Source organism: Vibrio ishigakensis (assembly GCF_024347675.1).
GTDB lineage: Bacteria > Pseudomonadota > Gammaproteobacteria > Enterobacterales > Vibrionaceae > Vibrio > Vibrio ishigakensis.
Genome location: NZ_AP024882.1, coordinates 977,848 through 1,035,518 on the forward strand (window position 1 = coordinate 977,848; position 57,671 = coordinate 1,035,518).

Annotated in this window: 43 protein-coding genes (2 of these 43 only partly in view); 23 read left to right on the top strand and 20 right to left on the bottom strand. The window is 46.2% G+C overall.

Annotation, left to right across the window (positions count from 1 at the left end; all coding sequences use genetic code 11):
- On the top strand, positions 1 to 520 hold the 3' portion of the coding sequence (locus Pcarn_RS18330; protein ID WP_261837310.1) for a FadR/GntR family transcriptional regulator. It extends 161 nt beyond the left edge of the window; the window shows 520 of its 681 coding nt (coding positions 162-681); its start codon lies off the left edge, out of view; its stop codon occupies positions 518 to 520.
- Here the strand turns inward: Pcarn_RS18330 and Pcarn_RS18335 are convergent.
- Positions 517 to 1,392: a DMT family transporter gene (locus Pcarn_RS18335; RefSeq protein ID WP_261835766.1), complete on the bottom strand. Its 876-nt coding sequence runs from the start codon at positions 1,390 to 1,392 to the stop codon at positions 517 to 519. The genes Pcarn_RS18330 and Pcarn_RS18335 overlap by 4 nt on opposite strands.
- Positions 1,393 to 1,850: 458 nt before the next feature.
- Here Pcarn_RS18335 and Pcarn_RS18340 point away from each other — a divergent pair, with 458 nt between their 5' ends.
- Positions 1,851 to 3,440, top strand: a complete 1,590-nt coding sequence (locus tag Pcarn_RS18340) for a DUF4145 domain-containing protein (RefSeq protein WP_261835767.1) — start codon at positions 1,851 to 1,853, stop codon at positions 3,438 to 3,440.
- A gap of 285 nt (positions 3,441 to 3,725) precedes the next feature.
- Here Pcarn_RS18340 and Pcarn_RS18345 read toward each other — a convergent pair whose 3' ends face one another.
- Both Pcarn_RS18345 and Pcarn_RS18350 read right to left on the bottom strand, forming a co-directional pair.
- The gene (locus Pcarn_RS18345; protein ID WP_261835768.1) at positions 3,726 to 4,787 is read right to left on the bottom strand and encodes a permease; all 1,062 of its coding nucleotides are present in this window, start codon (positions 4,785 to 4,787) and stop codon (positions 3,726 to 3,728) included.
- A gap of 125 nt (positions 4,788 to 4,912) precedes the next feature.
- Entirely contained in the window at positions 4,913 to 5,203 is a 291-nt protein-coding gene (locus Pcarn_RS18350) for an ArsR/SmtB family transcription factor (protein ID WP_261835769.1), read from the bottom strand.
- 355 nt (positions 5,204 to 5,558) lie between these two features.
- On the opposite strand from Pcarn_RS18350, the gene Pcarn_RS18355 reads away from it, so the two are divergent.
- A complete protein-coding gene (locus tag Pcarn_RS18355) occupies positions 5,559 to 6,773 on the top strand; it encodes an MFS transporter (protein WP_261835770.1) in 1,215 nt (404 codons plus the stop codon).
- Here Pcarn_RS18355 and Pcarn_RS18360 read toward each other — a convergent pair.
- From Pcarn_RS18360 to phnW, 4 genes are all read right to left on the bottom strand, one after another.
- Positions 6,770 to 7,435, bottom strand: a complete 666-nt coding sequence (locus Pcarn_RS18360) for an HAD family hydrolase (RefSeq protein WP_261835771.1) — start codon at positions 7,433 to 7,435, stop codon at positions 6,770 to 6,772. The two genes, Pcarn_RS18355 and Pcarn_RS18360, sit on opposite strands and share 4 nt — an antisense overlap.
- A 162-nt stretch (positions 7,436 to 7,597) precedes the next feature.
- Positions 7,598 to 8,428, bottom strand: coding sequence for a phosphonoacetaldehyde hydrolase (gene phnX / locus Pcarn_RS18365; protein WP_261835772.1), 831 nt, complete (start codon positions 8,426 to 8,428; stop codon positions 7,598 to 7,600).
- Positions 8,421 to 9,821 (bottom strand): aspartate aminotransferase family protein, encoded by a 1,401-nt coding sequence (locus Pcarn_RS18370; RefSeq protein WP_390904494.1) that lies wholly within the window; start codon positions 9,819 to 9,821, stop codon positions 8,421 to 8,423. The genes phnX and Pcarn_RS18370 overlap by 8 nt, the downstream gene beginning before the upstream one ends.
- Positions 9,821 to 10,924 carry a 2-aminoethylphosphonate--pyruvate transaminase gene (gene phnW / locus Pcarn_RS18375; protein ID WP_261835773.1) on the bottom strand — a complete coding sequence of 368 codons (1,104 nt, stop codon included), beginning with the start codon at positions 10,922 to 10,924 and terminating at the stop codon, positions 9,821 to 9,823. The genes Pcarn_RS18370 and phnW overlap by 1 nt, the downstream gene beginning before the upstream one ends.
- 235 nt (positions 10,925 to 11,159) lie before the next feature.
- Between phnW and Pcarn_RS18380 the strand changes: the two genes are divergently transcribed.
- The 8 genes from Pcarn_RS18380 (at position 11,160) to Pcarn_RS18415 (ending at position 33,513) form a co-directional block, all read left to right on the top strand.
- Positions 11,160 to 12,164, top strand: coding sequence for a putative 2-aminoethylphosphonate ABC transporter substrate-binding protein (locus Pcarn_RS18380; RefSeq protein WP_261835774.1), 1,005 nt, complete (start codon positions 11,160 to 11,162; stop codon positions 12,162 to 12,164).
- Positions 12,165 to 12,228: 64 nt separating this feature from the next.
- Positions 12,229 to 13,590 (top strand): (R)-1-hydroxy-2-aminoethylphosphonate ammonia-lyase, encoded by a 1,362-nt coding sequence (gene pbfA, locus Pcarn_RS18385; RefSeq protein WP_261835775.1) that lies wholly within the window; start codon positions 12,229 to 12,231, stop codon positions 13,588 to 13,590.
- A gap of 258 nt (positions 13,591 to 13,848) precedes the next feature.
- A complete protein-coding gene (locus Pcarn_RS18390; RefSeq protein WP_261835776.1) occupies positions 13,849 to 14,970 on the top strand; it encodes a putative 2-aminoethylphosphonate ABC transporter ATP-binding protein in 1,122 nt (373 codons plus the stop codon).
- A gap of 32 nt (positions 14,971 to 15,002) precedes the next feature.
- Positions 15,003 to 16,715 carry a putative 2-aminoethylphosphonate ABC transporter permease subunit gene (locus Pcarn_RS18395; protein ID WP_390904511.1) on the top strand — a complete coding sequence of 571 codons (1,713 nt, stop codon included), beginning with the start codon at positions 15,003 to 15,005 and terminating at the stop codon, positions 16,713 to 16,715.
- Positions 16,716 to 16,739: 24 nt separating this feature from the next.
- Positions 16,740 to 17,444 carry a phosphonate utilization transcriptional regulator PhnR gene (phnR, locus tag Pcarn_RS18400; protein ID WP_261835778.1) on the top strand — a complete coding sequence of 235 codons (705 nt, stop codon included), beginning with the start codon at positions 16,740 to 16,742 and terminating at the stop codon, positions 17,442 to 17,444.
- A gap of 102 nt (positions 17,445 to 17,546) precedes the next feature.
- Positions 17,547 to 18,953: an FAD-dependent oxidoreductase gene (locus Pcarn_RS18405; RefSeq protein ID WP_261835779.1), complete on the top strand. Its 1,407-nt coding sequence runs from the start codon at positions 17,547 to 17,549 to the stop codon at positions 18,951 to 18,953.
- Between the two features lie 251 nt (positions 18,954 to 19,204).
- Entirely contained in the window at positions 19,205 to 32,437 is a 13,233-nt protein-coding gene (locus tag Pcarn_RS18410) for a VCBS domain-containing protein (protein ID WP_261835780.1), read from the top strand.
- Positions 32,438 to 32,739: 302 nt separating this feature from the next.
- Positions 32,740 to 33,513: a hypothetical protein gene (locus tag Pcarn_RS18415; RefSeq protein ID WP_261835781.1), complete on the top strand. Its 774-nt coding sequence runs from the start codon at positions 32,740 to 32,742 to the stop codon at positions 33,511 to 33,513.
- A 30-nt stretch (positions 33,514 to 33,543) separates the two neighbouring features.
- Here the strand turns inward: Pcarn_RS18415 and Pcarn_RS18420 are convergent, their stop codons facing one another.
- From Pcarn_RS18420 to Pcarn_RS18430, 3 genes are read right to left on the bottom strand one after another with little or no spacing between them, the layout of a single operon-like run.
- Positions 33,544 to 34,836 carry an HlyD family type I secretion periplasmic adaptor subunit gene (locus Pcarn_RS18420; protein WP_261835782.1) on the bottom strand — a complete coding sequence of 431 codons (1,293 nt, stop codon included), beginning with the start codon at positions 34,834 to 34,836 and terminating at the stop codon, positions 33,544 to 33,546.
- 1 nt (position 34,837) lies between these two features.
- The gene (locus Pcarn_RS18425) at positions 34,838 to 36,883 is read right to left on the bottom strand and encodes a peptidase domain-containing ABC transporter (protein WP_261835783.1); all 2,046 of its coding nucleotides are present in this window, start codon (positions 36,881 to 36,883) and stop codon (positions 34,838 to 34,840) included.
- Complete coding sequence (locus tag Pcarn_RS18430; protein ID WP_261835784.1) at positions 36,880 to 38,493, bottom strand: ABC transporter transmembrane domain-containing protein; 1,614 nt, start codon at positions 38,491 to 38,493, stop codon at positions 36,880 to 36,882. Before Pcarn_RS18430 ends, Pcarn_RS18425 begins: the two co-directional genes overlap by 4 nt.
- Positions 38,494 to 38,693: 200 nt before the next feature.
- Here Pcarn_RS18430 and Pcarn_RS18435 point away from each other — a divergent pair, with 200 nt between their 5' ends.
- Both Pcarn_RS18435 and Pcarn_RS18440 read left to right on the top strand, forming a co-directional pair.
- Positions 38,694 to 39,083, top strand: a complete 390-nt coding sequence (locus Pcarn_RS18435) for a VOC family protein (protein WP_261835785.1) — start codon at positions 38,694 to 38,696, stop codon at positions 39,081 to 39,083.
- A gap of 76 nt (positions 39,084 to 39,159) precedes the next feature.
- Positions 39,160 to 39,750, top strand: a complete 591-nt coding sequence (locus Pcarn_RS18440) for a nucleoside triphosphate pyrophosphohydrolase family protein (RefSeq protein WP_261835786.1) — start codon at positions 39,160 to 39,162, stop codon at positions 39,748 to 39,750.
- Positions 39,751 to 40,026: 276 nt separating this feature from the next.
- Here Pcarn_RS18440 and Pcarn_RS18445 read toward each other — a convergent pair whose 3' ends face one another.
- The 6 genes from Pcarn_RS18445 to Pcarn_RS18470 form a co-directional block, all read right to left on the bottom strand.
- Positions 40,027 to 40,968: a VirK/YbjX family protein gene (locus Pcarn_RS18445; RefSeq protein WP_261835787.1), complete on the bottom strand. Its 942-nt coding sequence runs from the start codon at positions 40,966 to 40,968 to the stop codon at positions 40,027 to 40,029.
- Positions 40,969 to 41,081: 113 nt separating this feature from the next.
- Positions 41,082 to 41,384, bottom strand: a complete 303-nt coding sequence (locus Pcarn_RS18450; RefSeq protein ID WP_261835788.1) for a putative periplasmic lipoprotein — start codon at positions 41,382 to 41,384, stop codon at positions 41,082 to 41,084.
- Positions 41,385 to 41,386: 2 nt separating this feature from the next.
- On the bottom strand, positions 41,387 to 41,692 hold the full coding sequence (locus tag Pcarn_RS18455; protein ID WP_261835789.1) for a hypothetical protein: 306 nt from the start codon (positions 41,690 to 41,692) through the stop codon (positions 41,387 to 41,389).
- Positions 41,693 to 41,703: 11 nt separating this feature from the next.
- Positions 41,704 to 42,129 (bottom strand): hypothetical protein, encoded by a 426-nt coding sequence (locus Pcarn_RS18460; RefSeq protein ID WP_261835790.1) that lies wholly within the window; start codon positions 42,127 to 42,129, stop codon positions 41,704 to 41,706.
- A 454-nt stretch (positions 42,130 to 42,583) separates the two neighbouring features.
- Positions 42,584 to 43,954 (bottom strand): L-serine ammonia-lyase, encoded by a 1,371-nt coding sequence (locus Pcarn_RS18465; RefSeq protein ID WP_261835791.1) that lies wholly within the window; start codon positions 43,952 to 43,954, stop codon positions 42,584 to 42,586.
- An 11-nt stretch (positions 43,955 to 43,965) separates the two neighbouring features.
- A complete protein-coding gene (locus Pcarn_RS18470; RefSeq protein WP_261835792.1) occupies positions 43,966 to 45,507 on the bottom strand; it encodes a sodium:solute symporter in 1,542 nt (513 codons plus the stop codon).
- A gap of 358 nt (positions 45,508 to 45,865) precedes the next feature.
- On the opposite strand from Pcarn_RS18470, the gene Pcarn_RS18475 reads away from it, so the two are divergent.
- The 4 genes from Pcarn_RS18475 (at position 45,866) to Pcarn_RS18490 (ending at position 50,876) form a co-directional block, all read left to right on the top strand.
- Positions 45,866 to 47,164 (top strand): MFS transporter, encoded by a 1,299-nt coding sequence (locus tag Pcarn_RS18475; protein ID WP_261835793.1) that lies wholly within the window; start codon positions 45,866 to 45,868, stop codon positions 47,162 to 47,164.
- 293 nt (positions 47,165 to 47,457) lie between these two features.
- Positions 47,458 to 48,474: a nuclear transport factor 2 family protein gene (locus Pcarn_RS18480; RefSeq protein WP_261835794.1), complete on the top strand. Its 1,017-nt coding sequence runs from the start codon at positions 47,458 to 47,460 to the stop codon at positions 48,472 to 48,474.
- Between the two features lie 185 nt (positions 48,475 to 48,659).
- Positions 48,660 to 49,748, top strand: a complete 1,089-nt coding sequence (locus Pcarn_RS18485) for a porin (RefSeq protein WP_261835795.1) — start codon at positions 48,660 to 48,662, stop codon at positions 49,746 to 49,748.
- A gap of 126 nt (positions 49,749 to 49,874) precedes the next feature.
- Entirely contained in the window at positions 49,875 to 50,876 is a 1,002-nt protein-coding gene (locus tag Pcarn_RS18490; RefSeq protein ID WP_261835796.1) for a LacI family DNA-binding transcriptional regulator, read from the top strand.
- A gap of 105 nt (positions 50,877 to 50,981) precedes the next feature.
- Here Pcarn_RS18490 and Pcarn_RS22180 read toward each other — a convergent pair whose 3' ends face one another.
- Genes Pcarn_RS22180 through Pcarn_RS18505 form a run of 4 tightly spaced genes read right to left on the bottom strand, consistent with a single transcriptional unit; the run spans position 50,982 to position 52,344 of the window.
- A complete protein-coding gene (locus Pcarn_RS22180; protein WP_390904512.1) occupies positions 50,982 to 51,041 on the bottom strand; it encodes an integrase core domain-containing protein in 60 nt (19 codons plus the stop codon).
- A 10-nt stretch (positions 51,042 to 51,051) separates the two neighbouring features.
- The gene (locus tag Pcarn_RS18495) at positions 51,052 to 51,708 is read right to left on the bottom strand and encodes an IS3 family transposase (protein WP_315972705.1); all 657 of its coding nucleotides are present in this window, start codon (positions 51,706 to 51,708) and stop codon (positions 51,052 to 51,054) included.
- Complete coding sequence (locus Pcarn_RS18500) at positions 51,609 to 52,100, bottom strand: helix-turn-helix domain-containing protein (protein ID WP_261835797.1); 492 nt, start codon at positions 52,098 to 52,100, stop codon at positions 51,609 to 51,611. The genes Pcarn_RS18495 and Pcarn_RS18500 overlap by 100 nt, the downstream gene beginning before the upstream one ends.
- Before the next feature lie 10 nt (positions 52,101 to 52,110).
- Positions 52,111 to 52,344, bottom strand: a complete 234-nt coding sequence (locus Pcarn_RS18505) for a hypothetical protein (protein WP_261835798.1) — start codon at positions 52,342 to 52,344, stop codon at positions 52,111 to 52,113.
- A gap of 58 nt (positions 52,345 to 52,402) precedes the next feature.
- Here Pcarn_RS18505 and Pcarn_RS18510 point away from each other — a divergent pair, with 58 nt between their 5' ends.
- The 6 genes from Pcarn_RS18510 to Pcarn_RS18535 all read left to right on the top strand — a co-directional run.
- Entirely contained in the window at positions 52,403 to 52,792 is a 390-nt protein-coding gene (locus Pcarn_RS18510; protein WP_261835799.1) for a GIY-YIG nuclease family protein, read from the top strand.
- A 305-nt stretch (positions 52,793 to 53,097) separates the two neighbouring features.
- Complete coding sequence (locus Pcarn_RS18515; RefSeq protein ID WP_315972706.1) at positions 53,098 to 53,352, top strand: GIY-YIG nuclease family protein; 255 nt, start codon at positions 53,098 to 53,100, stop codon at positions 53,350 to 53,352.
- A gap of 288 nt (positions 53,353 to 53,640) precedes the next feature.
- The gene (locus Pcarn_RS18520; RefSeq protein WP_261835800.1) at positions 53,641 to 54,864 is read left to right on the top strand and encodes a sugar transferase; all 1,224 of its coding nucleotides are present in this window, start codon (positions 53,641 to 53,643) and stop codon (positions 54,862 to 54,864) included.
- Positions 54,865 to 55,495: 631 nt separating this feature from the next.
- Positions 55,496 to 56,779 carry a polysaccharide export protein gene (locus tag Pcarn_RS18525; RefSeq protein ID WP_261835801.1) on the top strand — a complete coding sequence of 428 codons (1,284 nt, stop codon included), beginning with the start codon at positions 55,496 to 55,498 and terminating at the stop codon, positions 56,777 to 56,779.
- Positions 56,780 to 56,803: 24 nt separating this feature from the next.
- Positions 56,804 to 57,229 carry an arsenate reductase/protein-tyrosine-phosphatase family protein gene (locus tag Pcarn_RS18530; protein ID WP_261835802.1) on the top strand — a complete coding sequence of 142 codons (426 nt, stop codon included), beginning with the start codon at positions 56,804 to 56,806 and terminating at the stop codon, positions 57,227 to 57,229.
- Positions 57,230 to 57,314: 85 nt separating this feature from the next.
- On the top strand, positions 57,315 to 57,671 hold the 5' end (the start) of the coding sequence (locus tag Pcarn_RS18535) for a polysaccharide biosynthesis tyrosine autokinase (protein ID WP_261835803.1). 1,827 nt of this gene lie beyond the right edge of the window; 357 of the gene's 2,184 nt are visible here — the first part of the coding sequence; it begins with the start codon at positions 57,315 to 57,317; its stop codon lies off the right edge, out of view.

Below are 57,671 nucleotides of genomic sequence, written 5' to 3' on the forward strand. Positions count from 1 at the left end.
AGAAGTGCCCGAGTCCAAAGTCAATGTCATATTAAGTAACTATCTGTTTTTTAAAGATGTTTCTATTCGAGATTTGTATCAGTTGCGCATCGCTCTGGAGCCGCAGATCGCCGAAGATCTGGCAGGTAAACTCAACAGTCAGCAGCTTAACGAGTTAGCTCTGCAGGTGGATAAGTACACCCAACCACCTTCTGATGTTCTAGAAGAGCGTCAACATCATATTGAAGCACTGGAATTTCATCGAATGTTGGCAGAATTTTCAGGCAATGAACTGCTGAAGATGGTGGTACGTTTTACTGCGCAGATGCTCTCTGATTTAACCGTGTATAGAAAACTGTATGAGCCGCGTAACTACAAACTCTGGCGAACAGGAATAGAGAGTCAGATGGCACTTATTGATGCCCTGCGTGAAGGTGATGGCGCTAAGGCGCGCCAGATCATGACGGAGCACATGCAGGCGGCTATGGCCTTTATGGAATCTCAAGAAGCGGAGATGAGCCGACGCTTCATGAAGGGTTAATGCCACATAACTAAAACAGCAGCTACGCCGACGAGCAACAATGCAAAGATATCCTTTTTAGGGATGGCTTGTTTTAGATAGAAGAAGGAGATCAGCATGGTAAAGAAGATCTCCACCTGCCCAAGAGTTTTAACATAAGGCACAGCCTGCAGCGACATTGCGCTGAACCAACCAAACGAGCCAATAAAGCTGGCGATACTGGTCATGACCACAAGCTTAGGATTGGCAAACATCTGCTTGAGCGTGTCTCTATCTCTGATTGCAAGATAGGTGGTCAGCATAATGGTTTGCATCAGGATGACGATAAACAGCACCCATGCAGCTCGATGCGGGAAAGGCAGAGAAAGGCTAAGGCTCGCCTCACGAATCCACAATGAGGTAAGGGCAAAAGCGGTGCTACACGCTAGACCAATCAACGCCGTTTTTCCCGAGATGCTCCGAACCCCTTGAGGGCAACTCAGTAGCATCACCGCGACACCACCAATTAAGACACCCACCCAACCCAGCAGGGTCAAACTGGTACCAAAAAAGAGAACCCCGAGAAATGCCGACACTGGCGCCTCTGATTTTGCTAACCCTGCTCCAATGGCAAAGTTCTTCTGTTTAAACAGCACCACCATGAGCGCAGTGGCGATGATCTGCATGATGGATGCGGCAATCAAGAAAAACCAAGAATGACTGGTAAAGGTTGGCATATCTGCCGGCTGCCATTGATATAGGCCGATGAGATAGATAAGGGCGAGCGGGCTAGCCCAAAGGAAGCGAGCTAGGGTCACACCGCTAACATTTAAGGTTTTACTGAGCTGGCTTTGAAAGGCATTGCGCCACGACTGACTAAAGGCGGCGATAAAGGTAAAGACTATCCAACCCATCTAACATCCTGTTGATTAAGCATTTTTTACGAGCTGACCATCTTAAGGGAAATTCCGACAAAACATAAGCTCGAGAGTGTTTGAAATAATTATTTGCATAAAAATACAAAGCGACACTCTATGTCTCTTATCTGGTTAATATTGCTTCACATAAAGACTACAAAAACAACGTCAGTATCGTCAGAGGCTCAGGGTCTATTGACCTTTTGAGTTCGCTTTTGTAGCGAATTGTTGGGCTTTTATACAAGGCAGGCATTTTTAGGTGTAGTGGGTCTACATGAAAAATGTCTAACGCGGTAGAAATGCCCAACAAGCGCTACCCGAAGGGCTCGGCCAGAAACGATTTACTCATTGTTGAGCCCCTTTTGCTTAGATGACTAGGCTACAAGGTACTCGCCGCGATTAAATCGTTTCTGACTCGAGCAAAATTCAAACGCAAAAGGTTAATAGACCCTATTATGTCAGTAACACAACTAAAAGTAGAACTTCCCACTCAGCAGTCGAGCAACTTTGGCTTCCTGCAGAACCAACTCAATGAGCTGTATATCCAAGCCACACAGGCAGAAAAGTATGCCTCTCTAGACAGTCAGTCTAGCTTGGCAAAGATGCGCCTCTTCGTAGAACTCGCTTGCCATGAACTAGGTAAGCATTTTGATTTGCGCCCGCCGGTATCGGGCGAACTTGCAGAGAAGATAAAGCAGTTAGAGGCATCGGGTCATATCGAGCCTTGGGTGATCGAATCTATGGATCGCCTGCGCCGTTATGGTAATCAGTCTGTACACATCTGTCAGAGCTTTGGTCACTTCGTGGCTCAGTTCAAGATGTCTGCAGACCGTGTTGAAGACTTACTACGTGACCTGCACGATATCGCTAAATACTTGGCCGATAAACTGCTTAATATGCCTACTCACACCCTGCCAGAGTGGGCGCCAAACGCGTCGCTAGAACTAACAGAAACCATTAGCCTAGCCCTGTCTGGAGACGCCAACGCAAGCTACAGCATTGCCAAGCACTTTGTGCAAAAGCTTAGCGAGCAAGAGTTTGCCGATAAAGACCAGCGCGCATCTTGGCAGATGGATGTGAATTATTGGTCAGATAAAGCGATTAAGCAGGGGTGCACACAGACTTATCTTCTTAAAGCGCAAAGCTATGCCGATAAGGTGCTGACGGGTGCGAGCAAAGATGAGATCAAGGCTCTATTTAAACAGGCAACTCTGCACGATCAAGAGGGTGAGGCGCTGGTTAAGTTTGGTGAGTATTTGGTGAAGGTAGGCGAGAAGCGCTTAGCGCTAGAGCGTTTTACTCAAGCAGCAGAAAAGGCAAACCACAAGGCAATCTCCTATCTTCAGTCTGTGTCTTACAAGACAGATAAAGAGATCTATCTTGAGCTGGTGGCAACTGGCATTGAAGCGGGTCACCCATGCTCATACACGCTAGATGCGTTTGAGAAAATTAAGCGTGTTGAACAGAACCCGGAAGATGAATTAGCACTCAAGTCTTTGCGTAGCGCACTTATCATGGCTGATGCGAAGAAAGCGCCACATATTGCTTTTTTCCAGGCTTACGCCTCATTCATTTCCGAGAAGGCGTTGAACAAGACACTAACCGCAGAGCAGCGTGCTCAGATGATGGTGGATGAGTTTGATGATATGCCTGCCGAGCTTGATATCCACTATCGTATGTTCAACGTACTGGCTGAGAGTGAACAGCATTTGGATACCATGAACAAACTGTTCGACCGTGCTATCCAGCAGACGGATGATGTGAGCGAGCACGCACGAATCAAGTCGGTACTGGCTATCCGCGCTGTTGAGATGCTCAAGCAAAAAGAGTTAGTGAAAACGCCAATGCCGATCACCAAGATGCTAGAGGAAGCGGCAAACGATGGTGATGCTAATGCACGTAGCTTTATTAACTCAGCGGAAGGTAAGGCGATCATGAAGCGCAGCGCTTACGGTGTATCAGGTCGTATTGGTCGTAAGGCGGGTGCTGAGAAGGCTAAGGATAAGAAGAAGCGTAAAGCAGCGAAGAAGGCGCGCCGTCGTTGATTGGGTTTTGTTTAGTAAGGTTCTTCGTGGAGATACCGGATAGCCTCCATGAGGCTTCCGGTATGACGGTGTTTTTCTGAGGTTAAATGACCTTTCTCTCGCCGGACCCCGAGAGTCGTCATCCCGGAATGCCGGCCCAGCGAAAAATGCAACGCATTTATCCGGATTGCCGGCCCAGCGGGATCTTCTTACCGAACATACTCAAACAAAAGATCCCGGATAACTACTCTCGTAGTTTCCGGGATGACGTATTTACCAGTTATTGAGGCTAGTGCTCAGCTCATCTTAAAACATAAAGTTGTAAAGGAAGCCTGCACCAATCGCCATGCTTAGGATTACTGATACAAAAGCCACAATCATAGGCGTTTTGAACAGAGACTTAAGCAGGATAACCTCAGTAAGACTCGCACCAGCACTACCGATGATCAGTGCCATTACTGAACCTAGTGCCATACCTTTCTTAACCAAAGCAGCACTTAGTGGGATAACTGCTTCAGCTCGGATGTATAGAGGAATACCGATAACAGCCGCTACTGGGATTGCATACCATTTGCCTTCACCTGCGTACTTCGCAATTAGGTCAGTCGGGATAAAGCCATAGATGAAAGAACCAATCACGATACCGAGTAGTAGGTAAGGCAGTACTTGTTTAAAGTCTTTCCAAGTTGAGTGCCAGATGCGTACCCAGCGGCTTGGTTCTACTGTTGTCGCAGCCAGTGTGCCATCACATTGAGTGGTTACCTTCACTTCAGGCTCGCTGCCACAGCAGCTGGTTTCTACTACAGGTTCTGGTTTTGCAGTGCAGCAGCTAGTGGTCGCTGGAGCTGGCTCTTTGGTACCACAGCTTGAAGCCTTCGAAGAGCTCGAACCACAGCCAGAGCTTTGTACTGCTTCATAAGCCTCTGCTTTTACGTAGCGCTCAAAGCCAAGTTTCTCCAATAGATAACCCGCCACAACAGACACTGTCATCGCTATCATAAAGTAGAACACAGCGACTTTAAGGCTGAAGGTCACCACAAATAGACCAATGATCACTGGGTTTAGCAGTGGGCTTGCAAATAGGAACACCATCATAGGACCGAAGCCTGCACGAGCACGTAGCAAACCTTTCAGGAAAGGAATGGTAGAGCACGAACAAAATGGGGTGATAGAGCCTAATAGTGCCGCCACAACATAACCTTTGCCGTTTTTCGAGCTCAGGATCGACTGGATCTTCGCTGGAGTAATAAACTCTTGAAGTACGCCAACCAGGTAGCTGATGGCTAAAAATAGTACGGTTAATTCGGCTGCCAAGAACAGGAACATGTTTCCTGCTTCTTTAAACATGGTTACAAATTCTGGGTTCATAATCTTAATCTCTATATTTCTAGAATGTTGGAATTATAGATCCGAAAGAGATGATCGCAAGCTTTTATTTCGATAAACATGGAAATAACTTTAAGAAAGAAATTAAACCCTTGAATTTGTTGGGTTTAGCACTCGTCTAAACAGCACTCTTTTTGTAGGAAATCGATAACCGTTTGCAGGTTTTCGTACTGAGCGACACAGAAAAGGGTACGACCCTCGCGACGCTGCTCGATAAGATTAGCCGAAGTAAGGTTAGAAATGTGGTGGGAAAGGGTAGAGCCTGGAATGTCTAGTTTCTGTTGTATATCACCCACAGGAGTACCTTTATGGCCAGCGCGAACCACTAATTGATAGATGCACAGACGAGTTGGGTGACCGAGCTCTTTGAGTGCTTTTGCGACTTGTTCTAATTGCATACTTTTCTCCTGTTTCATTTCTATATTAGTGGAAACAAGAACTGAGTAAAACGCTTACCTGTACTACATGCAAAATGTGCATGATCTACATCACATTATTTCATTTGTCTCATGTATCCCCCCTCTATACTATTCGTGCCCTTAATTTATTAGACAGTTTGAACATGTTCTCACATTCGTTATTTGCTGAGCTTAGTCGCTGGGCTATCGCGCTCGTACTCTGTTTAGTCGCTTTGCATCATTGTCAGCCTCTATTAGATGCGTTTTCAGAGCATGCAATGGCCGCTGGATGCCATAGCCAAGAGCAATCAGAGATGCACATGCATCACCACCATCATAATCACTAGGATAAACAATGAGCATTTTTAGATTTCCGCCACTGGTGTGGCTAGGAATTGGCATACTGATCGTCAGTCTGGGTATTCGTCAGTCTTTCGGTATCTTTATGATGCCAGTGAGTGATTATTTCGATACTGGGCGCGAATTCTTTAGCTTGGCTATCGCACTGCAAAACCTGCTATTTGGCATGTTTCAGCCGTTTATCGGTATGGCTGCTGACAAATGGGGCTCTAAGCGCATTATCATGCTGGGCGCAGGGGCATACGCACTAGGCTTGCTACTTACTTCTATTACAACTTCTCATGTAGTGGTCTATTTCTCTCTTGGCGCTTTAGTTGGCCTTGGTCTAAGTGCCACTAGCTATGTGATCATCCTAGGTGCGGTAGCGAAAGTGGTTCCTGCTCAGCATGCAGCTAAGGCGTTTGGTTTGACTACGGCCGCAGGCTCATTTGGTATGTTTGCTATGATCCCAGGCGCTCAGACGCTTCTGGCTAACATGGGCTGGCAAGGAGCATTGCAGACGTTTGCTCTTCTTTGTTCGCTAATGATTGCTTTTGCGGTGTTCATGAAGAGCAACAAGAAATCGCATGTTCAATCTAATGCGATGACACAAGAAGATGAGCAAACCCTGAAGCAAGCTTTGGGCGAGGCATTTAGAAATAAGTCTTACTGGTTTATTCACGCGGGCTTCTTTGTGTGTGGTTTCCACGTGATGTTTATTGCCACACACCTGCCGAGTTACCTAGCGGATAAGAACCTGCCAGCGTCGAGTGCGGCTATGGCACTCGCTTACGTGGGTATCTTCAACATCTTTGGTTCGTATTTCTGGGGCATGATGGCAGATCGCTTTGATAAGCGTCATGTGTCGTTTGTGTTGTATCTGCTGCGTGCGGCAGTAATTGCAGGTTTCGTTGCCCTGCCGATCACTAATTTCAGCGCGACTATTTTTGGTGCGGCTATCGGCTTTGTTTGGCTGGGTACTGTGCCTCTGACATCAGGACTGGTGCGCCAAATCTTTGGCGCAAGATACCTATCAACCCTATATGGCTTGGTATTCTTTAGCCACCAGATCGGTAGCTTCCTAGGAGCTTGGGCAGGCGGTCGCATCTACGACTACTACGGCAGTTATGAGCCTATCTGGTGGTCAACGGTAGTACTGGCACTACTTGCTGCGGTAATCCACCTGCCAATTAACGCTAAGCCGGTTGAGCGTTTAGCGGTGCAGAACTAGAGCTTCCAATCCAGAATGGTCCACCCGTGCGCTTTGGCTTCAGTCTTAAGCTGGGCGCATGGGTTTACTGCGAACGCCGAATCGGCGCGAACGCACATTGGCTTGTCATTGATAGAATCTGAGTAGAAGTCCACCTTGTGCTGATTAAAATCAGGATTTTGCCCTAGCCACTGTTCAAACTTATCCACCTTGCCTTCTCTAAAGGTAGGAATGCCCACCATAGCAGGGCGCATAAAGCCATTCTCCTCAGCAAGCTCGATACCGAAAGCGATATCAAAACCAAGGGCTTTTGCTACTACTTGAACCAGATAATCAACGGTTGCAGAGATGAGCACGCGAGGCTCGCCTTTTCCATCGATCTCTTGCAGCAGCGCTTTCGCTTCGGGATAGAAGATAGGCATGATGCGCTCTTTTACAAAGTGCTCTGCCAGTGATTCTAAGTCGGTCTTAGAGATGTTGAGCAGAGGCTCGATAGCAAACTCTAGATACTCGTTCATATCTTGGGTGCCAGCGGCGTAAAGCTCCATTTGGCGAGCATCTTCTTGCAGAAATTCTGGGTCAGCGATGATCCCTTTTTCTACTAGGTATTCGTTCCACAGTACCGCGCTATCGCCGGCGATCAGGGTTTCATCAAGGTCAAAAACATGGATAGATGGGGTCATTCATTTACTTCCAAGGATTACTATTTATCTGCGGATATTTAACTATGTTCATGGATAAAAAATCCCGTCCAACTTCACAGTTCAGACGGGAATTTTGTATATTCAGCTATCAGCTATCAGCTATCAGCTATCAGCTATCAGCTATCAGCTATCAGCTATCAGCTATGGGCGCTCACCGTTTTGTAGGCGACGCTCGATATCTGCCACAACCTCTGGCATATCTGCGATGGTATCGATCAGATAGTGAGGTTTGCTTTTCTCAAGTTTGATACGTGCTTTTTCGCGCGCTGCACTCAGTGTTGCCTCGTCTGCGTCTAGGTATTCTTGAAGAGTTAGACCAGCTTCATTGCCCGAAAGCAGTAGGCCTACAGTCCACATGCCTGCGTTATGGCCTTCATCGATACCTGGCGCCGCATCGTCAACCTTGATACAGGTGCGAACGTCGGTAACACCTAGCTCAATGACGTTTTTAAGCGCCATGAACGGGGCAGGTCGACCACCTTGAGCAAGGTCATCGGTCGCAACCACATAGTCAGGGTTGTAGCCGTAATCTTTTGCCGCGTCTACCAGCACGTCCATCACTTGGCGAGGATAGCCAGAGCAAGAACCGATCTTGATGCCTTTCTCTTTTAGGCTGTTCACTACGTCCAGTGCATGTGGAATTGGTGCTGCATGGTCGGCAACCTTGGCTTTTTGCAATGGCATAAAGGTTTGGTAAATGCTGTCGATATCTTCGGTGGTCATCTCACGGCCAAAGCGCTCTACCCAACGAGCTTTGACTGATGGGATCTTACCTACCGCTCGGATATGGTCCCATTTACCAAGGCCCATAGGCTCACGAGCTTCATCTAGGCTTAGGTCAAAGTCGAACTCTTGTTTGAATGCCTCAACAAAGATGCTGGTTGGAGCAAAAGAGCCAAAATCGACAATGGTGCCAGCCCAATCAAAGATAACCGCTTGGATCTCTGAGCGAACAGGAGTTGAGTTAGACATAGTTGAAATCCTTACATACTTTCGCGATTGCGTTTTCAAAAATATTCAGAGCCGTGGTTAATTCTTCACGACTGATAATAAGCGGAGGGCTTAGTTGAGCGACATTGCCTTGAGAGACCTTGAAGCTCAGCCCGTCGTTTAAACATTGATAAAGCACGGCTTCCGCTTCGTCGAAAGCGCGCTCTTTGGTGATGTGGTTAGTAACCAGTTCAACACCCCATAGCAGACCAATGCCGCGAACATCACCGATAACCGGATAGGCTTGTTTCATGCGCTCAAGCTCGTTGCGCACGAACTCACTGTCCTCGCGCACCTTTTGCAGTAGGTTCTCTTGCTCTATGGTCTGCATGGTTGCAAGTGCTGCAGCGCAGCCAATAGGGCTTTTCTCGTGGGTATAATGACCCAGAGAAACCTGTGCTGCCGTGTTGTATTTGTCTTTGGTGACCATGGCTGCGATTGGCACTACGCCACCGCCGAAGCCTTTACCGATACATAGAATGTCAGGTTCAATATCAAAGGCTTGATAGGTAAACCATTCGCCACTGCGGCCCATGCCATTCGGGATATCATCGATGATCAGCATGACGTTGTGTTTGTCACAGATCTCACGAACACGCTTCCAGTAAGCCTTGCTTGGCACTTGAACATCGGTATTGCGCACGCCTTCAGCGATAAAGGCACCTATGCCACCCTCTTTCTCGATCACGTACTCAAGATAATCGGCGTAGTGAACGTCATTGCCATCTTGTGACGGCAGCGCACCGCGATACGAAACCGCTGGTGGAATACGTTCGACACCAGCCATCAAAGGGCCCATGCCTTCACGGAAACAGGCTTCACCACCTACCGAGATGGCATCTAGTGAGGCACCGTGGAAAGAGTCCCAAAGAGAAACGACTTTGAAGTTTTTGGATACATGGCGAGCAAGCTTTAGAGCCATACCCACAACCGAGGTTCCGCCTGGTGCAAACAGCACTCGATTAAGCTCTCCACCACAGATATCGGTGAGCTTTTCAGCACAAGCGATCGCGGTTTCATTGGTGAAACGGCGTGGTGAGAACGGCAACTGCGCCAGTTGTTTGCTGATTGCATTTAGTACCGCAGGGTGGCCGTAGCCAAGCTGGTGTACGTTGTTACCATGAAAGTCCATATAGCGCTTGCCGTGCGTATCCTGAATATAGATACCCTCAGCGGCTTCCAAAGAGTCGAGACACGGGGTCGACATGGCCTGATGGAGAAACACGTCCGAGTCACGTTTTAGTAGTGCTTGTGTCTCTTCATGTTCAAGGGATTCGTTCCACTTAATACGAGCAGGGGTGGTGTTTACATCGCCTTCGCTACGAAAGTGCGTCGGCTTTACTTCTGCTTGCTTGGTCATTTCAGCCTGGCTCATTATTTGATTTCCCAATACATAGCGGTCTCAACTGCACCAATCAGGCGCTCGATATCGCTTGGATAAACCTCACCAATGTTGCCGATGCGGAAACAATCTGCGTTAGACACCTTACCCGGATAGATCACAAAGCCTTGTTCTTTTAAGCGGTCATAGAATGCTTTGAATTGATAGTCGCTGTGTGATGGCGAGTAGAAAGAGGTGATGATAGGGGAGTGCAACTCATCGCCTAAAAGGGTCTCGAATCCTAGCTTGCGCATACCCTGTACCAAAGTGCGCTGGTTCTCGGTGTAGCGAGCTTCTCGAGCCTCAACGCCACCCTCTTGCTCAAGCTCTATAAGAGCCTGATAGAAGGCACGAACCGTGTGGGTTGGAGAGGTGAAACGCCATTTACCGTGGTTCTTCTCCATGCACTGCCATTGGTCATAGAGATCAAGACTCAACGAGCGCGCCTGACCTTTGCATTTTTCAAGCTCTGTCTGCTTAGCAATGACAAAGCCAAAACCAGGTACGCCCTGAATGCATTTGTTTGCTGAGCTGATCATGAAGTCTACGCCAAGCTCTGCGACATCCATTTTAATGCCACCGAAGCTAGACATAGCGTCGAGGATAACCACCTTGTTATAGCGTTTAGCTAAAGCCGTTACCTGCTCAATTGGGTTTAGCATGCCGGTTGTGGTCTCACAGTGAACCACGGCAACATGAGTAATGGTCTCATCTTCAGCCAGTGCCGCTTCTACAGCTTCTAGAGAAGGGCGAGCGGTTTCGCCTGGTGCGATTACTGTGCATGCAATGTTTAAGTAGTCAGCAATCTGAGCGATGCGAGCACCATAAGCACCGTTATCTACTACCAGTAGTTTGCCATCTTTGGCAATCGCACTACCGATTGTTGCTTCTACTGAAGCAGTGCCACTGCCTTGCATCAACACGCTTGTATAGCCTGCTTGACTGGTTGCTAGTGCAACTAACTTAGAGCGAATTACTTCAACAATCTCTTTGTTGTAGTCGTCATCCCATGTACACCAGTCTTTAAGCATCGCTTGGCGAACGGTTTCTGATGTTGAAAGAGGGCCTGGTGTTAGCAAAAGGTATTCGTTTTTCATCTCAATTCTCAATTGTGGACTATACCAAATTTCGAAGAGACTTTAGCAGGACTGTTTTTGTCTCGTAAATAGCCAACTCGTCATTTAATAAAAGTTTCACATTGGTGATTTTGAGGTAGATGTGCGCAAAAATAATCCATAAAACTGCAATTTTACGTTCATTTATTCGTAATATTCAGATTCTAATCTTTGTCTCGTCATCTGGTACAGACCACTATTTTGGAGAGAAAGGAAGATGAAAAACCGTTTTGTTAAAAGTTCTTTAGCTGCACTAGTAGCTACGTTTGCCACTAACGCATTTGCAGCTACAGAAGTTACGGTTTACACCGCTTTTGAAACTGACATCCTGGCTAAGTACAAAAACGCATTCGAGCAAGCGAACCCAGACGTAAAAATTAAATGGGTACGTGACTCTACAGGCATCATGACCGCTAAGCTTCTAGCTGAGAAAAACAACCCTCAAGCAGAAGTAGTATGGGGCCTAGCAGGTTCTTCTATGGCGCTTCTTAAAGAAGAAGGCATCCTTAAGCCTTATACCCCAGAAGGCCTTGAAAACTTAAACGCATCACTAAACGATCCACAAAGCTCTCAGGCTTGGTACGGTAACGACGCTTTCTTTAACGCAGTGTGCTTCAACGAAGCGGTTGCGAAACAACTTGACCTACCTAAGCCAACTTCTTGGGAAGACCTAACTAACCCTGTTTACCAAGGCCACATTGCAATGCCGAACCCAGCTTCTTCGGGTACGGGTTACATGCAGGTATCGGCTTGGCTACAAAACATGGGTGAAGACAAGGGCTGGGACTACATGGCTGACCTTCACAAGAACATCGCTCACTACACCCATTCTGGCTCTAAGCCATGTGTACAAGCAGGCATGGGTGAGGTTGCTATCGGTATTTCTATGGCAAGCCGCGGCGCTAAGCTAAAGACTCAAGGCGCTCCTTTAGCAGTTATTACGCCAGAAGGTATTGGTTGGGAGTCTGAAGCTGTTGGCCTAGTTAAGCAATCTGAAGCTGCTCAGCGTGTTGTTGACTGGTCTATCTCTAAAGAAGCGAATGAGCTGTACGTTGAGATGTATCCAGTAGTTGGTCACAAGGATATTGAAGCGACAGCAACTAACTTCCCTGACGTTCAAAAAAACATGGCAAACATGGACTTTGCACGCATGGGTAGCGAGCGTGCAGACGTTCTTAAAGCTTGGTCTGACAAATTCGATGGTAAATCAGAAGCTAAATAAGCTCTGAGCCGACTAAATTTTCAAAGCCTGCCTTTATGGCAGGCTTTTTTATAGGAAAAATTCAATGCAAGACATCAGTAGAGAGCAGGGCGACATCAATCTTTCTGAGCGCAGAAAAGACTATCAACAACAAGCACTTAGCCAGCAAGCCACAGACCTTATTCAAAGAGACAAAAACGCGTTTTTGCATCAGAGTTTAAGTACTCCGGTTATGCAGGCGATAGCAAAGTCTGATGGCGCCTATATCTATGACTTTGAGGGCAACAAGTACCTAGATTGTCACGGTAATGGGGTGCATGCTGCGGGCTTTAACAACGACTATGTGTGCGAAAAAGTGGTCGAGGCGCTACGTGATAAGAACACCTTTACCTCTCGCCGTTACACCAACACCAATATTGTAGCCCTAGCGGAAAAATTGATTGAGGTGACACCGAAAGAGTTGGATCGCGTATCTTTCTGCCCAGGTGGTTCTGAGGCTATAGAGTTGGCGGTTTCTTTGGCTAAGTCTTACACCAAGAAGTGGAAAACCATCTCATTTTGGGATTCTTACCATGGCAACGGCTTTCAGTCCGCAAGCCTAGGTGGAGAGCGTCTGTTTAAGCAAGGTCTTGGCCCTATGGTGCCGGGCGCATTACATGTAGAATTCCCCAACTATCAGAATAATGCGTGGGGTTTTACTGACCCTAAGCGCGTGGATGATGAAATCTTGCGCCAGATGGAAATCCTATTTGAGAAAGAGGGTGACATCGCTTGTGTGGTAGGGGAGCCAATCAGTGCCACGCCAAATATGCCTACACAGTATTTCTGGCAAAAGGTGAAAGAGCTGTGCGATAGACATGGTGCTCTGCTTATCTTTGATGAAATCATCGAGGGCTTTGGGCGCACAGGTAAGATGTTTGCCAGTGAGCATTATGTAACACCGGATGTCTTGGTGTTAGGTAAATCTCTTGGCGGTGGCCTAATGCCGTTTGCTGGCATAGTGACTAAGGAAAAATTCAACGTTCTTGAGACGCAATCTATCGGTCACTACACCCACGAGAAGAACGGCCTATGCGGCGCTGCTGGTCTGGCAACTATCGAATATATTGAGCAGCATCAACTTGTCGAAAATTCACGCAAATTAGGTGAGTTTTTGATGAACGGATTCAAACAAATGCAACAAACTTATCCTATGGTCGGCATGGTTGACGGCATAGGTCTGCATATTGGTGTTGAGATCCTATCTAAATCAGGCTCTGGTGGGCGTGGGATAGACGAGGCTGAGCGCATCATGTACCGCTGTATGGAACGTGGATTGGCGTTTAAGTTGATAGAGAAGAGCGTAGTGACCTTGCGTCCATCGCTAGTTATCACACAGCAAGATGCGCAATTTATTCTGGATACCATACAAGAAGCGATTGAGCATGTGATGGCTGAGATGGAGTAGGGCTTAGTTCTACTCGAGACACTATTAGTCAAAACATTGTCATCCCGGAAGCCATACAAGGGCTATCCGGGATCTGTTGGAAGTGCAGTGTCTAGGAAGATCCCAGATTGCCGGCCAGCGGGATCTTCAGTAGCACTAGCCCTGTAAAGTAAATGTAAACCCACAACAGTAACCACACTGTCATCGATTCACTATATTACCTTAATCAATCTGTCACACTCTCAATTTATCTTTGGTATATACCATTTGGAGAGTGTTATGAATACCAACCAAACCTATCTAGAAATTAATAATGTAGTGAAGCAATTCGGTCAGTTCACTGCACTGCAAGATATCTCGCTATCTATCAACAAGGGCGAGTTTGTATGTTTCCTTGGTCCATCGGGCTGCGGTAAAACAACCCTACTGCGTGGCATTGCCGGTCTGGACCTTCCGACTTATGGTCAGATCAAGCAAGCAGACAAAGACATCACCTTCCTACCACCAGAGAAGCGTGACTTCGGCATCGTATTCCAGTCTTACGCGCTATTCCCTAACCTGACGGTTGCAGACAACATCGCGATTGGTCTGCGCAACCAGGGTGCATCCAAAGTAGAAGCGCAAGAAAAGGTAGAGCAGTGGCTTGAGACCATTGGGCTGCCTACATCAGGTAAGAAATTCCCAGCTCAGCTTTCCGGTGGTCAGCAGCAGCGCGTTGCATTGGCTCGTGCGTTGGCGCTTTCGCCAGGTTTGCTACTTCTAGATGAACCACTTTCAGCGTTGGATGCGAAAGTGCGTACTCACCTTCGTGAAGAGATCTGTCAGCTTCAACGTAAGCTTGGCATCACCACCATCATGGTTACCCATGACCAAGAAGAAGCCTTGTCTATGGCAGACCGTATCGTGGTGATGAACCACGGTGTGATAGAGCAAGTGGGCACTCCACAAGAGATCTATGAAAAGCCGGCAACTCGCTTTGTGGCAGAGTTCGTGGGCAGTATGAACTTCTTTGAAGCAACTAAGATCAGCGATACCCAGGTTCGTATCCATGATCATGTGATCAACGTAGAGAGCGACACCTTCTTTAGAAAAGAAGCCGTGGTTGAGGCCGGTGACGACTCGTTTGAATTGGCGCTTCGTCCTGAGAGTCTGTTCTTCACCGAGAGTGAGCTTAACTCACTGACCGTTAAGATCGAGATGTTGGAATTCCAAGGGGCATATGTTCGTGTAGATTGCCGCATCTATGGGCATCCTGAACTACCTCTGCTTGGTGTTGATGTGCCAGTACGTGAGGCACGCAAGCTTGAACTTAAACTGGATGAGATTCGTCATCTAAGCCTAGTGACTAAGCATATGCACGCATTTCCTCTGCCGAAAGTGGCTAAGTGTAAGGCTGCTTAATCATGAAGACCGACGTTATGAACAACAATCCATTGTCTGATAATGGCAAGATACCTACGGCAAATATCTGGACCTTTTGGACCAAGAAACTAAGCCGTGACAACCTCACTTTGGCAGGGATCTTAGCAGTTCTGTTTGTGTTCATGTGGCTGTTTATCATCATGCCAATGTGGGCTATGCTGACTAAGAGTGTGCAGAACTCGGACGGTGAGTTTGTAGGTCTAGAGAACTTCATTACCTATTTCTCTTCGCCTAGTCTGTGGCAGTCACTAACCAATACCCTAACCGTTGGGGTTTTGGTAACTGTGATTGTTGGTTTGCTAGCCTTTGGCTACGCCTTTGCTCTGACTCGCTCTTGCATGCCTTTCAAGACCGTATTTCAGGTGTTGGGTATGGCGCCAATCTTGGCTCCTTCTCTGCTACCCGCAATCAGCTTGATCTTCTTGTTCGGTAACCAAGGGGTTGCCAAAGAGTTGCTGGGCGGCGCGTCGGTTTATGGTCTGATTGGTATCACTATGGGCCTAGTGTTCTGGTGTTTTCCTCATGCTTTGATGATTCTGACCACCTCGCTTCGTACCTCAGATGCAAGATTGTATGAAGCGGCTCGAGCGCTGAAGACATCACCACTTAAAACCTTCTTTATGGTGACCCTACCAGCGGCGAAATATGGCCTTATCAGCACCCTTATCGTGGTCTTTACCCTAGTGGTATGTGACTTTGGTGTGCCTAAGGTAATCGGCGGTAGCTACAACGTATTGGCAACCGATATCTTTAAGCAAGTTGTGGGTCAGCAGAACTTCTCTATGGGTGCGGTAACCAGTATCCTGCTTCTGATGCCAGCACTGCTTGCTTTTGCGGTCGACCGTTGGGTTCAGAAAAAGCAGAAAAACTTGTTTGATACTCGTTCTGTCGCTTATGAGCCAAAACCCAACAAGATGCGTGACTCACTGTGTCTTGTCTACTGTGTAGTGATCAGCCTAGCGGTACTTACTGTTCTGGGTATGGCGGTGTACGGCTCACTAGTGACCTTCTGGCCTTGGAACAAGGCTCTGACCCTAAACAACTACAACTTTACCGAGCTAAGTACCTATGGTTGGAGTCCGTATTTTAACTCGCTAACCCTTGCAGGTTGGACAGCGCTGATTGGTACTGTGGTTATCTTTATTGGTGCTTATTGTATTGAAAAAGGCCGCGCGTTTGGTCCACTGCGTCAGGTTCTACAGATGCTTAGCGTAGTGCCTATGGCGGTACCGGGTATGGTGCTTGGCTTGGGCTATATCTTCTATTTCAATGACGTAAACAACCCACTTAACGTGCTTTATGGCACAATGGCCTTCTTGGTAGTGAATACCGTGGTGCACTACTACACAGTAGGCCATATGACAGCAACTACAGCGCTTAAGCAGATCCCTGCTGAGATTGAATCCACCGCAGCATCAGTGAAGCTACCTCAGTATAAGCTGTTCTTTAAGGTGACACTGCCTGTGTGTATGCCAGCGATTCTAGACATTGCCGCATACTTATTTATCAATGCGTTGACCACCACCTCTGCAGTAGTATTCTTGTACTCAACCAATACTATCCCGGCGTCTGTTTCAGTATTGAACATGGACGACACTGGCCAAACGGGGGCAGCAGCAGCGATGGCAGTGATGATCATGATCTCTGCGGCGACTGCTAAACTGGTACACATTGGTCTAGACAAGTTGCTTGGTAAACGCACCCAAGCATGGCGTAAACGCTAAATTTTTTAAGATTAAGGAACGTGAGTGCAGTACGTTAAAATCAAAGACGTTATTGTTGAGCAGATTGAATCGGGGCAGCTAGCCCCGAGACAGAAACTCCCTTCGGAACGTAAACTGGCTGAGTCATTTGATACCACTCGAGTCACCCTAAGAGAGGCGCTGTCTCTTCTAGAAGCAGAAGGGAAAATCTATCGAGAAGACCGCCGTGGTTGGTTTATCTCTCCAGCGCCGCTTCGCTATGATCCGACGCAGACGCTGAACTTTATCAACATGGCAAAGCTACAGAACCGAGTACCTAAAACAGAGTTGGTTCGAGCGCGAAGCATGTTGGCCACTAAGCAGGCTTCGGAGCTTTTGGACTTGCCACCGTTTTCAGATGTATTTCATGTTGAGCGCGTACGCTATTTGGAAGATCGCCCAGTGGTATATGTCACCAACTATATCCGCCCTGAAATGGTACCAACCTTGCTTGATTACGATCTGACCCAATCGCTTACCGACCTTTATCGAGAGCAGTTTGGTTTGGAGTATTGCCAGACTCGTTATCGTGTCAGTACCACTTCTCTTTTGGGAGAGATGGCGCAAGCGCTTCGAGCGACAGCGGGCAGTCCGGCTATGTTGGTTGAGCGTCTTAACTATGACCAAGACGGTAATCTTATCGATTGCGACTTGGAATATTGGCGACACGATGCCCTCAGCATAGAATCACTGGCGACCCTCAAGCGCTAGTCAGCTAATCCCTAAATAGGCTTCCACCGTCACTGATGTGGAGGCCTTTTTTACGCCTAAATTTCGGCGATTTGTTTAAATTAACAGCAAAATAGGTGCGTTATGAGTGAAAAATCTCATCCTTGTCATTGGATAGCCCAAGCAAAACAGATTGAAAACTGGGTCGAACCCACACCCTTGAATCAGGACATCGAAACCGACGTTTGTATCGTGGGCGGTGGTTATACCGGCTTGTGGACAGCCATCCTACTTAAACAAAAATCACCTCAATTAAGAGTCACGATTGTGGAGAAGCGTTTTTGCGGTTCTGGTGCGTCAGGTGTAAACGGTGGCTGTATGCTGACGTGGGCGACCAAGTATCCGTCTATGGTAAAGATGTTTGGCGAGAAACAGGCCAAGTTCTTGGTTGAAGAGTCTGAGCGTGTGGTGTTTGAGATAGAGGCATTTTGTAAAGAGCACGACATTGACGCGGGTCTGCGTAGAAACGGCACCTACTATACCGCGACCAATACTGCTCAATGCGGGTCGATGGCGCCAACGGTGGACAAGCTTGAAGAGCTTGGCATCAACAGCTGGCGTAAGACTGATGAGAAGGAGCTAAACGGCAATACGGGTTCAGCTAAACATATCGAGGGCTACTACTCAGGAGCAGCGGGCAGTGTACAACCAGCGCTGCTAGCTCGTGGCTTGCGCAAAGCAGCGCTTGAGCTGGGCGTTGAAATATTTGAAAACACAGAGATGACAGAGCTTAAATACGGCAAGCCAGCAACTGTCATCACAGCGCAGGGGAGTGTAAAAGCTGAACAAGTTGTCCTTGCTCTTAACGCCTGGATGGTAGATAAGTTTAAGGAGTTTAAGAACAGCATAGTGGTGGTTTCATCGGATATGGTGATCACCAAGCCGGTACCTGAGCTTTTGAAGAAATCTAAACTCGCTGAGGGCGTGACTGTGGTGGATTCTCGTATCTTCGTTCACTACTACCGAGATACGGTTGATGGTCGTGTGATGTTGGGTAAGGGAGGCAATCATTTCTCCTTCAAAAACCAGGTTGAACCTATGTTCAATCAACATACTAAGTATCTGCCCCTGCTGAAGAACTCTTTCGATAACCTTTTCCCGCATATAGGGCGCGAGCAGATCAGCACCAACTGGACTGGAGGCTCAGACCGTTCGACCACGGGCTTCCCATTCTTCGGCAATATTAAACAGCAAAACAATATTTTCTATGGCCTTGGCTATTCGGGTAACGGCGTAGCCCAAACCCGTATCGGCGGCAAAATCCTATCCTCTATGGTGCTTGGCGAAGACAGTGAATATGCAAGCTGCGCCTTAACCGGAGGGCCTCGCGGTCATTTCCCACGTGAGCCTATGCGCTGGCTCGGAGCTATGATGGTTCGTGATGCGGTACGCAGGAAAGAATCGGCAGAAGATAAAGAGAAAAAACCGTTCGTAATCGACAAACTCTTAGCCAAATTAGCTGGGCCTGCTGGCAAGGCAGATAAGGTGTAATTCTTACTCACGCTCATACAGTTAAATATAAGTTTGTAAAAAAGGAGACTGTATCAAGTCTCCTTTTTTTATACAGTCTACAGTCGGGGAGTGTCTATATATCAAGTATTTATGAGCATTAGCACTCATAGAAACCCAGTTGGTACTACACTTTTACATACCCTTAAATTGAGAGGTAAGGGGCTCAATTTAACGGGCAAGATGAAGTATCAAATGCAGTTTTTTTATTGATGAATTTGGGCGGGATTTTCATGGCCAGTGACGGAAAAAAAGAGAACATCAACAAGCAACAAGCTGAGACTAATGAGCAAGCTAAGTCTCAGAAAAGTAAAAAGAATAAGGCTAGGCAGTTTAGACCGTCGAAAGATTATGTTCCTAGCGCTGGCACCTTCTCATATGTTCTCCCAAGCTATCACGTTGCCGCTAAGCCTGAAGGTGATGAGCCTCAGTCCGAAATTCATCACACTGTTTATCATCATGATGATAATGAAAATCACTATGTAGCGACTCCTGTCGAAGGGCACCAAGAAGTGCACCCTCAGCCAGTCCCTTTCGTAGGTGGCAACGACAAACCCAAAGGCTATTTCCAGAACACAGGAAACCACCATTTTCATCATGCCAACTATGGCAAGCCTGTTACTCCATTGACCGGCACTACCGACCATACCCATGGCGTAAATACCTTCAAGCCAACCCCAGTTATCACACCAACGACTAACACCACTGGTGGGACATCTCACGTCGCTTACCCAATCGGTGGCACGCCACAAACTGGCACGGTTGTGGAAGATATGGTGGCTTCAGCCAACGGTACTGTAGATATTCATAACCGCGAAAAGGGTATCGACCTTGAATTTACCGCCGATCATCTAAAGGGGCAATACGGTGAATTTACCCTAGATAAAGATAGCGGCGAGTGGACCTACACCCTAGATAGCAAGGGTCACCAAGACTTAGCTCAAGGTGAAACCCACACCGAGGTTATGCAGGTGACTGCGACCAATACCTTTGGTCTTTCAAAAACACTGGAAGTCACGGTTACAGTAAAAGGTACCAATGATATTCCGGTGATCACCAGTCAAGCGCAAACAGGGGCAACCAAAGAAGATGACGTATTATCGGCAAGTGGCCAGGTAACCGCATCTGATGTAGACCATGGCGCAGTATTGACCTACACCCCAGACAACATTCAAGGCCAATATGGCCAATTCACGTTAGATTCAGCCAGTGGTAAGTGGGTTTATACCCTAGATAATCAAGGTAACCAGGCGCTTGCCGAGGGCGAACATCATACCGAAACCATGTTGGTCACAGTGACCGATGAGCACGGTGCCAAGACTACGCAACAGGTAACCGTTGAGGTTGCTGGTACTAATGATAAGCCTGTTATCACCAGTCAGGCCCAAACTGGCACAGTCAAAGAAGATGATGTGCTTGCAGTAAATGGCCAAGTGACGGCGTCGGATGTGGATCATGGCGCACAGCTCACTTATACCCCAGACAATCTTCAAGGGCAGTATGGCTCTTTCTCATTGAGCCCAAGTTCAGGTCGTTGGACCTATAAGCTCGACAACAACGCCCATCAGGATTTGGCATTAGGTGAGTCTCATACCGAAACCATGTTGGTGACCGTTACGGATGATAAAGGCGCTACAACTACTCAACAGGTGGTTGTTACAGTTGAAGGTACCAATGACAAACCTGTACTAACTAGTCAGCCTCAAAGCGGTGCGGTTAAAGAAGATGATGTGCTGTTCGTTCGCGGTCAGGTTACAGCTACCGATGTGGACCACGGCGCGGTACTGACTTACACGCCCGACAGTCTTCAAGGAAAGTATGGCGCGTTTACCCTTAATTCCGGAGCAGGAGCTTGGACCTACACTTTAGATAACAATGCCCATCAAGATCTGGCGCTGGGAGAGCACCATACCGAGGTCATGTTAGTTACCGTAACCGATGAGCACGGTGCGAAAGTTACACAACAGGTTAAGGTTGAAGTTACCGGCACCAATGATAGACCGGTTATCAGCAGCGGTATCCAAAGTGAAACGGTCAAAGAAGACGATGTGCTATTCGTTCGCGGCCAAGTGACGGCAACGGACGTAGACCACGGTGCGGTGCTGACCTACACCCCAGATACAGTTAAAGGCCAATACGGTACGTTTACGCTTAATAAGTCTTCAGGAGCTTGGACCTATAAATTAGATAACAACGTGCATCAAGCCTTGGCATTGGGCGAACATCATACAGAGACCATGCTGGTCACGGTAACCGATGAGCATGGAGCGAAAACAACGCAACAGGTAAGCGTTGAGGTTCAAGGCACCAATGACAAACCGGTTATTACTAGCCAGCCTCAGACTGGAACGGTCAAAGAAGATGATGTGCTATTCGTTCGTGGTCAGGTAACGGCAACGGATGTGGATCATGGTGCGGTACTCACCTATTCCCCTGATAACCTTCAAGGACACTACGGTTCGTTTACTCTTAATCCTAGCTCAGGTACTTGGACCTATACCCTCGCCAATAATGCACATCAGGAACTTGCTCTTGGTGAACATCATACAGAAACACTATTGGTGACGGTAACCGACGAGAACGGTGCAACAACTACTCAACAGGTGACTGTAGAGGTGCAAGGTACCAATGATAAGCCAGCAATAAGCAGCGGTGTACAGAGCGAGACAGTAAAAGAAGACGCGACCTTGTTTGTGCGTGGGCAGGTTACTGCCACCGATGTAGACCATGGTGCAGTGTTAACCTACACACCAGATAGCCTTAAAGGTCAATACGGTACCTTTACTCTGAACAAAGCCTCGGGTGCTTGGACCTACAAGCTAGACAATACTTCCCATCAGGCGCTAGCTGAGGGTGAGCATCATACTGAAACTCTGTTAGTTACTGTGACAGATGAGCACGGTGCCAAGACTACGCAACAGGTGACCGTCGAGGTTGAAGGTACCAACGATAAACCTGTGATTACTAGCTCGGCACAAGCAGAAACGGTTAAAGAAGATGATGTTCTGACAGCCAGCGGGCAAGTGACAGCTTCAGATGTAGATCATGGTGCGGTGCTAACCTACTCGGCTCCACAAGGTGAATTAACAGGTGCTTACGGTAGCTTTACCCTGAACCCAAGTTCAGGTGCATGGCATTACAAACTAGACAACTCAGCTCATCAAGCGCTAGCGCTTGGTGAAACCCATACCGAAACCTTGCACGTTACTGTGACCGACGATAAAGGTGCCACGACTACCCAAGACGTAGTGGTAACGGTAGAAGGTACTAACGACAAGCCTGTTGTCACTAGCTCAGCTCAATCTAGGGCGGTGAATGAAGATGGAACCATGTTTGCCAAAGGGCAGGTGACTGCCAGTGATGTAGACCATGGTGCAGTTCTGACTTATTCGCCTGATAGCTTACAAGGAACCTACGGTTCTTTCACACTAAACCCAAGCTCAGGTACCTGGACCTACACTCTAGACAGTCAGCACCATCAAGACTTAGCGGTTGGCGAAAAGCACACTGAAACCATGCTAGTGACGGTGAAAGATGAGCATGGGGCTAGCACCACTCAGCAAGTCACAGTCGAAGTTACTGGTACCAATGATAGACCTGTGATCACAAGCCAGGCTCAAACCAGCTCTGTAAAAGAAGATGATGTGCTGTTTGCTCGTGGTCAGGTAACGGCGACCGATGTAGACCATGGTGCGGTGCTTACCTATACCCCTGATAATCTCCAAGGCCAGTATGGTGCATTCACCTTGAATGCAAGTTCGGGCACTTGGACCTATACCCTTGATAACACTGCTCATCAAGCGCTGGCAGAAGGTGAGCATCATACTGAAACTATGTTGGTGACTGTTACCGACGAGAATGGTGCCAAGGTAACTCAGCAGGTGACCATTGATGTTGAAGGTACCAATGATAGACCTAAGATTACCAGTCACGCTCAGAAGGGCACAGTAACCGAAGATAAGGTTATGAGTGCTAATGGTCAGGTAACGGCAAGTGACGTTGACCATGGTGCGGTACTGACATATTCGCCTGACAATCTTCAAGGAAAATACGGCTCCTTTACACTGGATAAAAGCAGTGGAGTTTGGCACTACACACTAGACCAAAAGGCTTCTCAAGTCCTAGGGCAGGGTGAGCATTACCAAGAACAGATGCTGGTAACAGTGACCGACGAGCATGGTGCTAAGGTGACTCAGCAAGTTACAGTTGATGTAGAAGGCACCAATGATGCCCCTGTTATTACCAGCTCTCCACAAACTGAAAAAGTAAAAGAAGACGATGTGTTGTTTGTGCGAGGCCAGGTTACTGCAACAGATGCGGATCAACACGACACCCTAAAGTATTCAGCGACCAATAATCTAAAAGGGCAATTTGGTAGTTTTACCCTGAACCCAAGTTCAGGTGCATGGACTTACACGCTAGATAATGCCGCACATCAAGCCCTTGCTAAGGGTGAAACCCACACAGAAACACTGCATGTGTTGGTGACGGATAGCAACGGAGCAACCACTACTCAAGATGTGGTTGTTACGGTTGAAGGCACCAACGACAGACCTGTTATTTCCCTTGTTGGTCAAGATAGTGACGCGGGTTCAGTTACTGAGCACGGTTCTACGCCTGCAGGGCAGGTAATTGCAGGTACTGATACGGCTACCGGGCATTTGACTGGTACTGACATTGATACTGGTGACTCAACAACCTGGAGTATAGTGAATCCATTAACAGGCCATGCTGCGGGTGATGGTGTTTACGGACAGCTAAGTGTTGGCGCGAATGGCCAGTGGACCTATACATTGGACAATAGCCGACCGGTTACTGAAGCCTTGACTCAAGGGCAGCAAGTGACTGAAACCTTCACGGTGCGTTTGACCGATAAAGCGGGCCTTACTACTGAACATCAGGTTACGGTTCAGGTAACTGGTAGTAATGACCAGGCTAAAATAACCGGCCAAGATACTGCGACACTTAAAGAAGATGATGCGTTGAATGCTCAACATCAGCTTCATGCAAATGGTGTATTGTCGGTAACCGATGTAGACAGTGGTGAAGACCACTTCCAAGCGGGTACGATCCAAGGTTCATATGGTTCGCTTACGCTCGATGCCAGTGGTAATTGGCGCTATGAAGCCGATAATTCCCAGACTGCTATTCAAGAATTAAAAGCGAAGGATTCACTAACCGACACAATCACAGTTCATAGTGCCGATGGAACAGAGCATCAGGTAGTGATTACCATAAATGGCACTAATGACCTACCTGTCATTGCCAATACAGGTGATACGGGTGGTGTAGTCGAGGCGGGTTCGCATCCTGATTCGAATCGACATCCGGAAGCCGAAACCGGCACGCCAAGTGTGTCTGGTACCTTGACTGCTACTGAGACTGATAAAGGCGACCCTGCACATTGGGCTGTGACTAATGGACAAGGCACGTATGGCTCTTTGACCATAGACCCTAAAACTGGGCACTGGACCTACACTCTAGACAACTCTCGAAATTCTGCCGCAGACAGGCTCCATGAAGGAGAGGTTGCCAAAGAAGTGTTTGAAGTTACCGATACTGACTCTTCCGGTACTCCGGTCAAACACAATGTAGAAATCACAGTAACCGGTTCAAACGATGTGCCTGTGATTAAAGGTACGCACACTGGAGCGGTGACTGAGGCTGGTGGCACGGCAAATGCCAATGCAGGTACTCCAAGCATTGCCGGTGATCTTACTGCTACCGACTATGACAACAACGACGGCACATTGACCTGGTCTGTGGATGGCGCGACTACCGGCACTGAGACCCGCGTTGGTAAGTATGGCACTTTCACCATTGATCAGAATGGTCATTGGAACTACCAGTTAGATAATTCAGACCCGGATACACAGAAGCTTCAAAATGGTCAGAACCCTACCGATGTCTTCACCGTATTGGTTACCGATTCATCAGGCAAGCCTGTAGAACAAGAAGTTACTGTTACCGTCCACGGTACGAATGATGACCCAGTGCTAGCGGCTTATGCTCCAGTGACGTTTCATGAAGATGAACGCAAACCTGGTCAGAATAAACACATTCAAACTGTGGCGTTGCCACACGTAAGTGATGTTGATGATACTGACTTGACCTACAGCATTGATGACCACTTAGACACTCGAAATCACAACCCTCGTTGGATAGATATAGACTCTCACACTGGACAGATTACGGTTCATACGGATGCTCGTATTCTTCAGCATCTCTCTGTGGGAGAGTCCATGACTGAAGATGTTTTAGTAACTGTTCACGATAAACACGGCGGTACTACTCAGCAGACCCTGCACCTTACTATTGAAGGTACAAATGACAGACCACACCTCACTGTACTAAAAGTCGAAGATCGCCCAGGACATTTTGCGACACAGCAAAATATGTATAGTGGGGGTCATAGAGCTCACCAACCCCAGCTAACAGTAAATGAAGACAGCCAGATATCAGGCAAAGTCTTCTTCAGTGATGTCGATGACCATAAAGATCCAAGCCACCCACAAGGTGACACCTATACCTTTGATACGCTTGTAAAAATAACAGACGAACATGGTCAGGAAACCACAGTATCAGCGAAAGACGCTGGCTTAACCTTGAATAATGATGGCCACTTTGTATTTGATGCAAGTGCGCAGGTTTACCAGCATTTGCAAGTGGGCCAGAATGCTAAGGTTGATGTCCTAGTTACGGTAACTGATAACCACGGTGCGCATGATCAACAACATATGCATTTCACGGTGAAAGGGCAAAACGACAATCCAACTGTAAATCAAGTAGCGCCACTTCATGTGGACGAAGATGGAGCGATCAGGTTTACATTGGGTAAGGCTGATGCAACTTGGGGTAATCCACTTCTTCAGATCCAGGATGTAGAGCACGATAAACTCGATGTATTTAACCCAACGGTAGACCCCAAGTACGGTCGATTGGTCGACCATGGTATGGGACGTTTTGAGTTCATTCCAGCGCACAACCAAAACTCAGATACCTTCAACGGTGATGTGCCAATTGAGTTCAAAATTGATGATAACCATGGTGGGGTAGTTACTGAGCGTGGCTACATCCATGTTAACCCAGTGGATGATGCACCAAATGCACGAAATGTGAATTTGCCTCATATAGATGAGGATTCTCAAGCTATTCATATTAGTGAAGCGCAGCTTCTAGCAAATACAGCGGATATCGATAATCCGAATAGTGATTTACATGTCACGTCTCTGCATCTAGATACGCAGGGGGCTGGTCAGCTAACGAAAGATCCAAACGGCGGTTGGTTGTTTACGCCATCGGCGAACTGGAACAGCCACAAATTTGGTCATGATATTCGATTCAGCTTTACTGTTTCTGATGGATATACCGGTGCGAATATTCAAACCGCTGAACATGGTCAAACCCCTAGTGCTCATGCCAATTTGCATGTGAATCCATTGCCTGATCCCGCGTTGATCGTTCCTGACCAATCGAAACATCAAGATTTGAGCGTTACTGACGGCAGTGATTTACATGCTGAAGGCTATCTAACCGTAACCGACCCAGATAAAGATGAGGACCATTTCAGGGCAACAAGTTCAATCCCTGGAACCCATGGCTTTGCCTCAATAGATAGAAATGGTCATTGGCACTATACCTTGAACGATAAAGACCCTGCGGTTCTTGCGCTAGGTGCAGGCGAGCATCTGCTCGATACAGTGACATTCCGATCTGCTGATGGTACGCCTCATACTATCAATATTGATATCACTGGTAAGAATGAGGCTCCTGAGGTTACTCAAGTAGATAGAGTCACCGCCATCGAAGATGGTAATGCTGTCATTGGTAAGCTACATGTCTCCGATAAAGATGCAACGGATGTATTGCATTACAGTATGGATAAACCTATTCCTGGTTTTACCATCGACCCAGATACAGGTATCTATACCTTTGAACCAACGGTATCTGCTTACAACCACCTTCGTGAAGGTGAGGTACAAATAGTCAATGCTGTTATCACGGTAACGGACCCTAGTGGCGCTTCAATAAAAGATACGGTGCAGATCAAGGTAACAGGTACTAATGATGCGCCTGTTGCAACAGGTTTACCGCTACCTAACTTGTATCTCGATGATAAGCAAGGGGCTCCCGTTGCTAACCCAGTGGCCCACTTTAAAGACCAAATGTTTTTAGATAGGGCAACCGATCCTGATACTGGAGATAAGTTATCTATTGGTAGATTGTCAGCGACTGGGGCTGGGCACCAATTAACAGATGTTCACTTACACGATCCAAGTGTAGGTACCTTAAAGCAAGATGGTCAGGGGGGGTACCAATTTATCCCGGCATCCAGTTTTACGGGGCGGGTAGAGATAGACTATACGGTGACTGACGGTATAGCCTCCACACCAATGCACACCTCTTTTGATGTTATACGTCATGCACCTCAGTTACCGCCGCAAAAACCATCCGGTGGTGGTAATAATCATCAGGGGGGCACAACGACGACAACCCCGCCAGATGTAGATAAGTTCGAGCAAGATATCTACAACACTCAGATTGCAGAGGGCGGGGATAAGGTTACTGGTACTATCCATCAAGTACATGTGTCAGGTACCCATCACAACCATGATGATGTGTATGGTGCAAACCACTTGTTACCTAATCCTCATGGTGATGGTACTCCAGCGTATGGTTATTTGAAACTACAGCCCAATGGCGGTTGGGAGTATCACCTTAATCAACACAACAGCCCAACGGATCCAATCAACCAGTTGGGGGTAGGCCAAACTGCAACTGAAACCTTCATAGTTAGAGGACCAAACGCTGCGCCTACAAAACTTGTTGTTACTATCACAGGTACTAACGACGCCCCTGAAATCACGCATGTAGAGCAGCATATAGAGAATGCTCAAAATCAGCAGATCTCCGGCACTGATATTGCAGAAGTTGATACCACGCACGTGGTTGGCCAAGTAACTGCTAGAGATATCGACCACGGAGATACACTGTCATTTGGAGCTGGTGCGCCTACTGATAGTCAGGGCAACCCTCTTCCTAAAGAGTTCTTGGACGGCAATGGTCACCTTGCGGGCCTTACGGTGGATGGCAATGGTGGATACACCTTTATCCCTGATAGTGCCCACTTTGGTAATATTCCACCAGGACAAACCCAAGTCTTTAAGGTACCAATCGAGGTTACCGATGGACACGGTGGCAAGGACACTCAAGAAATTACTCTAACTGTTGTAGGTCATAACAGACCACCAGAAGTAACAGATACCGACATACACCTAGCCGCTCAAAAAGAGGACTTTGGTACGCACAGAGTATCGACACAAGAACTGCTTAAACTTGCTGGAGCAACAGATCCTGACGGCGATACCTTGCATGTGACACATGTGAAAATCACTGGCGCAGGCGGTGCACCTGTTTCGGTTCAAGATAATGGACAGGGTGAATTCATCTTTACCTCGAAACAGGACCAACACGGCGATCTTCACTTCACGTTTGAGGTTACCGATGGTATGCCTCACTCCCAAGTGAGAACAGTCAGCGCAACACTTCCTGTAACTGCGGTAAACGACAAACCAGTTGCCTCTGATTTCAGATTAGGATCTGTGACTGAGTCTACTACTTCAACGCCTAAACCAACACGTGTATTCACTGAACAAGAGTTCTTGAATCATGTGAAGGATCCAGACATTGCAACAGATCACGACGTACTTCATCTGACGGGCACCCCAACACTAGTATCAGGTGATCAGAGTAAAGGGAGATTTGAGGTATCTGGCAATGGCTATCGCTTTGTGCCTAGCAACCCTAACTTCCACGGCACTGTGCATGTTACCTATGAAGTGACAGATTCATCTGGTGCAACAGCCACAGCTCAAGCAGCGATTATAGTAACTCCTACCAACGACCCAGCAGTTATCACTAACCCGCATCCAGATTTTGTTGAAGAAGATGGTAAGGCAACTGCTCACGGTCAGTTGGGAATTACCGATGTAGATGGGCACAACGAAGAGAACTTCCATGCGAACAGCCACATTGGTGGTAAGTTTGGTTATCTTCAATTGGACAGAGACGGCAACTGGAACTACGTTCTCACTCGCGGTGACAAACCTGGAGTGCAGCAACTTAGTGAAGGTGGTAAGTTTGTTGAACACTTCCAGATAACATCGCAAGATGGAACGCACTACGACCTAACCGTCGATATTAAGGGTGACAACGACAATCCTGTACTTCAAGCAATTACAGCTAAAAACGGCACTGAGGGTGGTAACACTGTATCCGGTCAGCTAAGCGCTACAGATATTGATACGGAAGGTACACGCACCGCTGATAACCCAGCAGACACATTGACCTTCAAAACTAGCTATACCCATGCTGGTTTTACCTTAAATACCGATGGTTCTTATACATTGGATATGAAGGATTCAAGTTTTGAGCATCTTGCTCAAGGTGAGAAAGAGACACTGACTATCCCTGTGGTTGTTGAGGATAACCATGGTGGTGCAAGTCATACCAAGAATCTAGTTATTACGGTGACGGGTACAAATGATGTTCCAGTCCTCAATCAGATTGCTGAGATTAATGCCAATGAAGATGATGGCGTAGTTAGTGGACAACTTACGTCTTCTGATGTGGACAGTGATAATCTACAAGGGCAGCTAACAACCTATCATCTGCAAGGTTCTTCGGTAGCTGGCTTCACACTGAATCCTGACGGTAGCTATACCTTCGACCCTCATGCATATAATTCGCTGCAAGATGGTGAAACCAAGGATATTGAAATCCCAATTGTTGCTCGTGACAATCACGGTGACAGTACTCCTCAAAAACTAGTCATTCATCTTACAGGTACAAATGATGCTGCAACTATCTCAGGTACCAGTCATACGACAGTAACTGATGGCCCAAGTATTTCTGCAACGACAACTACCCAGTCTGAGCAGTTACAGGTGGTTGATCCTGATCATGACCAAGATAGTTTTACTGCGAACCAAAATATAGGACCTGACAGCACCCAAGCGGGTACGGGTCTACAGCAATCAGCTTATGGTCACTTATCAATCACTGCGGATGGTCATTGGCAGTATCATGTGGATTCTCCCGATGCGATTAAGGCTATTCCTGATGGCCAGACTGTCACTGAGACTTTCACAGTTGAGTCTGTGGATGGTACGACGCATCAGGTGAGCGTGGATATTGTGGGTACCAATAATGCAGCTGTGATTACTGGTACGGTTACAGGTGATGTGACAGAAGATCAGATTAACGGCATGCAATGGCTACTCTTTAGTGGTCACATGGATGTTGTGGATCCAGATGTAGGTGAGAGCAAGTTCGATCCTGTTTATCCGGCTCAAAACTCTGCTGGCATTGGGTATATGTCAACGCTAGGGGCTCATGTAGTTCTTGGACGAAATGGTGATTGGCATTATCAACTTGATAACAACACCGCTAAAGTTCAATCTCTAGGTGAAGGTGAAACCTTTATTGATAAGGTTACCATTCATACAGTAGATGGAACGACTCAAGAGTTCCAAATCACTGTCCATGGCACGAACGATGCACCAACGGTATCGGGCGCACTAACACTCAGTGGTCATGGAACTGAGGACCTAGACTTAACCATTGCTAAGGCAGATTTGTTAGCCAACGCGAGTGACATAGATATTACCGATGTTCTGCATATTGAGAACCCAAGTGTCCCATCTGCAGCTGGCACAGTCTCGTTGGATAGTAATGGTAATTTGGTGTTCCACCCTGCTACTAATTTCAATGGTGATGTGACTGTAACTTATGAGGTTGTCGACACTCATGGTGCTAAAGCTACCGCAACTGCGACCTTTACCGTTGACCCTGTGAACGATCCAGGTGTGTTCAGTGGCGATATTTCCGGTGATGTTCAAGAGGACGTCGCTGTACAAGGTGATGCAGACCATACGGTGTTCACTACCGGTGTTCTGAGTGTCACTGACCCAGATGTTGGTGAAGGTGGCTTTGCTACTAACCGCAATGTTCATGCGGTCCATGATCCTTATGGTGGCACCCTAAGCCTTGATCAGTCTGGTGCTTGGACTTATTCGGTGCCTAACGCTCATATCCAGAAACTTGGTGCAGGTGAAACTGATACTGTTACCTATCGAGTTCAATCATTGGGTGGGGATACTCAGGATATTACCATTACGATCACTGGTACCAATGATGCACCATCGGTTACCAGTGCTGTGACACTCACTGGTGCAAACGAAGATGCGACCGGTATTCAAATTACCAAAGCTAGTTTGTTGCAAGGCGCTAGCGATGCAGATGCTGATACATTAGATGTTACTGGCTTAACTGTTGACCACGGTAGTGTCACTATTCAGGGTGATCATTGGATTTACACTCCAGAGCCTAATTACAATGGTGATGTTGAATTTAGCTATACAGTTGATGACGGACATGGCGGCTCAGTAGCACAAACTGCAACCATGCAATTGGCGGCTGTGAATGATAAACCAGTGGTAACTGAAGTAAGCCAAGGCACTGTTCGTGAAAACTCAATAAGTGGCAAGACTGCTGCTGAGCTATCAGTTACAGATGTAGATAGGCCAAGCGAAGAAGGCTTCCAGGTAGCAAACGGCTTACATGGCACATATGGGACTTTAGATATCGACGAGCACGGTCACTGGGGTTACACCTTAACTGATAAGCAAAACCCAGCGGTGCAAGCTCTAAACGTTGGTGATACTTTGGTAGATACTGTGACAGTACATACCAAGGATGGGACTGAATATGAGGTGCATGTGACCATCACTGGTGACAACGATGCTCCAACGGTTTCAGGAAATGTTCCTTTGGGGCATATCACTCAAGATTCCCCAGTAACGTTAGTGAAAGCAGCACTGTTAGCCAGTGTTACCGATCCCGATAATACTGATGCTGAAATAACGATCTCTCAGTTAACTGCGCAGCATGCAACTGTGGTTGATAATCATGATGGCACTTGGACTGTTACCCCAGAGAAAGGCTTTACTGGTGACATCCAATTTAGCTATAACGTTGATGATGGTAATGGAGGCCACGCAGCGGCAACGGCATCGCTGCATGTTGATACCTTATTGTCTCAACCTGCGCCACCGCCACCACCTCCAATTTCTGCAGACGAACCAATGCAGGATGTTCCGGTTGAAACAGTGACACTTGAATCACTAGCTTTAAGTCATAATTCTCAGCAGGGTGCGCAGGCATACCTGGACCAGCTAGGTATTGCGGAGCCACAGCATCAAACGGGTGATCAGGCAATGCCTCAGGATTTGGACTTGGTGCTGAACCCTGACAATGCGCCTGTGTTGGATGAGCATGGTATTCCGGTGGATGATACGAGTGTAGTTGCGGCTAATGAGCATCACCACAACCATGAGGATAATGACCCGACGAAGCACTTCCATGACCCGTTGGATCATAGTGATTGGAGTGATCACCATAGTTGATAGCTGTGAGGCTTAAGCTTTAAGTTATCAGAGGTTGTGTGCTCTCAAAGATACCGGATACGTTCGCTGAACGTTCCGGTATGACGACGCTTTTTTAGTGATTAAGTAACTATCTTTCGCTCTATCTACCTCTCGTAATTCAAATTTCCACTCATCATCCCGGAATTTGCATTGCAAATATCCGGGATCTTCTTATCCGCGATTCTTCCCATTCCACCACTGAAAGCTTACAGCTGAACGCTCAAAGCTCACTTTCTCTGCCATACTTACACCCACTCCAAAGCATTCAAAGGGACGGGCAGATGAAATTCACATACATGGCTGTACTTGCTTTAACGGTTTTCGTTGTGGGGTGTACGAAAAAAGCGCCGCCTAAACCTGAACCTGTGGAGGTTCGTTATCAGGTGTATAACTTTGTCTATCAAGGCACGCCGGTGGATGATTCGTCTTATAGCCCACTAGCGCTTACTGTCAGTTATCAAAGCCCGACCATGGGTAAGCGCACCAATCGTACTTATCTCCCTGATTATCTCTATGCTAAAGACGGAGTTATTTCTCATGCGGAGGTGAAGGACCTGAGCTCGGTGGATTATGAGGTTGCCTTTGATATAGAGCGTAATAAGCCGATTCATACAGGACAAACCCAAGTTCGCTTTGTAAATCGTAAAGTGTCACCTTTGATATTCCTTGTGGGTGATACAACTCGAATCGATGCCGAGAATAGCTTTAACTTTTTCGCAGTGGCTAAGCCAGATACAACAAAGGTAGAGGGGAAGAATCGCTTCTATTTCATCAATACCACAGAGGGGGCTATCGATGTAGAGGTGGCTTATGCTGAGGTTGTACAAGGTAATCTGACTCAGTCTGGTATTAAGCCTGAGTCTCTTTCTAAAGCTCTAGAGGTGGATAGGAGTCAAGCAGAGGTGGAGGTTCGAGTCAAAGATAGCGCCGGAGATACGCATACTTGTAACGTGGGTGGGATAAAAGACCCAAGCAAGTCGGTGTGGTTGCTGGCTCTAGTCCACAAGCTAGAGAGCCTGCAAACCGTGACTCGCTGTCAGGGTTACCCACTATAAACTAAGGGCGCTTATTGAGCGCCTTTTGGTTTATCTCTCGCCGAATGCTCGGCTGACATTGGTGTAGATGGGTTTCCATAGATATTGGAAAACGGTTTTTTCACCTGTAGTGATGTCCACCTCGCCAGTCATACCGGGCAGAATCGCAAATCGCTCTGGGTCATCTCGGAAGTACCCTTTGTCTACCTCGATAACAACATCGTAATAGATCTCGCCGCGCTCAGTTTGGCTAGTGGTCGGAGATATCTCGGTGACCGTACCTTTAAGGGCACCAAAACGGCTGTAGTCAAAAGCATCTACTTTCACTCTTGCAGCCTGACCTACAGATACAAAACCAATATCCCTTGGTGACAACTTAGCTTTAAACGCAGCACGACCCTCAACGGGAACTATCTCTGCAACCGTGCCACCCGGCTGGATCACTGAGCCATTGTGGGTCGTTGGCAAGCTTTGGATAAGACCTTTGACCGGAGCAAGAAGTATGGTGCCAGTTACCTTAGCCTGACCAGAGCGAACTCTCGCATTGAGCGCAGATAGGTCAGACACCGCTTTTGACTTCTCTTTTCGTATCTCTAAGATGTTCTCAGCATGCAGTTGGTCAATCTTGGTTTGATTGGATTCAGCTTGCTTCAGAAGAACCGCTTTTTTGCCTTTGGCTTGCTCCAGTTCAGTCTCAATAGAGCCAATCTTTTGCTTCATCTCTAATACTCGAACCTTGGAAATGTTACCTTTGGCTTGACCTTGTTCGAGGATCTTTAACTCTTCTCGAGAGGAGTTTAACTGACGGCGCTCAGCAGGTATCTCTCGGTTTACACCTTTGAGCTCTTCTGCAATACGTTCACTTTCTTTCTCAAGTACGGCTTTTTTACGGGACCACAGAGCCTTGGTTGCAGCCAGTTGCGCCTGTTGCTCAGCAACTACATTAGGATAAGAGACAGCATACTGTGTAAAGTCTGGATCGCGCTCTTCGATAAGTGCAGACATGCGTTCAATACCAAGGATAAGACTGGCCTGCTGGGATTCGAGCTCATCTAGCGCTGTGGTCTGGTAGGTGGAATCAAACTCAACAATAGGGTCGCCAACCTCTACCAATTGTCCGCGCTTCACATATACCTGTTTTAGTTTCCCGCCAAGTTCGGACTGAAGTACCTGTCTTTCTCCTTCAGGGATGACTGAGCCTTTGGCCTTGGCTATCTCATCTACTTGAGTTAGTACCGTCCAAGCGACGAAGAAAACCACGCAGGCACCTATGATATAGGTGCTCAGTGACAGTAATCTTCGGGTAATCTGCGACTCGATTACCTCTGCGTTTTCGTGTTCCATATTAGGCTTCAACCTCCACTGTTTCTGCCTCTGGTATAGGTCCAGCGTAGCTCACATTACCTTGGTCAAGGACCACAATCTGATCTGCTACTTTGATGATATCAGCGTCGTGCGAGGTAAATATAATGGTGCTATCTCCTCGGGTTTTCTCTATCCAGTTAAGGAAAATCTGCTTCTCGCGATTGGATACGACTGGGTTATCCAAAATGACTAAAGGATAGCGATGACAAAATAGTTTCGCTCTAAGCAGTACATTTGCCTCAAAGCTAGACAGTGGATGAGACAAGGATTCCAAATCATTAAGCTGGGTATCTAAGCCTTGCTCTAGAGAGTTAAACCAATGCTCACCTCCCACACCAAACAGCGCTTCAATAATAGTGTGGTCTTCTACGTCACGGTTGTCAGCGATGAATTCACGCACCGTTAGAGGAATAATCTGCGGCTGATCGCCATAGAAGCCTAGCCACTGTCGCAGCAGTTGCGGGTCATACTGGGTTAGGTTGTGACCATTGTATTTGATGACGCCATTTTGCAATTCAGTGAGGCCAGCCAATACCTCAAGCAGTGTGGTTTTACCCGAACCCATAGGGCCTGTAATCGCAATAACCTGTCCTGCCTCTGCAGAAAAGCTCACACCAGAGAGTGCAGGTTTTAATTGGTTCGGAAAGCGTAGCGTAACTTGCTCAAGCTCTACCGAAGGTGCTTCTTCAGAAAGCTTATGGTGCTGATAGGAAAACTCACCCTCAGCCCTTTGCGTCATAGTTTGGTTTATCTGCAGTTTGGCTTGCTTGTACTGACCAATCCTCGAATAACTGTTAGATAGCATCTGGGCAGGACTAGTCACGCGTGATATCAGCATCATGGTTGCAATTAGCCCACCGGCAGAAAGCTCTTGAGCGAAGATAAGCTCGATACCAAGACCAATAATAGCCAGTGTGCTCAAAAGCCCAATGGCATAATAGATCGAGGTGTATTTCGCCTGATGTGTCAGTTGGCTAAAGCTGTTCTTCGAGGTCAAGGTATTCGCTTTAGCGAAGCGATTGCTCCAGCGAGGCAATATTTGGCTTGAACGAAGATAATCCAGCTTGCTGTTTAGCTCATATACCAGTGAATAGCGAGTCGTGCCGGACACAGTAACCTGATTGTTCAACAGTGCTTGCTTCTTGTAGTGGCGCAGAGCTAATACAAAATAAAGCAGCAGTGCAATAATTGGCACTATTACCAACCATCCACCTAAAACTCCGATAGCGACAATAAAGATAACTACAAACGGCAGGTCAAATAGGGCGCCACCTAACGGGCCTTGTACCATGCCCTTTATCGATTCGGCCGTGGTTAAACGGTTTAGAAACGACGAAGCGCTTGCTTGTCTACTGTTCGCCAAAGGCACCGAGATAACCTTACGCAGCAGTACCTGAGTGATTTCACGACTGATACGATTGGCTACCGTAGTGAGAAGTTGGCTACGAAGTACCTTGAGGCATAGCATCATGGAGAACAGCAAGATCGCGCCGATAGCGATACCAATGACTTCACCGCGGGCATCGCCCCCAATAACGTGGTCATAAACCGACATGGTTATAAAAGGAATCGATAGGGCGAACAAGTTAGCCAGCAAGCTAATACCCAACAAGCGAGGCACTATGCCTTTGTAGTCCTTTAAGCGATTCTCAAACCAATCAATTTCATGCTTTTCTTTTGGTCTGTCTAATACCAAGATCACCACATCGGTATATTTTTCGTCAGGTATACCAGCAGGCACAAACTGCTCTTGATCATATTCAAAGTAGTGGTCTAAGCCGTATTTACAGCTAACCGCTTTGTCATCGGTAAGGCGCACCGCTATCTGATGTTCTATCTTGGCCAGTTTCTTAGAAGCTGGATGAACCTCATATGGGATCATCAAGCGATCCAGAAGTTCAAACAGGTCGCCACTTTCAACGACTGGATTGGAAGCCAGCCATTCGTTGGTGAAGTTCTGAATACCGGCATCCACATCCAATACTTTGAGGATGTCTTGAATGCTCTTTATATAACTTGTGTTCACTGTGCATCCTCCGTGATTTCAAAGCTTTGTTTTGACAGTTCCAATAGCAGTGGATGCTCACTGTTTAATACAAAGCTACGTCCTTTTGAGATATAAAACTCAAGTACAGACTTGAGGCGATTTATTGATTCTAGATCGAGATCTCGCTCAGGACGATCAAGGATGACCACAGGGGTAGGTTGGGACAGTTGTCCAATGATAGACACCAGCTTTATGGTACCTCGGCTAAGCTTAGTGCCAAGGTTAAAGCCAACCTTAGTTTGAACACCATCAGCCAGCTCTGAGATGATCTTATTTAGACCAAGGGCATTGGTTAGTAGATTAGCCTCTTCGATGCGCTCATTATTAAACGCGCAAAGGTTATCTAACAGGTTACCAGAGACTATGCTCGGGCGTGTTGACACAAAACCAATATTCTCACGCCACCATTTTGATGACGTCTCTATAGGTTCTTTTCCCCAAGTACTCGTTCCTTTTTCAGAGACTTCTAATCCGGCGGCTAGAGTAACTGCATGGCTTGCAACATCGGTATCTAGATGACAGATATCGACCAGTTCGCCTTGTTTCAGGTTCAGGTCGAAATGGAAGCTACGATCGAAGCGGTTAAAGGTAATATCTGATAGTGCTAAAGATTGAAACTCTTGGTTATCTGGTTTTTTCTGGTCTGCCTCAGTAAGACCATCCATTAGCTCAGTTAGCGAGTGGTTAGCTACCATGAAAGAGCTGTATTTAAGGCGAAGTCCAAGCAGGGCACTCAGCGGTGCAACCGCGCGACCTGCAAGGATAGAACAAGCAGCAAGACCACCTGTGGTTAGTGTGCCGTCTAAAACACTCAAGCTACCAATCAATACCATGGCAACTGAGGTGCCCATGGCTGCAATCTGGATCAGCTCCTGAGCCATAGCGATGTTTCGCTCGGATTCAGAGGTTGCTAGATAGCGTTTTTGATTAAGCTTTTTGAAATAGCGATACAGCTTAGATTCAGACGCTTGGCTCTTAACGTTATTTAAGAAGCCAAATACCAAGATAAGAAAGTTCATTCGTTCTTGTTCGGAGTTCGCTGCAAATAGCGCATGTTCGCTAGATTTTTTAGTGAACAACCATACGAAAGCGAAGGTTATGGCCCAAACCACGACTGGGATGATAACCAGTGCACCACCTACGTAGCTGATCAGCAGCAGGAAGATGATGGCAAAAGGCACATCAATCAAGCCACTGATAAAACCGCCTGAATAGAAGTCTTTGATAAGGGCTACGCCTTTTAGACTCTCTTGCAATGTCCCAGGCTTCAGTCCCTTAATCTGAGCAGGGGTTGCACTACTTAAGCGCTCGATGATGGTCTGATAGGTTTTGTGTTCGGTATTAACCGCAGCAGCGCCTAGCATCCAAGTCCGTACATAACGAAGAAATGCATCCAACAAGATGGCTAAGGTCGCACCAAACACCAACAGAAAAGCCGTGCCATAGCTTTGGTTGGGAAGGATACGATCGTAGATCTGTAGGATGACCAAGGGGATCGCAAGTGACATCAGGTTGATGAGCAGTGATGAAGGCAATACCCTCGCGACCGTCTTGGATTTTGATGTGTGTGCAGTGAGATTTGCAGCCATTTTTCTTATTATCCGCCTAATAGGAAAAAACGATTTACATCATTTGGTTAAAAAGTGATTAATTTTAAACGCTTACCGCATTGCATATTCGGTTGGTTTATAAGTTTACGTATCTGCAATCACGAATTAGTATTCAGCTCATAGTCGTGAAAGCAAAATTTTGTTAAACGAGTCAGCCACTTAACAGCAGGAATTACCGTATGCCTTCAAGTATTGGCAGTGTTGCTTTATTAGTCAAAGATTATGAGCAAGCACTTAATTTTTATATAGAAAAACTGGATTTTGTGGTGGTAGAAGACCTTGAGTCCGAAATGGGACGTTGGCTTCTAATTGCACCTAATAAATCTGCTCGAACTCGCGTTCAATTGCTGAAAGCTTCAGAGCAAGATGAAGCGGTTGTAGGCAGACAAGCGGGCAGTTCGGTCTTGATGATCTTTGAGACAGAAGACTTTTGGAGTGACTATGAGAAGTTCAAACAACGAAATGTCGTGTTCTTGGAGGAGCCACGCGTTGAGCCCTATGGCACTGTAGTTATCTTTGAAGATTTATATGGCAACAAGTTTGATTTGATTCAGCCAACTAAGCCTTAAATCTAATGGTGTCGCTGCATTGCATTCAACCCGGCGACATGGGAAAGTAACCTTTTTGCACCACAGAACAACGAACATGAAGCCAGAATTCTACTCATCTTATACCGCACTTTCAGAGACCCTTTGGAACAAGCTTTACGCTGATATCACCGAGTTCCGTCAACTGTTTAATCTGCCGATCGAGACAGGCATTGAAAACGAAGCTCTATGCCACCTTCACTCAAACCTAATGATTGAAGAGCTAGCTGAGCTTGCGCGTGCTGATTCAAAAGAAGACCAAGCGGATGCAATTACCGATATTGTTTATGTTGCCGTAGGTCGCGCAGTACACGCGGGCCATAAGGAGCTAGCAGAAACAACTATCGCGCGTCAGGTAGATGTGCTTCTGAATGTTGCGAATACCCTAGAAATCCCATTTGAGCAATGTTGGGATGCAGTACACCAAAGCAATATGAGTAAGGCGGCGCTAGATGAAACACAGGCGAAAGAGACGGTTGATGTCTATGCGGCTAAAGGCATTAGTGCTGACTACAAGCTTAAGAACGATAAGTACATTGTGTTCTGCGATCAGGACTCTAAGAGTAATGAAGGGATTGTGATCAAGCAGGGTAAGATACTTAAGAATAAGTATTATCAGGCGGTGGATTTGAGTTTTGTGGGGGAGTGATAGCTGTCAGCTTTAAGCTATCAGCCTTCAGATTATGTGAAATAACTACTCTATTTCGGACTGTCTAAATAGGTGCGGAATACAGATCCCGGATAGTTGCGATGCAACTTCCGGGACGACGTTTCTTAATAAATGCTCAAGCAAATAGAAGCGTCGTCATACCGGAAGCTTTGCTAAAAGCTATCCGGTATCTTCTTAAACTCCGCAGATAAAAATGTGCCGGTTTAAGAGCGCACGGGCATGACGACTGCGTTGAATTAAAAGAGGGTATACGAACTAAAACTCACTAGTCCCAACCTTTAGCTCCTCCAATCGAGTCTTCAAACTAACTTCCATCTCATCCAACCAAGCATAGCGCTTCGTATATAAACGGCGCTTATTACGCTTTGCCAGTGTCGACGGGTCTTTACGCTCAGGTAGGGTAGGGATCTCAAAGCGATACTTATCAATCGCAGTCGCGCCATACTCATCCCAAAGCTCATCGTAGTTGAAAGTTACAGCCTTGTTCTTCGAACCTTTATAACGAAGCGCCTGATAGATGTGCCCCTTATTCGAAACACCAACCGCTTTGTCATAGCCAAGCGCTCTTGCAAAGAATAGGGCTAACTCAACCATTAATGCTTTTGGACGCAGGCCGTGGAATGAGCGGGTCAGGGTTTTGATTACCTGATTACGGTCTTCAACCTTATCACTTGGGCCTTTCAGTGCACCAATATGGATGGTTTTCTCAGGCGTAGTGGTTAGATTAAAGGTAATCGAATAGATGGTCTGCCCAAGGCTGTTGATCAGGCGAATACCCAGCGATCCCTCACGCATCTCACCGTCAAACAGGATGATCTTGTAGTCATTTTCTTGAGAATCAGTCAGTTCGAATAGGGTTAATCCATTCTCAAAAGCAGATTCAAGGTTATGGCCAAAGGTCTGGTTAAGAAAGGTAAAGTGCTGCTCGATATGACGCATGCGCTCTGCTGGTGGAATATCCACATACAGGTATGGCTTGAGTGCTTTTTCTAAAAGACGAGGCTTTTGTTCAACAGCATGTCGAAACAGTGAGTTGCCGGTCAGAGTAGCGATACGAGAGAACGTTGCGCGATACACCTTGCTGAGTACGAAGAAGCGCGACTTTAGCCAGATGCCTTTAACATTGTTTTGCGATGGATAGGAAAGCTTAGCTAGTTCTTGTGTAGAAACTGCGCTGTTCAGTTCGCTAGAATACATATGGTTTCACCCTTGCCTTGAAGAGAATCAAGCCACCCAGAGTCGGTAAACCATAGTCAAAATAGGCGCTAAATAAAGGCGTGACCTTTATCTAGCACATATTATTTTATCGATTACTTTTCGCAGAGTGCCTTAACTCGAATCTTGTTCGTCCAATGCAGAAAACCGTGGTCGGTTACATATTCCACATTGACCATAGAGGCACCTGTTGGACATTGTTCAAGGACATGTGCGTAGGCTTGATCAACATAATCAGTATCAAAGGCAAAGCCCATAACCACAGTCTGCTCTGTCTCTACTTCCACGGTTTGTGGGTTCGTGACTTGCACACTTGGGTTTTGGCTTACTTGCGACATGTGTACGCTACTGCTACAAGCAGCAAGTAATAGGGGTAAGAAAACGACTAGCTTCTTCATAATTACGCCTTATTGCAGTAACCGGTAGCGATGATTTCACGCTTGAAGAAAAGTACGTAGCCGGTGGTCTGGTGCTTGGTTAGCACACCCTCAATCTTACCTGTTGGACATTGTTGCTGTAAGTTTGCGACTGCTTCGTCAACGATGTCGTTGTTGAAGTTGATACCGATAAAGTTCCAGTCAGATGCAGAAGCCGTTACTTTGGCATCACGTTCGGCTGGTACTGAGGTTAGAGAAACTGTGTTCAAACCTACGCAACCAGACAGTGATACTGCGGTAATTGCCAAAATTAGTGCTTTTTTAAACATGTTTTGAATTCCTAGTTGATGCAGAAGCCGTCAACACGAACGACTTCACCACTGACAGTGCCCACATTGGTTGATTCACGCACTGAAGTCAGGCCAGTAAGCTTGTGACTTGGGCATTGAGCGTTTACTTGTTGCATGATTTGGTCAGCGTAAGCGTCGTTGTAAACAGGGTTACCCGTAGATGGACCCATGTTCATTAGTGCCAAGATAGTTGCCACGGCCTGTAGGTTTTCCGAGTCTTTCTCGCTTCTTGCAAGATCAGACGCGATTTGAGCTGTTTCAGCTGCATCAAACCCAAGTTCATTGACTCGAATACTAATTGGCGTCAACGCTCCCTGACTCTGGTCGATATCGCTAATTTGTACATGGTGCAGTTGCGAGCAAGCTGTCAGAGACAGAAGCGCACCACCAACAAGTACAGTTTTCAGCAGTTTCATTGATCGTTTCCTAATCAGAGTGAAAGACGCGGCATGGTAAACCAGTGGCATTACCAAAGGAACGCAAAGTGTGCGGGAAAAAGTAACAAAGCATTGCATATGTGAATAGATGGTATTTGCGGGTAGTAATTATCCGTTATTGGAATATTGGATAATTTTTAGCTTTCACCTGTGAGCTTTAAGCTGTCAGATTGTTGGGTAAGTACGGTTGAAGATCCCCGCTGAAAGCCTGCGGGGATGACATTTACAGATAAGTTATTTGTCGAATGGACCGTCATCCCGGCCTTGAGCCGGGACCTGTATTTGGCACTTAACCTTGTCTCAAGCACCCAATTACAAATATCCAATTAACCTGATTAAGCACCAAGAAAGCGTAAAATATTGATTTCCTGAATATATCCAGCCAAAAAAATACCCACTCGTAAGAGTGGGTATCATTAGTCAAATCTAACCATTACTCACAAGGTGGAGCAAGGTGAATCATCGCCAAACCACCAAGAGAGGTTTCACGATACTTACGGTTCATATCTTTACCTGTTTGGTACATGGTTTCGATAACGTTATCCAGCGAGATCAGGCATTTGCTTGAACGCTTAAGCGCCATGCGAGATGCGTTGATCGCTTTCATTGCACCCATAGCGTTACGCTCGATACACGGAACCTGAACCAAACCACCGATTGGGTCACAGGTCATGCCCAGCGAGTGCTCCATTGCGATCTCAGCTGCGATGCAGATCTGCTCGTTACTACCACCGCGAAGTGCAGTAAGACCAGCCGCAGCCATTGAAGAAGATACGCCTACTTCACCCTGACAGCCAACCTCAGCACCAGAGATAGATGCGTTGGTCTTATATAGGATACCGATAGCACCAGATACCGCGATAAAGTCTTTAAGCTGTTTAAGGTCTAGCTCTTTGATGAATCTGTGGTAGTACATCAGAACTGCAGGAATAACGCCCGCCGCACCGTTAGTTGGTGAGGTAACAACCTGACCGCCAGCTGCGTTCTCTTCACTTACTGCGAATGCAAATAGGTTAATCCAATCCATGATTTCCATAGGATCGTTTTCAACCGCAGCGTTTGCTTCTAGCTTTTTAAGAAGGTTAGGTGCACGACGGGTTACGTTCAGGCCACCATCTAGGATACCCTCAGTTTCAAAACCGCGCTCCATACAAAGGCTCATCACCTTCCAGATTTGCTCAGCTTTCGCATCAATATCTTCTTGAGATTTAAACGCAAGCTCGTTGCGAAGCACCATACCACCCAGGCTCAGACCATTGTCTTCCGCCTTGTTTAGCATCTCTTCAGCACTGCCGAATGGGAACTCTACTTCAACATCAGAGGTCGACTTACCGTGTTGCAGTTCGTATTCAGTTGCGATGAAACCACCACCAATAGAGTAGTAGGTTTCAAAACCGATACGCTCACCTGAAGCATCAAATGCAGAGATAGTCATACCGTTCTCGTGCAGAGGTAGGTTCTCTGTGTGGAACAGGATATCGTTGTCATAGTTGAAGTCGATCAGGTGATCGCCAGCTATGTTCAGCTTGCCTTCATCGATCGCTTTTCGCATTTCAGCATTAGCGCTCGAGATCTTGATGGTGTCCGGACGGTTACCCAGAAGACCCAAGATTGAGGCACGGTCAGTATGGTGACCAATACCAGTTAGCGATAATGAGCCGTACAAATCCACTTGAATACGCGCCACCTTGGCGATATCAGCGGTGATGAGTTGGGTAAAATGGTGGCCAGCAAGCATTGGACCATTGGTATGGGAGCTTGAAGGACCGACACCTATTTTATAGATATCAAAAATTGAGTACATGTTTTTACCTATTACGACAATGCGGCTAACAGCCAATCAGGGATTACAAAGCAAGCTGCCACGGTGACTACGGCGAATACCAACAGTCCATAATGACTAACTTGAGGCTTTGCAAATAAATGTTTCTGCTTCTGGATGAAATCCATCTGCTCAGGGGTATTACTGCCCCAAAAGGCGCTGGTCAATAGACCCGCAACCAAAAATACAAATGTGCCGAGCGGAGCATACCAAGGCCAAGCGATGTCTGCTTGATGTGCTACAAAAACTGCGACCATGCTCAGAATGCTACCAACGATAACGCCCTTCTCATTTGCCTTCTTAAAGAACAGACCAAGAAGGAAAGAACCAAGGCGGATACCCACGAAAATAGAGGTAAGGCTAGCGATAGTTTTCAGTACGGATTCGTTGGATACCGCAAACAAAGCCGGCAAGACTACACTAACCGCGGCCAACAGGCTCATCTTTCTTGCAACTTTTTCATAGTGCAGTTTGCTTTCGTCTTTTTTAACGAATCGCTTGTAAAGATCAAAGGTAGCAACCGTGGCCATAGAGTTATAAGTGGAATCCAATGTGGACATGGCAGCAGCAGCGAGCGCCGACATGATAAGGCCAATCACAATTGGGTTGGTGTGGTTGAATACGAAGTCCAAAATCACTTCATTGGCGTTCGAGAACTCTACATCTTGATAGTAAACCTTGAGCAGTACCCCGATAACAGCAAAGAACAGGTAGATAAAGAAGGCGAAATAGCCGCAAACCAGCATAGACTTTTGCGCTGTTTCTACATTTCGAGTGGCTAGTGTTCTTTGAATAATCAGTTGGTTAGAACCATATACGCTAAGGTGGAGAAAACTCACAGCAAACAAACCCGCCCATAGGGTTGTATCTTGGCTTAGATCAGTTGACAGGTTAATGATTTCTAACTGATCCGCAGGTAGTGTCTTACCCGTGCTTAAATCCATCACCAAGATAGCGAAGATTGCGATAGTACCAGCAATCAATACCGCGCTTTGCAACATATCTGTCCAGATAACCGTAGAGATACCTCCCGCATAGGTATAGATAGCGGTAAATATAGTGATGTAGATGATGGCCTCGGACACTGATATCGGCAGAGCTTGCACCAAAATCAGCGCCACGGCATACAGAATCACACCTGCAGAAATACATTGAACCAGAATAAATACGATGGAATTAATGGTTCGAGCGTAGATACCAAACCTGTGCTCCAGATACTCATAGATAGAGGTAAGTTGCAGCTTATAGAACACAGGTATAAAGAAGATAACAGTGAAAAAGATAACCAGCGGGTAGTTAAGGTGAATGTTCATCGCCTGCATACCGCTAGAGAACACCCAGCCTGGCATTCCCACAAAGGTCATTGCACTTATATAGGTAGCAAGAATTGAAACACCGGCAGTGAACCATCCAAATTGACGTCCACCCGTAGAAAAGTCACCACCAGTATTAAAACGGCGGTTAACTAAGTAACTGATAAATAAGGTAGTTGCGATATAGAGTGCAATGACAACTAAACTTGACTGCGTAACCATTTTTGTTGGGATACCTCAATTTCACGGAGTGTCGCACTACTTATTGCTCATTATTTAGTGCTTTTTATTGTTTTTATCAGCCCAAAATTCCGTGTTCGAGCATGAGAAGGCGTTTTATACCATCTAAAGTGCATGAATTGTAGCCTAATCCGATTCAACCCGCCTATGATTGTGATCAAGATCGCCTATTCCATACAAATGGGTGCGTATTCATTTTAAAATTGATTTCGATCACTGTTTTGCATTCATTGAACGGATTAAACTTGTCCCCGAAATCAACATCAAGCTGTCGTTAATCTGGAACAACGGCTTGGTAATTAAAGAACTATAAACTCAAGCAAACAGAGGATTCTCGGTCATGACAGCCAAGAAACACATGAGCGAAGTTCCAATGATTCAAAGGGTAGCTGCTTATCTAGCAATTCTAGTAGGCTACTTTTTCTATTGTTATAACTTTGTAATTATTGACTACGTACGCCCATACATCGTTGAAGCATATGACGGCATCAGCCTGTCAGATACTGCTCAGTTCTACACTTGGCAGTCAGTGGGTGCGTTGATTGGTGCGCTTTCATGTGCATGGTTCGCAACTAACTTCGGTAAGAAATCGACTCTTATCGCGATTACTGCTCTAAACGGTGGTGCAACTATCATCAACATGATGTTCACCGACTACACAACTTGGGCAGCGATGCGTTTCATCATCGGTCTTTCTCTAGGTGGTTACTTCACAGTAGCGGTAAGCCTGATGATTGGTCTGTTTAACCCAACTGTTCGTGGTAAGTTGACGGCATTTGCTTCTTCTATGTTTTCTGTTGCTCTAGTTGCAATGGGTGCGTATGCAGCATTTATTACTAGCATTGATGCACCTTGGCAGAGCCTAATGTGGGTTGGTGGTGTTCCACCGCTAGCTGCAGCTGTGCTCATGATCTTTGTTCTGCCAAGCGATAAAAAAGTAATCGCGTTCGGCGAAGAAGAGCAAGCTAAAGCATCTGAAACTGGCGAAGAGCCAGTGAAGAAGGGCACTTGGGGCGAAATGCTAAGCAAGCCTTACCGTACTATCACTATTACCTGTCTACTTCTTTCAGGTCTTAACTTCTACGGTTTCCAGTTCTTCGGTGGCTTCGTAACGACTTACCTACGTGAAGTACGTATGTTTGACGGCGCAACTATCGGTCTAATCTTCTCTATCTCTGCATTCGGTTCACTATTCGGTGCATGGTTCTGGGGTTGGGCATCAGATAAGTTCGGTCGTAAGGTTAACGCATTCGGCTTCATCCTAGCGGGTATCATGGTTTCAATCTTCTTCATCGCACCAGGTGATGTAGTGATTGGCGGCCTAAACATGCTAGCTATCCTAGGTCTGATTTATAACTTTGGTCTGTCTTCTTCAGCGGTATGGGGCGGTTACTTCTCTGAGTTGTTCCCAGCACACCTACGCAGCTACGGTGCAGCACTGTTCCACGGTGGTCGTATCATCGGTATGTGGGCTCCAATGGTACTTATCTTCATCCAAGAGCGTACCGACCTACAAACAGCAATGTGGGGTTCACCAATCGTTTGGATCATCGCAGGTCTACTATGGCTAACACTGCCAGAGACTCTAAAAGGCGGCGTGTTCTACAAGAAAGACAAAGCTGAAACTGCGAAAGCTTAATTAGTTATTAGGGTGGAAGATCCCCGATAAGAGACTTCGGGGATGACGGGAACGGTTGAAGCAATGTACTAACGTACTTACAACTGTCATCCCGGCCTTGAGCCGGGATCTCCCAGAACACCGACGGTGGAATACCCCTTGGGGATTACGAAACCAAACCGATACAAGACGTATCGAAAAACCTACCACGGACAAGGTAATCAAGATTCAGGAAATGGCTGACAACCGTCAGTGGTTTCCGACCTAAACATAAAGACAGCGCCTCGGCGCATTTAATAGAAGGGTTTTTAACCATGTCTAAATATCAAGAAGCAAAACGCATCGTTCGTGAATATTTCGATGCAATGGAAAACGCAACTCACGAAAACGTTGCAGAAGTACTAAAAGCACACACTTCAGAAGACTACCTATTCCGCGGTGTTTACCCGTTCCGTGAGCAAGAAGGCGCACAAGCAGCAGCTGACGTTTTCTGGTCTCCTCTAATGAAGTCAATGACTCGCATGCAGCGTCGTCAAGACATCTTCATCGGTGGTGAAAACGAAGTGACTTCTGGCGAAATCTGGGTAATGAGCATGGGTCACTTCATGGGTCTATTCGACGCTGAGTACCTAGGCATGCGCCCAACTGGCAAGATCATGAACCTTCGTTACGCTGAGTTCAACTGTGTTGAAAACGGTAAGATCACTAAGACTGGTCTATTCGTTGACCTACTAGGCATGATGGATCAAGCGGGTGTTTACCCACTTCCACAATCAACTGGTCGCCACTTCACATACCCTGGTCCACGTAACCACGACGGTCTACTGTTCGAAGATGCTGCTCCTGAAGAAGGTCAAGCTACTCTAGACCTAGTAAACAAGATGGTTGCTGACCTATCTGCTCTTAACGACAGCGGAGCTATGGGTTGCCCACCAGAAGTACTAGCTAAGAGCTGGTCTGAAGATATGATCTGGTACGGCCCATGTGGTATCGGTGCATCTTACACCATCCCTCGTTACCAGCAGCAACACCAACTTCCTTTCCGTAACAACCTGAAAGACAAGAAGTTCAACGGTCACGTATGTCGTTTCGCAGAAGGTAGCTTCTCTTGCTTCTTCGGCTGGCCGAACCTATCTAACACGCCAATCGGTGGCTTCCTAGGTATGACTGGTGGTGAAGTACGTGCAGACATGCAAGTAGTAGACGTTTACTACCGTGACGGCGACAAGCTATCTGAGAACTGGGTTCTAATCGACCTACCTTACTGGCTAAAACAACAAGGTCTGGACGTATTCGAACGTACTCAACAGATCATGAACCCTTCACTATAAGATGAAGTTTCTTGAGCCATTTTCCGGATGGCTCGAGATTGCTCCCAACAGGTGCCTCTAGTCTGAGGCACCGCTTTCAAAACGTAGAAACATTTTTCGAGCCCATAGCGCACGGACAGCCTCCCTATACCTGAAATTTGCCCAACACAGATTTTTATCGCTCGATAAGTGGTTGAGAAAAACAGATGAAAAAAACAAATATTAGCCTGCTAGTTCTAGCGGCTCTGACCTCTACTTCAGCTTTTGCAGCACACACTTGGACTAACGAAGCAGGTGACACTCTAACAATTGATGGTCGTTTTGACCTACGCTATCAAGACCGTGGTAACGGCGACGAAGGTGAGTGGAACAGCGGTTCTTCTCGTTTCGGCCTAAAAGGTACTATGGGTCTAGACAACGGCTGGACTGGTTTTGGTCACGCAGAGTGGGGCTACAACTCTGGTGCTAACGGCGACAACATCTATGACCGTCTTCTATACGCAGGCGTTGAGCACGACAAATACGGTAAGATCGCTGCAGGTACTAAGCAATGGTCTACATTCTACGACGTAGCTTGGTACACTGACCTTGGCCGTGTGTTCGGTACGCGTGGCTCTGGTGTTTACAACCTTGCAGATTGGGGTATCGCATCTGGCGCAGGCCGTGCTGAAAACTCAATTACTTATCGTAACAGCATTAACGAAGACATCAGCTACGGTTTCACTTACCAGACTACTCGTGAAAACGTAAAACTGGCTTCCAATGCAGAAGTTACTCTTAAAAATGGCATCAGTGGCTCTCTAACTTACAAAGGCTTCGAAGGTTTCACTCTTGGTGCTTCGTATCTTCAAAATGAAATTAGTGCAATCACTAAAGGCGCTGTAGCTGGTATTAAAGACGGCGACCACATGCGCATCATGCTTCTTGGTGCAAACTACACCAATGGTGGTTTCTACGCTGGTGCAACCTTCCACGTAGGTGAGAACTGGGAAGCGGTTTCTCAGGGTGCACAAGACATCATGATGGATACCCTTGGTGGTGAAATCTACACTTACTACCACTTCGAAAACGGTCTGCGTCCAACGCTTATCTATAACTACATGGAAGACCGCGGTAACGAGACAAACGGCTACGAGCGCAACCTGCTAGTACCTGGTCTTGAGTACCACTTCACTAAGAACAAATTCCTTGTATGGACTGAATACCAAATTGATCTAGGCAAAGACGAACTAGTTGGTAATCAGTTTGAAAATCGTGATGACCAGTGGGCAGCTGGTATCCGTTACTACTTCTAATTTTCCAAAGTTAGAACGCGCTCAGCCCCAAGTGTCATGCTTGGGGCTTTTTTGCCATCTTCTTCAACGAGATAAGTTGGAGTAATGTGTTAAAATTCTCAATATCGCACTGTTATTTCAATGAAAATGTCTAATAAAACAACAGTTACATCAAAAGACGTCGCAAAGTTGGCAGGGGTATCCCAATCCACGGTTTCACGTGTATTTGTCGCGGGCAGTTCGGTTTCAGAGAAAACTAAACAAAAAGTCTACGAGGCAGCCAAAGCGCTTAACTATCGTCCAAACGCGTTCGCACGCAGTTTGACGACTAACGAATCCAAATTGATCGGCGTGGTTTTCCCCGACGCAGACTACCCGATCCACATGAAAACCCTGCAACGCATCAGTATGGAGCTGCAAAGCTATGGCTATTCTGCAGTTCTTATTCCTTGGCAGGTTACGGATGATAACCAACACTCTATTCCCAACATCTTCCAGTACCGTGTAGATGGTGTGATTGCCGCATCCGCGACCTTCAACACCGCGCTGTATGAAGAGTGTGAAGAGTTCAACATTCCAGTTGTGCAGTACGCGAGGGTTGTAGAGGGCACCAAGAGCAGTTTTGTAGTAAGTGATAACTACTCTGCCGGCCAAATAGCCGCAAGGCACTTCCATGCCAAAGGCGCAAAAAAAGTGGCCTATCTTACTGGTGAGGTTCCAACAGTAACCAATACCGAACGTACATCAGGTTTCTGCGACGAGTTCAAAGACCTGTCAGGTATTACTCCTCAGGTTATAGAGGCAAATTACGACTACGCAGATGCCATCCCAGCCATCCGTAAAATGCTTTCAAACGGCACTAAACCAGAGGCGGTATTCTGCGCGACGGATAACCTTGCCATGGCCGCAATGGATATTGCTCGTTTCGAGTTTGGATTGAAGATACCAGAAGACTTTCAAGTAATAGGCTTTGATGATATCCCACAAGCCAAGTGGCATAGCTACAAGCTCACTACCTTTAAGCAGGACTTTAACCGCTTAGCGAAAGAGGCAGTGAAGATCTTGGTAGACCAAATAAAAGAAGGTGACATGAGCCGAGTGAAGCTTATGGTGCCGGTTACTTTGGTTGAGAGGGATACTACGCTTTAGTACTACTGATAGAGCTTACTCTTGGATCAGTTGGTAACTTAAACTCACCAACTAATATTGTCATCCCGGAATGCTGAAGTGCCCGCTTAAAGTTAGACATTTCTCTTAAGCAACTTTCAAGGCTTGGTTTCGATATTCTATCGGAGTCAGGCCTTTCAGTTTCACTTTGATTCGCTCAGTGTTGTAGTAATGGCTGAGTTCCTTTTGGGAGCTTGTTAATCGCAGCTTTCAACATATCTAGTACCAGCGGAAGTCGAACATGTTTTGTCACCTGATAAGACACCACTTCTTGATTGAAGAGGTCGATGACAGGTGATAGGTAGACCTTCTGTCCTTTGACCTTAAACTCTGTAACATCAGTAACCCACTTCTCATCTGGCTTGGATGCAAAGAAGTTTCGGTCGAGCTTATTCGGTGCTGCATAAGCTAACTCTCCTTTATGGGAGCGATACTTTTTCGGTCTAACAGTGGATTTAAGTCCTAGCTCTCTCATTAATTTGTAGACCGTTTTATGGTTTATTTGAATGCCCCTATTTCGCAAGGTCCAGTAGATACGTCGATAACCGTAACGACCTTTATGCTGATAAAAGATACGAGTAATAAGCTCACGCTCACTAGCATAGTTCGAGGGTTTCTGAGCCACCTTTACTTGGTAGTAAAACACACTCCGAGCAAGTTTTATCGCTCGCAATAGGTACTTAAGAGGATGATCAGGCTTTAGAGCTAAAACAGTCAGCGCTTTTTCTTGGTTTGTTCTTCTTTTTCCAGTCTTAGCTCCTTCAACTTTTTTAAAACCGCATTCTCCGCACGAAGATATAGAAGCTCCTCTAATGTCATCTCATCGTCTGGTTTGTTGGTAGTGTGCGATTTGGATTTCATAGTGGCTCGTCCTCGCGATCTTGGCTCAAGCCCTACGACACCAGAGTCTTGGTACTGGTGAAGCCACTTAGATAAAGCAGATGGAGTAGAGAGGTTGAGCACAGCACTTGTTTTATTGATCGACCAGTTGTTTTCCCACATTAGGCATAAAGCGTCGAACTTCGCTTTCGCTGTTGTGAGGTGTTTATGAAGAAACGCTTGCTCGCCATTCTCTTCATAGACACGCGTCCAGTATCGTATTTGTCTGGAGTTGACATTAAATATCTTAGCGAGTGCTCTATACGATATTCCGTCACTGCATTGCTTCGCTACCGATAGTTTAAACTCTCTGCTGTATTTCGACATAAAAAGACCCTCAATAATTGGTTGTCCAACTATTGGGGGTCAGTTCATGCCGGCCCAGCGGAATTTGCGTATGCAAATATCCGGGATCTTTAATTCGATTGTAGCTAAAGATACCGGATAGACATTCCATGTCTTCCGGCATGACGCCTGATTTTTTACTTTTACCTTTCTGATTACCAACCCACAGCATTACAAAAAGTATCAAACACCCCACCATAAGTCGTAAATCTGCCACCTGTAACACACCAAACTCCCATTCTCTCCATACTTGAATTTCGGTCCATTTCTAAAACGGAGTCGCAATGAAAACGTCAGCCAAAATTACAGTGGAGGGAGCTATCGATGAGACCACAGAACAAGAAAGCTCCTGCGAACAAAAAGCACTCTTTATAAATGCCTATTCAGCTAGTGAACAGGCAGTCGTTTATGTCCTAGCTTCTAAAGATCAGACCTTCTTGCATGTCAGCTCAACGACAAACCTACAAGAAACCATTTGGAATCAGAAACTTGAAGTACAGAAGTCATTGGGATTGGTATTTCTGGTTCAAAATCTAGTTTATTACGAGGCTGCTCAAGATATTTCTACTGCGAGAGAACGAGCAAAAGAGATTCTGGGGTGGCCTGAGTGTGATATTCGCGTATTGGTGGAGTCGGTTAACCCTAAGTGGGAGGATTTGTTTAACTACTTCTGAGAGTGGTTTGAGCGGGATGAAGATACCGGATAACTGTTGCACCGTTTCCGCTGAGCCGGCATTCCGGCATGACGCCGTGAGGAATGGTTATCCTTCGGCTCAGATTTGGTTTACTCCGTTTTGTGAATCGAAAGTGCGTTAGGGCTTTTTCTAGCTACATTCTTGCCATCGATAAGTCGTAGTCCCGGAATTTGCATCAGCAAGTATCCGGGATCTTCGACTTACTGACTTTAAATCAAAGTCAGTAAGTAGTTCAGGAGTTTCAGACAATGGAAAAACAACCTTGCGTCTAAATCCTAAGTTCAATAAACAAAAAGGTTCTATACGTTGGTGTTACATCTGATTTAACTGGAAGGATTTGGCAACACAAAAACAAAGTCGTCGAAGGTTTCACTCAAAAGCATCATGTGAATAGACTGGTTTACTTTGAATTACATTCCTCAATGGTAGAAGCAATACTGAAAGAGAAACGATTAAAACGCTGGCGTAGGGTGTGGAAGGATAAACTGATTTCTGACTTTAATCCTAAATGGAAGGATTTGAGCTCGGAATTGTATTAAGTATGTGGTTAGAGATTCGGGATAAACACCGTGTGTTTTCCGGAGTAACGGTTTTGGTTTTTTTGTATAGGGCGACATCATCCCGAAATGCGAAGCATATCCGGGATCTTTAGTAGCACATTACCACTCGGTTCAGAATCCATGCTTTTGTAGATCAGGAACCTAATCGCTTTGAGGTATTGAGAACTCACACTTCTAAACCATACCAACTTCACCCAAAAACCACTACCAAACTCTACCTAGGTTCATTACACTGGAATTATCAACAAGTTAAAGTGGTCAAGGAAGATGCGCTTTAGTAAAACTCTGCTTATCCATGTTGGGGCTATTAGTTTATACCTGTTGGGTGTTGCCGCATGGGGCTCAATATTCTATTCAGATGTGCAGCCGACTATCGTTAATAGTGCTATTGGCGTGGTCGTTTGTTATTTCGCATGCTTAACGCTTTTACCAAAACCTAGACCTGCTATCTTAAAACAAAAGCGATATCAGGTTTTAGCTGTCTTATTGGGTTGTTACTGCATTCAAATAGTCCTGATTGCTTTTCTGCGTATTGACTACTCAAGACCAATATTGCTCTCTGGTTTCATTTTTAGCTTCGTTTGGTTAGCGGGATTTCGTCTGTTTCAAATTAGAAGCATGGGGCTTAAGCTTCATAGCTTTAGTAGTGTAGAGAGCTCGCTTTTTTCTGATTTTGAGAATGTTCACTTAATACCGACTGGCAAAGAAACGCTAGTTACGAGTATTGGCTTGGGAGTCGTTTCAGACTTCCATAAACCTCTTAGCGATAATGATAAGAGGCTCTTAGCAGAATGTAGCCTACATGATATCCCCATATACCATGCTGATTTGTTGCTTGAGCGACTATCTAAAACTGTCGAAACAGAAAAGCTCAACCCAATAAGCATTTCTTTATTTAATCCAAATCCTATATATCTTAAAGCAAAGCAAGCAATTGAAACCTCGCTTGTTCTAATAGCTATACCTTTATGGCTCCCGGCAGCTTGTATCATTACCTTTTTAATTAAAGCCTCTGACCCAAATGAACCTGCTTTGTTTAAACAATTGAGAACGGGTTACAAGGGAAAAAGGTTCTCCATGTATAAGTTCAGAACCATGTCTTCAAGTGAAGATGAACATGAATCTTTTGCTACCTCACAGCAACATAGAGTCAGTAAGTTAGGTGGCTGGCTTCGTAAGACTCGTCTAGATGAAATCCCTCAGTTCGTAAATGTACTTAAGGGCGATATGTCTTTGGTAGGACCGCGCCCAGAGCAACCAGGACTGGCTGAGCAGTTTCAGCAAACCATCCCATTTTATGGTTACAGGCACTCGGTAAAGCCCGGGATTACTGGATGGGCTCAAACTGAACAAGGTTATACCGATGACGAAGATAGCACTTCTACCAAGCTCTCCTATGACTTGTATTACATAAAAAATCAAAATATCCATCTAGACCTGTACATTTTGATCAAAACCCTAAGTGTTGTATTGCTAAGAAAAGGTATCTAGGCTAGTCGGTACTCTAAGAACCCTCCCAAGCGTGTAAGAATCTATAGCGGATACTTAGAGTTTTTCCCTTCTAATAATTCCCTTGTTTGTTGAACTGAAAAGTATCCCCTTACAGTTAACTCGAACAACTTTCAAGATAGAGTTCATCTTTTTGTAAGCTTACAAAAGTTAATATAATGCCAATGCATATTAAGATTGACATGTATTGAGAAACCTGATGAATATAAGTCATTCAAATTACGTAAGTTTTTTTCAAAAAGTTACGTAATTTAGAGCATTTCGCCTAAGAATATGTGATTTGGTTCAAAAAATGCGTGCAAGTTGTTCGTTAAAATGTCATCAAGTAACGATAAATTACTTACCAATATGCGCCAATATAGCGTTCTTTTTCTTGTGGAACTTAACTAGTTCCCGTAGAGTTTGCACGTCACAAGTTTATGCTCATTTGGTTGCATAGGTGGTAAAGCCGAAGTAATTTGATTTCGGCGAAATATTCGTCAGTTCAATGACATAAAAAGAAAATTTAAACGTACCGAATCGTGGAATTTCGAATAATCCTCTGGGCGGTAGCGTGTCAAAAGTGTGAGATTTGTGTAAAATCCCACCCAAACAACTCTAATTAATACTATCCATGAAATCGAATTTGAAAACGGTATTGCCTTTAGCGACCTTGCTAATGCTTTCAGGCTGTACTGTGCCTGGCTCACACCTACCGACCGACGACAAGCAGGTCATTAATACGGCTAAAGATGAAGACCAGATGACTGAGCAGGAGAAAGCGAATACTCCTGTTGAGATCGTCAATGTATACCCACTGACACCATCATTTGTAAATCGCTATGGCAATTTTGCTGGTGGCGATACTATCCACTCGTTGAGTAACCCAGCACTTGATGCAGAGATCTCAAACTATGAGTATGTGATTGGTCAGGGTGACATCCTAAACATTACTATCTGGGACCACCCTGAGTTGACAATCCCTGCGGGTTCATACCGTAGTGCGGAAGAAGCGGGTCACTGGGTCCATGCCGATGGTACTATTTTCTACCCTTATATCGGCTTCGTTAAAGTAGCGGGTAAAACGGTGACTGAGGTTCGTAAAGAGATCTCAAGTCGTCTGGCTCGTTATATCGAAAGCCCTCAGGTAGACGTAAACATTGCATCGTTCCGTTCTCAAAAGGCTTACGTAACTGGCGAGATACGCCAACCGGGCTATCAACCACTTACGAATGTGCCTCTTACTTTCCTAGATGCGATCAACCAAGCAGGCGGTCTTACCGGTGATGCTGATTGGCGTAATGTGACGCTTACTCGCAGCGGTAAATCTGAAACTCTCTCTTTGTATGATCTAATGCAAAATGGTGACCTAACTCAGAACCGTCTACTTCGTCAAGGTGATATTATCCATGTGCCTCGTAACGATGCGCAGAAGGTATTTGTGCTTGGTGATGTGAGCAATCCGTCAATGATTAAGATTGATCGTAGCGGAATGACTCTAACCGAGGCGTTGAGCTCTGTCGGTGGTATTAACGAATTGGCGGCTAACGCAACCGGTGTGTTTGTTGTCCGTAGCGGTGACCGAGACAAGCAACATGAAGAGTACCTAACTCAAGTTCGTGAAGATGCGATGACCGCTGAAGAAAAACAACAGCGCGAAGAACAAAAGCAAGAACTTGCTCAGCAGGGTAAAACACCTCGTCCAGAAAGCATTACTGCGAACGTGTATCAGCTAGATATTAGTGATGCAACAGCACTTGTGACCGGAACTGAGTTTGAACTACAACCTTACGATGTTGTTTATGTAACTGCCGCGCCAATTGAGCGCTATAACCGCGTTCTTCGTCAGATTCTACCTTCTATCCAGGGCTTTAACGAGCTAACTGAAGGTGCACTGCGTATCCGCAACTGGCCATAAGCTAAAGGTTAAAAGGAATTTCTTTTGTTTAATAAAATCCTTGTTGTTTGTATCGGCAATATTTGTCGTAGCCCTATCGGTGAAGAGATCTTAAAGCAAGCTTTTCCGAACAAGCAGGTGACATCTTCTGGTTTAGGCGCCCTGGTAGATAAAGGGGCTGATGAAAACTCAGTTCAAGTATCGGCTGCGCATGATTACGATTTATCAAGTCACAAGGCACGCCAAATCACCTCAGAAATGATTGCTGAAAATGACCTTATCCTAGTGATGGAAAAAGGTCATATTGATGCGATAACCAAGCTAGCACCTGCTGCACGAGGGAAGACCATGCTTTACGGACATTGGCTAAACAAAGAAATTCCAGACCCTTATAAGAAAAGTTACGAAGCATTCGAGCACGTCTATGACTTGATAGACAAGTCCGCCAAAGAGTGGATTAAGCGATTATAAAAAGCTTCCAAACCCTATTTCTGATAGCTGAAAGCCTAAAGCGGACAGCTAATACATAGAACCTATTACTGAATTTATTAAATCCATGACCCAAAACAACCGTCCTAATCGTACACAGCAACCCCCACAGCCAGATGTAATAGACCTAGGTAAACTGCTTGGTCTTTTGTTAGATGGTAAATGGATTATTATTTGCACCACCTTTATTTTTGCCGTTATCGGCGTTACCTACGCTTTATTAGCTACCCCTATCTATAAAGCGGATGCGCTGGTTCAGGTTGAGCAGAAAACATCAGGCTTCCCAGCACTAAGTGAAGGCTTGGGTGAGATGTTTGCTCAAGAATCACAAGCATCTACTGAGATTGAGATCATCAAGTCTCGTATGGTACTTGGTAAAACCGTAGATAAATTCAACCTTACTATTGTTGCCTCTCCTAAATAC

Bases quoted from the DNA above. Each gene is read 5' to 3' on its own strand.
- Pcarn_RS18335 (WP_261835766.1), bottom strand. From the start codon at position 1,392: ATGGGTTGGATAGTCTTTACCTTTATCGCCGCCTTTAGTCAGTCGTGG.
- Pcarn_RS18340 (WP_261835767.1), top strand. From the start codon at position 1,851: ATGTCAGTAACACAACTAAAAGTAGAACTTCCCACTCAGCAGTCGAGC.
- Pcarn_RS18345 (WP_261835768.1), bottom strand. From the start codon at position 4,787: ATGAACCCAGAATTTGTAACCATGTTTAAAGAAGCAGGAAACATGTTC.
- Pcarn_RS18350 (WP_261835769.1), bottom strand. From the start codon at position 5,203: ATGCAATTAGAACAAGTCGCAAAAGCACTCAAAGAGCTCGGTCACCCA.
- Pcarn_RS18355 (WP_261835770.1), top strand. From the start codon at position 5,559: ATGAGCATTTTTAGATTTCCGCCACTGGTGTGGCTAGGAATTGGCATA.
- Pcarn_RS18360 (WP_261835771.1), bottom strand. From the start codon at position 7,435: ATGACCCCATCTATCCATGTTTTTGACCTTGATGAAACCCTGATCGCC.
- phnX (WP_261835772.1), bottom strand. From the start codon at position 8,428: ATGTCTAACTCAACTCCTGTTCGCTCAGAGATCCAAGCGGTTATCTTT.
- Pcarn_RS18370 (WP_390904494.1), bottom strand. From the start codon at position 9,821: ATGAGCCAGGCTGAAATGACCAAGCAAGCAGAAGTAAAGCCGACGCAC.
- phnW (WP_261835773.1), bottom strand. From the start codon at position 10,924: ATGAAAAACGAATACCTTTTGCTAACACCAGGCCCTCTTTCAACATCA.
- Pcarn_RS18380 (WP_261835774.1), top strand. From the start codon at position 11,160: ATGAAAAACCGTTTTGTTAAAAGTTCTTTAGCTGCACTAGTAGCTACG.
- pbfA (WP_261835775.1), top strand. From the start codon at position 12,229: ATGCAAGACATCAGTAGAGAGCAGGGCGACATCAATCTTTCTGAGCGC.
- Pcarn_RS18390 (WP_261835776.1), top strand. From the start codon at position 13,849: ATGAATACCAACCAAACCTATCTAGAAATTAATAATGTAGTGAAGCAA.
- Pcarn_RS18405 (WP_261835779.1), top strand. From the start codon at position 17,547: ATGAGTGAAAAATCTCATCCTTGTCATTGGATAGCCCAAGCAAAACAG.
- Pcarn_RS18410 (WP_261835780.1), top strand. From the start codon at position 19,205: ATGGCCAGTGACGGAAAAAAAGAGAACATCAACAAGCAACAAGCTGAG.
- Pcarn_RS18415 (WP_261835781.1), top strand. From the start codon at position 32,740: ATGAAATTCACATACATGGCTGTACTTGCTTTAACGGTTTTCGTTGTG.
- Pcarn_RS18420 (WP_261835782.1), bottom strand. From the start codon at position 34,836: ATGGAACACGAAAACGCAGAGGTAATCGAGTCGCAGATTACCCGAAGA.
- Pcarn_RS18430 (WP_261835784.1), bottom strand. From the start codon at position 38,493: ATGGCTGCAAATCTCACTGCACACACATCAAAATCCAAGACGGTCGCG.
- Pcarn_RS18435 (WP_261835785.1), top strand. From the start codon at position 38,694: ATGCCTTCAAGTATTGGCAGTGTTGCTTTATTAGTCAAAGATTATGAG.
- Pcarn_RS18440 (WP_261835786.1), top strand. From the start codon at position 39,160: ATGAAGCCAGAATTCTACTCATCTTATACCGCACTTTCAGAGACCCTT.
- Pcarn_RS18445 (WP_261835787.1), bottom strand. From the start codon at position 40,968: ATGTATTCTAGCGAACTGAACAGCGCAGTTTCTACACAAGAACTAGCT.
- Pcarn_RS18450 (WP_261835788.1), bottom strand. From the start codon at position 41,384: ATGAAGAAGCTAGTCGTTTTCTTACCCCTATTACTTGCTGCTTGTAGC.
- Pcarn_RS18455 (WP_261835789.1), bottom strand. From the start codon at position 41,692: ATGTTTAAAAAAGCACTAATTTTGGCAATTACCGCAGTATCACTGTCT.
- Pcarn_RS18460 (WP_261835790.1), bottom strand. From the start codon at position 42,129: ATGAAACTGCTGAAAACTGTACTTGTTGGTGGTGCGCTTCTGTCTCTG.
- Pcarn_RS18465 (WP_261835791.1), bottom strand. From the start codon at position 43,954: ATGTACTCAATTTTTGATATCTATAAAATAGGTGTCGGTCCTTCAAGC.
- Pcarn_RS18470 (WP_261835792.1), bottom strand. From the start codon at position 45,507: ATGGTTACGCAGTCAAGTTTAGTTGTCATTGCACTCTATATCGCAACT.
- Pcarn_RS18475 (WP_261835793.1), top strand. From the start codon at position 45,866: ATGACAGCCAAGAAACACATGAGCGAAGTTCCAATGATTCAAAGGGTA.
- Pcarn_RS18480 (WP_261835794.1), top strand. From the start codon at position 47,458: ATGTCTAAATATCAAGAAGCAAAACGCATCGTTCGTGAATATTTCGAT.
- Pcarn_RS18485 (WP_261835795.1), top strand. From the start codon at position 48,660: ATGAAAAAAACAAATATTAGCCTGCTAGTTCTAGCGGCTCTGACCTCT.
- Pcarn_RS18490 (WP_261835796.1), top strand. From the start codon at position 49,875: ATGTCTAATAAAACAACAGTTACATCAAAAGACGTCGCAAAGTTGGCA.
- Pcarn_RS18500 (WP_261835797.1), bottom strand. From the start codon at position 52,100: ATGTCGAAATACAGCAGAGAGTTTAAACTATCGGTAGCGAAGCAATGC.
- Pcarn_RS18510 (WP_261835799.1), top strand. From the start codon at position 52,403: ATGAAAACGTCAGCCAAAATTACAGTGGAGGGAGCTATCGATGAGACC.
- Pcarn_RS18520 (WP_261835800.1), top strand. From the start codon at position 53,641: ATGCGCTTTAGTAAAACTCTGCTTATCCATGTTGGGGCTATTAGTTTA.
- Pcarn_RS18525 (WP_261835801.1), top strand. From the start codon at position 55,496: ATGAAATCGAATTTGAAAACGGTATTGCCTTTAGCGACCTTGCTAATG.